The 45662-nt window shown below is 67.5% G+C and carries 45 protein-coding genes and 2 tRNA genes; 11 read left to right on the plus strand and 36 right to left on the minus strand.

Going from position 1 to position 45662, the window contains the following annotated elements:
• Positions 1 to 4: 4 nt before the first annotated feature.
• Positions 5 to 79, minus strand: a tRNA-Gly gene (locus LH128_RS13300).
• Positions 80 to 293: 214 nt separating this feature from the next.
• Here LH128_RS13300 and LH128_RS13305 point away from each other — a divergent pair.
• On the plus strand, positions 294 to 1196 hold the full coding sequence (locus tag LH128_RS13305) for a tetratricopeptide repeat protein (protein WP_008830162.1): 903 nt from the start codon (positions 294 to 296) through the stop codon (positions 1194 to 1196).
• Positions 1197 to 1201: 5 nt separating this feature from the next.
• Positions 1202 to 1810 (plus strand): LON peptidase substrate-binding domain-containing protein, encoded by a 609-nt coding sequence (locus tag LH128_RS13310; RefSeq protein ID WP_008830163.1) that lies wholly within the window; start codon positions 1202 to 1204, stop codon positions 1808 to 1810.
• 130 nt (positions 1811 to 1940) lie between these two features.
• Here LH128_RS13310 and LH128_RS13315 read toward each other — a convergent pair whose 3' ends face one another.
• On the minus strand, positions 1941 to 2615 hold the full coding sequence (locus tag LH128_RS13315; RefSeq protein ID WP_008830164.1) for a response regulator transcription factor: 675 nt from the start codon (positions 2613 to 2615) through the stop codon (positions 1941 to 1943).
• A 275-nt stretch (positions 2616 to 2890) separates the two neighbouring features.
• Here LH128_RS13315 and LH128_RS13320 point away from each other — a divergent pair, with 275 nt between their 5' ends.
• On the plus strand, positions 2891 to 3796 hold the full coding sequence (locus LH128_RS13320; RefSeq protein WP_008830165.1) for a UDP-2,3-diacylglucosamine diphosphatase: 906 nt from the start codon (positions 2891 to 2893) through the stop codon (positions 3794 to 3796).
• Positions 3793 to 4875 carry a glycosyltransferase family 4 protein gene (locus tag LH128_RS13325; protein ID WP_008830166.1) on the plus strand — a complete coding sequence of 361 codons (1083 nt, stop codon included), beginning with the start codon at positions 3793 to 3795 and terminating at the stop codon, positions 4873 to 4875. Before LH128_RS13320 ends, LH128_RS13325 begins: the two co-directional genes overlap by 4 nt.
• Before the next feature lie 139 nt (positions 4876 to 5014).
• Here the strand turns inward: LH128_RS13325 and LH128_RS13330 are convergent, their stop codons facing one another.
• Together LH128_RS13330 and LH128_RS13335 are read right to left on the minus strand one after the other, a co-directional pair.
• The gene (locus LH128_RS13330) at positions 5015 to 5362 is read right to left on the minus strand and encodes a PilZ domain-containing protein (protein WP_008830167.1); all 348 of its coding nucleotides are present in this window, start codon (positions 5360 to 5362) and stop codon (positions 5015 to 5017) included.
• Positions 5363 to 5455: 93 nt separating this feature from the next.
• Complete coding sequence (locus LH128_RS13335; RefSeq protein ID WP_008830168.1) at positions 5456 to 7138, minus strand: CHASE domain-containing protein; 1683 nt, start codon at positions 7136 to 7138, stop codon at positions 5456 to 5458.
• 272 nt (positions 7139 to 7410) lie between these two features.
• Here LH128_RS13335 and LH128_RS33415 point away from each other — a divergent pair, with 272 nt between their 5' ends.
• Entirely contained in the window at positions 7411 to 7596 is a 186-nt protein-coding gene (locus LH128_RS33415) for a NepR family anti-sigma factor (protein WP_155986315.1), read from the plus strand.
• Positions 7589 to 8137: a sigma-70 family RNA polymerase sigma factor gene (locus LH128_RS13340; RefSeq protein WP_008830169.1), complete on the plus strand. Its 549-nt coding sequence runs from the start codon at positions 7589 to 7591 to the stop codon at positions 8135 to 8137. Before LH128_RS33415 ends, LH128_RS13340 begins: the two co-directional genes overlap by 8 nt.
• On the opposite strand, the gene LH128_RS13345 is transcribed toward LH128_RS13340, so the two are convergent.
• The 4 genes from LH128_RS13345 to LH128_RS13360 form a co-directional block, all read right to left on the minus strand.
• The gene (locus LH128_RS13345) at positions 8115 to 9293 is read right to left on the minus strand and encodes an MFS transporter (RefSeq protein WP_008830170.1); all 1179 of its coding nucleotides are present in this window, start codon (positions 9291 to 9293) and stop codon (positions 8115 to 8117) included. The genes LH128_RS13340 and LH128_RS13345 overlap by 23 nt on opposite strands.
• Before the next feature lie 268 nt (positions 9294 to 9561).
• Entirely contained in the window at positions 9562 to 10164 is a 603-nt protein-coding gene (locus LH128_RS13350; protein WP_008830171.1) for a superoxide dismutase, read from the minus strand.
• A gap of 256 nt (positions 10165 to 10420) precedes the next feature.
• A complete protein-coding gene (locus LH128_RS13355; RefSeq protein WP_008830172.1) occupies positions 10421 to 10696 on the minus strand; it encodes a hypothetical protein in 276 nt (91 codons plus the stop codon).
• Between the two features lie 129 nt (positions 10697 to 10825).
• Positions 10826 to 11095, minus strand: a complete 270-nt coding sequence (locus LH128_RS13360; RefSeq protein ID WP_008830173.1) for a GlsB/YeaQ/YmgE family stress response membrane protein — start codon at positions 11093 to 11095, stop codon at positions 10826 to 10828.
• Positions 11096 to 11245: 150 nt separating this feature from the next.
• On the opposite strand from LH128_RS13360, the gene LH128_RS13365 reads away from it, so the two are divergent.
• The 4 genes from LH128_RS13365 (at position 11246) to LH128_RS13380 (ending at position 13920) form a co-directional block, all read left to right on the plus strand.
• Positions 11246 to 11995, plus strand: a complete 750-nt coding sequence (locus tag LH128_RS13365) for an energy transducer TonB (RefSeq protein WP_008830174.1) — start codon at positions 11246 to 11248, stop codon at positions 11993 to 11995.
• A gap of 250 nt (positions 11996 to 12245) precedes the next feature.
• Positions 12246 to 12698, plus strand: coding sequence for an RrF2 family transcriptional regulator (locus tag LH128_RS13370; protein WP_008830175.1), 453 nt, complete (start codon positions 12246 to 12248; stop codon positions 12696 to 12698).
• A 102-nt stretch (positions 12699 to 12800) separates the two neighbouring features.
• The gene (locus LH128_RS13375) at positions 12801 to 12977 is read left to right on the plus strand and encodes a YezD family protein (protein WP_008830176.1); all 177 of its coding nucleotides are present in this window, start codon (positions 12801 to 12803) and stop codon (positions 12975 to 12977) included.
• 169 nt (positions 12978 to 13146) lie between these two features.
• The gene (locus LH128_RS13380) at positions 13147 to 13920 is read left to right on the plus strand and encodes a sulfite exporter TauE/SafE family protein (protein WP_008830177.1); all 774 of its coding nucleotides are present in this window, start codon (positions 13147 to 13149) and stop codon (positions 13918 to 13920) included.
• A 131-nt stretch (positions 13921 to 14051) separates the two neighbouring features.
• Here the strand turns inward: LH128_RS13380 and LH128_RS13385 are convergent, their stop codons facing one another.
• The 4 genes from LH128_RS13385 to LH128_RS13400 are packed head-to-tail and all read right to left on the minus strand — an operon-like array spanning position 14052 to position 18113.
• A complete protein-coding gene (locus LH128_RS13385; protein WP_008830178.1) occupies positions 14052 to 14546 on the minus strand; it encodes a Csu type fimbrial protein in 495 nt (164 codons plus the stop codon).
• A gap of 2 nt (positions 14547 to 14548) precedes the next feature.
• Positions 14549 to 16870 (minus strand): fimbria/pilus outer membrane usher protein, encoded by a 2322-nt coding sequence (locus LH128_RS13390; RefSeq protein ID WP_008830179.1) that lies wholly within the window; start codon positions 16868 to 16870, stop codon positions 14549 to 14551.
• Between the two features lie 17 nt (positions 16871 to 16887).
• Complete coding sequence (locus tag LH128_RS13395; RefSeq protein ID WP_008830180.1) at positions 16888 to 17586, minus strand: fimbrial biogenesis chaperone; 699 nt, start codon at positions 17584 to 17586, stop codon at positions 16888 to 16890.
• Positions 17586 to 18113: a Csu type fimbrial protein gene (locus LH128_RS13400; RefSeq protein WP_008830181.1), complete on the minus strand. Its 528-nt coding sequence runs from the start codon at positions 18111 to 18113 to the stop codon at positions 17586 to 17588. Before LH128_RS13400 ends, LH128_RS13395 begins: the two co-directional genes overlap by 1 nt.
• A gap of 205 nt (positions 18114 to 18318) precedes the next feature.
• Between LH128_RS13400 and LH128_RS13405 the strand changes: the two genes are divergently transcribed.
• Positions 18319 to 19545 (plus strand): MFS transporter, encoded by a 1227-nt coding sequence (locus LH128_RS13405; RefSeq protein WP_008830182.1) that lies wholly within the window; start codon positions 18319 to 18321, stop codon positions 19543 to 19545.
• A gap of 117 nt (positions 19546 to 19662) precedes the next feature.
• On the opposite strand, the gene LH128_RS13410 is transcribed toward LH128_RS13405, so the two are convergent.
• The 24 genes from LH128_RS13410 to mraY all read right to left on the minus strand — a co-directional run.
• Entirely contained in the window at positions 19663 to 20679 is a 1017-nt protein-coding gene (locus LH128_RS13410) for an alcohol dehydrogenase catalytic domain-containing protein (protein WP_008830183.1), read from the minus strand.
• Positions 20676 to 21866: a sulfotransferase family protein gene (locus LH128_RS13415; RefSeq protein WP_008830184.1), complete on the minus strand. Its 1191-nt coding sequence runs from the start codon at positions 21864 to 21866 to the stop codon at positions 20676 to 20678. The genes LH128_RS13410 and LH128_RS13415 overlap by 4 nt, the downstream gene beginning before the upstream one ends.
• 11 nt (positions 21867 to 21877) lie before the next feature.
• Entirely contained in the window at positions 21878 to 23050 is a 1173-nt protein-coding gene (locus LH128_RS13420; protein ID WP_008830185.1) for a hypothetical protein, read from the minus strand.
• 165 nt (positions 23051 to 23215) lie between these two features.
• Positions 23216 to 24202: a bile acid:sodium symporter family protein gene (locus tag LH128_RS13425; RefSeq protein WP_008830186.1), complete on the minus strand. Its 987-nt coding sequence runs from the start codon at positions 24200 to 24202 to the stop codon at positions 23216 to 23218.
• Positions 24203 to 24218: 16 nt separating this feature from the next.
• Positions 24219 to 25157 (minus strand): NAD-dependent epimerase/dehydratase family protein, encoded by a 939-nt coding sequence (locus LH128_RS13430; protein WP_008830187.1) that lies wholly within the window; start codon positions 25155 to 25157, stop codon positions 24219 to 24221.
• Complete coding sequence (gene proB, locus LH128_RS13435; protein ID WP_008830188.1) at positions 25154 to 26296, minus strand: glutamate 5-kinase; 1143 nt, start codon at positions 26294 to 26296, stop codon at positions 25154 to 25156. The genes LH128_RS13430 and proB overlap by 4 nt, the downstream gene beginning before the upstream one ends.
• A gap of 188 nt (positions 26297 to 26484) precedes the next feature.
• On the minus strand, positions 26485 to 27543 hold the full coding sequence (obgE, locus tag LH128_RS13440) for a GTPase ObgE (protein ID WP_008830189.1): 1059 nt from the start codon (positions 27541 to 27543) through the stop codon (positions 26485 to 26487).
• A 168-nt stretch (positions 27544 to 27711) separates the two neighbouring features.
• Positions 27712 to 27787, minus strand: a tRNA-Ala gene (locus LH128_RS13445).
• A 119-nt stretch (positions 27788 to 27906) separates the two neighbouring features.
• Positions 27907 to 28677: a hypothetical protein gene (locus tag LH128_RS13450; protein WP_156799823.1), complete on the minus strand. Its 771-nt coding sequence runs from the start codon at positions 28675 to 28677 to the stop codon at positions 27907 to 27909.
• A gap of 163 nt (positions 28678 to 28840) precedes the next feature.
• Positions 28841 to 29587 carry a Bax inhibitor-1/YccA family protein gene (locus LH128_RS13455; protein ID WP_008830191.1) on the minus strand — a complete coding sequence of 249 codons (747 nt, stop codon included), beginning with the start codon at positions 29585 to 29587 and terminating at the stop codon, positions 28841 to 28843.
• Positions 29588 to 29748: 161 nt separating this feature from the next.
• Positions 29749 to 30558, minus strand: a complete 810-nt coding sequence (gene proC, locus LH128_RS13460) for a pyrroline-5-carboxylate reductase (RefSeq protein ID WP_008830192.1) — start codon at positions 30556 to 30558, stop codon at positions 29749 to 29751.
• Between the two features lie 137 nt (positions 30559 to 30695).
• Positions 30696 to 31214: a YbjN domain-containing protein gene (locus LH128_RS13465; protein WP_008830193.1), complete on the minus strand. Its 519-nt coding sequence runs from the start codon at positions 31212 to 31214 to the stop codon at positions 30696 to 30698.
• 166 nt (positions 31215 to 31380) lie between these two features.
• The gene (locus LH128_RS13470) at positions 31381 to 33381 is read right to left on the minus strand and encodes an SPOR domain-containing protein (protein WP_231957940.1); all 2001 of its coding nucleotides are present in this window, start codon (positions 33379 to 33381) and stop codon (positions 31381 to 31383) included.
• 254 nt (positions 33382 to 33635) lie between these two features.
• Positions 33636 to 35171 carry a cell division protein FtsZ gene (gene ftsZ, locus LH128_RS13475; RefSeq protein ID WP_008830195.1) on the minus strand — a complete coding sequence of 512 codons (1536 nt, stop codon included), beginning with the start codon at positions 35169 to 35171 and terminating at the stop codon, positions 33636 to 33638.
• A 179-nt stretch (positions 35172 to 35350) separates the two neighbouring features.
• Positions 35351 to 36631, minus strand: coding sequence for a cell division protein FtsA (gene ftsA / locus LH128_RS13480; RefSeq protein WP_008830196.1), 1281 nt, complete (start codon positions 36629 to 36631; stop codon positions 35351 to 35353).
• A complete protein-coding gene (locus LH128_RS13485) occupies positions 36631 to 37584 on the minus strand; it encodes a cell division protein FtsQ/DivIB (protein ID WP_008830197.1) in 954 nt (317 codons plus the stop codon). The genes ftsA and LH128_RS13485 overlap by 1 nt, the downstream gene beginning before the upstream one ends.
• Positions 37581 to 38525 carry a D-alanine--D-alanine ligase gene (locus LH128_RS13490; RefSeq protein ID WP_008830198.1) on the minus strand — a complete coding sequence of 315 codons (945 nt, stop codon included), beginning with the start codon at positions 38523 to 38525 and terminating at the stop codon, positions 37581 to 37583. The genes LH128_RS13485 and LH128_RS13490 overlap by 4 nt, the downstream gene beginning before the upstream one ends.
• Positions 38522 to 39037: a DUF4262 domain-containing protein gene (locus tag LH128_RS13495; protein ID WP_008830199.1), complete on the minus strand. Its 516-nt coding sequence runs from the start codon at positions 39035 to 39037 to the stop codon at positions 38522 to 38524. Before LH128_RS13495 ends, LH128_RS13490 begins: the two co-directional genes overlap by 4 nt.
• Complete coding sequence (gene murB / locus LH128_RS13500; protein ID WP_008830200.1) at positions 39034 to 39933, minus strand: UDP-N-acetylmuramate dehydrogenase; 900 nt, start codon at positions 39931 to 39933, stop codon at positions 39034 to 39036. The genes LH128_RS13495 and murB overlap by 4 nt, the downstream gene beginning before the upstream one ends.
• The gene (gene murC / locus LH128_RS13505) at positions 39930 to 41351 is read right to left on the minus strand and encodes a UDP-N-acetylmuramate--L-alanine ligase (protein ID WP_008830201.1); all 1422 of its coding nucleotides are present in this window, start codon (positions 41349 to 41351) and stop codon (positions 39930 to 39932) included. Before murC ends, murB begins: the two co-directional genes overlap by 4 nt.
• On the minus strand, positions 41348 to 42607 hold the full coding sequence (gene murG / locus LH128_RS13510) for an undecaprenyldiphospho-muramoylpentapeptide beta-N-acetylglucosaminyltransferase (RefSeq protein ID WP_008830202.1): 1260 nt from the start codon (positions 42605 to 42607) through the stop codon (positions 41348 to 41350). Before murG ends, murC begins: the two co-directional genes overlap by 4 nt.
• Complete coding sequence (locus LH128_RS13515) at positions 42604 to 43794, minus strand: FtsW/RodA/SpoVE family cell cycle protein (RefSeq protein WP_008830203.1); 1191 nt, start codon at positions 43792 to 43794, stop codon at positions 42604 to 42606. Before LH128_RS13515 ends, murG begins: the two co-directional genes overlap by 4 nt.
• On the minus strand, positions 43794 to 45146 hold the full coding sequence (gene murD, locus LH128_RS13520) for a UDP-N-acetylmuramoyl-L-alanine--D-glutamate ligase (RefSeq protein WP_008830204.1): 1353 nt from the start codon (positions 45144 to 45146) through the stop codon (positions 43794 to 43796). Before murD ends, LH128_RS13515 begins: the two co-directional genes overlap by 1 nt.
• A 13-nt stretch (positions 45147 to 45159) precedes the next feature.
• On the minus strand, positions 45160 to 45662 hold a 503-nt coding region (gene mraY / locus LH128_RS13525; RefSeq protein ID WP_008830205.1), incomplete at its 5' end, for a phospho-N-acetylmuramoyl-pentapeptide-transferase.

The raw sequence follows: 45662 nt of genomic DNA on the forward strand, positions 1-45662 counted from the left end.
AAACTGGAGCGGGCGAAGGGATTCGAACCCTCGACCCCAACCTTGGCAAGGTTGTGCTCTACCACTGAGCTACGCCCGCTCTGGCGTTTCGAAAAGGCCTGCTGGAAAGCGGCCCGTCCGGTGTGGAGGCGGCCCACTAGCAGCGGTTCGAAAGGTCGGCAAGCATAAAAGACAAAGTTTTTGCGACAGCCTCGGAAACGGGCCGAATTGGCGCATTCTCCCTTCACAAACGCGCGCGAAAGGCCAATCTAGGGAATTGATTTTTCGTAATTGGAGCACGAATCTTGGCCAGCATGGGTCTCAACCTCGACGAGCAGAAGGCCGTGGACCGGTTCCGCAAGGCGGTCGCCGAACCTTCGATGACCCAGCTCGTGATCCTGGACTTCTGGGCCGAGTGGTGCGGCCCCTGCAAGGCGCTGACCCCGGTGCTGGAAAAGGTCGCCGCCGAATACGCCGACAAGGGCGTTCTGCTCGCCAAGGTCAACGTCGATGAGGAGCAGTTCATCGCGGCGCAGTTCCGCGTGCAGTCGATTCCGACCGTCTACGCGATCTTCCAGGGCCAGCCGGTGGCGGACCTCACCAGCGCCCGCACCGAATCGCAGCTCAAGGGCATGCTCGACCAGTTGCTCGCCAAGCTGCCGGTGCAGCCGGGCGGCGTCGAGCCCGCGCCCGACCTTACCCCGCTGATCGCCATGGGCGAGGAAGCGCTGGCCGAGGGTGACGGCGAACGCGCCGCCAGCATCTTCATGCAGATCCTCGAGATGGCGCCCGACAACGGCGAAGTGCTCGGCGGTCTGGTCCGCGCTTTCGTCGCCGCCGGGCGGATCGAGGAAGGCGAGCAGGTTCTCGATTCGCTGGGCGAGCCGCTCTCCACCGACCCGCATGTGGCGCGCGCGCGCGGTGTGCTGGCACTCGCCAAGGACAAGCCCGAGGACAGCGAACTGGCCGCTCTGCGCGCCGCCGCAGCCGAGCACCCCGCCGACATGGAAGCGCAGTTCGCCTTCGCCGGTGCCGCCTTCGCCGCCGGTGAGCGCGACGGCGCCGCCGAAACGCTGCTGCGCATGATCACGGCCGACCGCGAATGGAACGAGGGCGCGGCCAAGGCCAAGCTGCTGCAGATCTTCGAAGCGATCGGCCTCGAAGACCCGTGGGTTTCGGCCACGCGCCGCAAGCTCTCGACCGTCCTGTTCGGCTGACGCGGTTGGCGCGGATCACCATCTTCCCGCTGACCGGCGCGGTGCTCTACCCGGGGCTGCAACTGCCGCTCCACATCTTCGAGCCGCGCTACCGCGCGATGGTGAGCGACGCCCTCGCACGCGACCGGCTGATCGGCATGATCCAGCCGCAGAAGGGCTTCGAGGGCGCCCCGCTCTTCGCGGTGGGGTGCCTGGGCCGCATCGGCGATGTCGAGGCGCTGGAAGACGGCCGCTTCAACATCATTCTCGACGGCGAGAAACGCTTCCGCGTGCTGCGCGAACTCGACGTGACGACGCCGTTCCGTCAGGTCGAGGCGGAGCTGCTGGAAGAGCCCGAGGAAGTGCTCGCCCCGATCGAGCGCGCCAGCTTCGAGCGCGAGGCGAAGCGGTTCGCGCAGGCGCAGGGCTATGTGGTCGACTGGGAGCAGGTCGGGCGGCTCGACGACATGTCGCTGATCAACGGCGTCTCGCAGATCGCGCCGTTCGATCCGGCCGCCAAGCAGGCGCTGCTGGAAGCCTCGGGGCTCTCGGCGCGGTGCGAGTTGCTGGTGCAGCTGATGCAGTTCTTCGGCCGCGCGGGCGATGGTGACGAGGATGGGGCGACGTTACAGTAGGGCGGCGAGGCCCACCCCGTCCGGCTAGTTCGCTACGCTCTCAAGCCTCCCGGCCCTCCCGCTTGCGGGAGGGCGTAACCTTCCTACTCCCCTCCCGCTTGCGGGAGGGGTTGGGGGTGGGCTCTTCCCCTCAAACCGTATCGAACACATACCCCAGCGAACGCACCGTACGCAGCGGGTTGCCCGCACCCACGCCCTTGAGCGCCCGGCGCAGGCGGCCGATCCACACGTCCACCGTGCGTTCGTCCACCGGCGGCTCCTGCTTGCCGAGCGCCGAGATCAGCTGCGTGCGGCTGAATACCCGGCCGGGGTGCTCGATGAAGTAGCGCAGCAGGCGCAGTTCGTTGGGCATGAGCGAGATCGGCTTGCCCTGGAAACGCGCCTGGAACGCGGCGACGTCCACCATCAGCTCGCCCTGCGTGACGACGCGGATGCCCGCGCTGTCCTGCTCGCCGAGGTTGGCGCCGAGCACCCGGTCCAGCAGTGCATTGCGCGTCAGCGGGCCGACCATGTAGTCGTCCGCGCCCATGCGCAGCGCACGCTTGCGGTCCTCCTGGTTGTCCTCCTCCAGCACCATGGTCACATGGGCATGGGCGGTCAGGCTGTCCGCGCGCAGGCGGCGGCACAGTTCGAGGCCGGACATCTCGGGCAGCACCCAGTCGATGAAGACCCACAAGGCCCCCTCGATCAGCGGCAGCTCGGCAAAGTCGGTCCAGCGATGCAGCATGACGTCGAACTGGTCATGCCGAAACGGCGCGAGCCCACCCGAAAGTTCGCTCGCCAGCAATATGTCGATCCGCCGCATCGCCCCGTTGTCCGCCTTTTCGAGATAGTCTGCCCCCAGGGTCAGGACCCTTTGTACGCGCGGCTTTTGCCTCCCGAGTATGACGACCCGGTGACATATCGGTGACACGGTCATGAATTCGCAAAACCGGCCCCGACGCCGGAAACAATCGGGAAATATCGCTTATCAACAAGCCGCTTGGCACTTGTCATCGAATTGACCCGCAACCGTCACGCCGCCGCAACCGCCTGCTGTCATAGGCCCCGAAATCGCAGGGAATTTGGGGACGAACGACCATGCGCGAGCAGATCGAAGACTTCATCGGACGTGGCAACAACAGCGGGATTCCCGCTTGGCTCGACCTTCCCGATCCCAAGGGCTTCCGGCCCAAGCGCAAGTACCGCACGATCTGGATCTCGGACATCCACCTCGGCACGCGCGGCTGCAACGCGAACATGCTGGTCGACTTCCTGCGGGCGCACGAGTGCGAGACGCTCTACCTCGTCGGCGACATTGTCGACGGCTGGCGGCTGCGCAAGGGCTGGTACTGGCCGGACGCCCACAACGAAGTCGTGCGCCGCATCCTCAAGATGGCGCACCGCGGCACCCGCGTGATCTTCATCGCCGGCAACCACGACGAGATGCTGCGCGACTATGCGGGCCTCAGCTTCGGCGGGGTCGAACTGGCGCTGGAATACGTCCACACCACCGTCGACGGCCGCCGCCTGCTGGTGACGCACGGCGATGCCTTCGACGGCGTCGTGCTCTACCACAAGTGGCTCGCGTTCCTGGGCGACCAGGCCTACTCGATGCTGCTGCGCGCCAACATCGTGTTCAACGCCGTGCGCCGCCGCTTTCACATGCCGTACTGGTCCCTCTCGGCCTACATGAAGAAGAAGGTCAAGAACGCCGTCCAGTTCATCGGCAGCTACGAGGAAGCCGTCGCCAACGAGGCCACCTCGCGCGGGTTCGACGGCGTCGTCTGCGGCCACATCCACTGCGCCGAGATCCGCGAATTCGGCGGCATCACGTATTACAACGACGGCGATTGGGTCGAAAGCTGCACCGCACTGGCGGAAGACTTCACCGGCCACATGTCGCTGATCGACTGGGTCAAGGAAACCGGCGGCCACACGATCGCCGAAACGGCCGCCGAGGAGCACGCCGCAGACAAGGAAGCCACCCCGGAGGCCGTATCGTGAAGCTGGCCCTGGCAACCGACGCCTGGTTGCCGCAGGTCAACGGCGTCGTCCGCTCGCTCACCTCGACCGTCGAACACCTCACTGCCCGCGGGCACGAGGTCGAGACGATCACGCCCGACCGCTTCCTGACGATGCCGATGCCGGGCTATGCCTCGATCCGGCTGGCGATGGCGCCGCGCTTCGGCGTACGCCGGATGCTCGACAAGGCGGCGCCGGACATCGTCCATATCGCCACCGAAGGCCCGATCGGCTGGGCCGCGCGCGGCTGGTGCCTGGCGCGCGGGGTGCCCTTCACTTCCGCCTTCCACACGCGTTTTCCTGAATACTGCGCGGTGCGCACCGGGCTCTCCGCCGAGTACTTCTGGCCGATCCTGCAGCGTTTCCATGCGCAGAGCCAGGCGGTCATGGTCTCCACCCGCAGCCTCGCCGCCGAACTGGAAGAACGCGGCATCGGCCCGACCCGCGCGTGGAGCCGGGGCATCGACCACGCCCTGTTCCGCCCCGACGGCCCGCGCCTTGCGGAGATGACCGCGCTGAAGACGAAGCGGCCGGGCCCTGTCCTCCTCAACGTCGGCCGCGTCGCGCCGGAGAAGAACCTCGAGGCCTTCCTCGACCTCGACGTGCCCGGCAGCAAAGTGGTGGTCGGAGACGGCCCTGCACTCGACAACCTGCGCCGCCGCTATCCGCACGTCCTGTTCCTCGGCGCACTGTCGGGCGAGGCGCTGGCCTCTGCCTATCGCAGCGCCGACTGCTTCGTGTTTCCCAGCCTGACCGACACCTTCGGCCTCGTCGTCATCGAGGCGCTGGCTTGCGGCACTCCGGTGGCAGCGTACCCGGTGACCGGGCCGATCGACATCCTCGGTCCTGACGGACGGGGCGTGGACCACCGTGTCGGCTGGGCGGCGGGCGCGGTCGATACCTCGCTCGCCCGCGCGGTCGAGGGCGCACTGACGGTGGAGCGGACCGACGCCGCCGCGCTGGGCTCGCTCTATTCGTGGGAACGCGCCACCGACCAGTTCCTCGCCGCGATCGAGGGCGCGCTGGACAGCGCCGAACGCGGCCTTCGGTCAGCGGCCTAGCGTCAACCCTCCCCGTGCCGTGTCATCTCCAAAGGCGGGAGGCCAGGGTCAGGTTTGAGATGCGCCGCCTGTCAGGTGCCTACGCGATGGGACCAAGGTACAGGCAGTCCAAGCCGGATCGCGCCCGGCCAAACCCCGATCACAGCGGCGGTTGGGGAGCGTGTCCGCTGGGTTCACGTACCGGGCGGCCGAGGAAATCCTCGACCGGCGGCGTGAAGCCCAGACGCCGGACGACGGCTTGCGGGATCAATGCCTCGAAGCGCATGCCGATGCAGCGACCGACCTGCCATACCACCTGTCCCTGGACGATGCCCTGCCCCTGCAGATCGAGCGTCGCCGACCGTTCGCGCATGTCGCGGTCGCAGGCCATCTCGAACATACAGCCGCCCATGGAAAGGTCGTAGAGGAACACCTGTTCCCTCGCCCCTTCGACGAGACAGGCGACGTCCTTCTCGACGATATGACGGCTCCAGTTACGCGCTTCCATCGCAATTGCCCCCGATGATCTGGCGAGGGCATTACTGCGTCACGGCTTAAGCAATCGATAATGGCCCCGCTTGGTGCGGCCCGGAGAACGACGCTAGCGCCGCTCGTTCCTAAGCACGAATTCGCGCGAGGCGCGGACCGGGACCTTGAGCCGGCATTCCACGCCGCCCGGCTCGAACCTGAGATCCACTTCCGACTTCAGTTCGTGCGCCACGATCTTCTCGATAAGATCGCGCCCGAAACCGCGCTTGGTCGGCTCGGCCACCGGGGGGCCGCCTTCCTCGCGCCAGTGAATTTCCGCGAGGTCGGGCGAGGCCATCGTCCATTGCACGTGAATGCGCCCCTCGATCGTGCTGAGGGCACCGTATTTGGCGGCATTGGTCGCCAGTTCGTGGATGGCCAGACCCAGCGACATGGCATCGTTGGGCGCCAGCTTGATCCCCGGCCCGGCCATGACGACGTGGCTCTCGTTACCTTCCATGTAGGGCGCCAGTTCCGAGCGCACGATGTCGCCCAGCGCCGCGTGGCCCCAGTCGGACTGCGAGAGCAGGTCGTGGGTGGCCGACAGGGCCCGGATGCGCGCGGTCAGGCTTTCGGTGAAATCGTCGATGCCTTTCGAGCGCCGCCGCGTCAGTGCTGCGATCGACAGCACGTTCGCCAGCGTGTTCTTGACGCGGTGGTTCAACTCACGCGTCAGCGAATTACGGATCGAGGCCTGGCTGGTCAGCCACTCCAGAACGACGCGGTCTTCTGCGGCGCGCTTGGTGATCAGCCGCCCGATCGCCATCACCATCAGCGAGGCGAGCGCTCCGAAGAACAGCGTCAGGCGCGAGAGCGGCGAGAGCGCATTGGCCTGACGGTCGCCGACCTCGACGATCCAGGCCTGCCCCGCCACGTCGATGCGTCGCTCTATGGTGGGGCCGGTCAGCCCGTCGGCGCCGCGCTGTTCCGCCAGCAATGTCTCCGGCGCGACGTGGTCGTCGTAGATGGCGATGTCGATGCTGTCGTTGCGGTAGAGTTCACTGGCCGAGCCGAGGAAAGTCTGCGCGCGAAACGGGCTATATACGAAGCCCTTGACCCACCGCCGCCCGCCTCTCTCCAGCGTCACCGGCATATAGATGAGGAACGCCGCGTCGGTCTGCTGATCTCGCGCCGGGTAGCGGAAGCCGTCCTGCGCGAGGTGGACCACACCCGTCGCCGCCGGGCCACGCCGGGCCATGGCCCGCTCCATCGCCTGTCGGCGCACGGGCTCGGAGTACATGTCGAAGGCCAGCGCGCGCTTGTTCCCCGACGATTGCGGCTCCAGGTAATAGACCGGAACGGCATACTTCTGGCCGGGCTCGGGGCGCGGATCGACGCTGAAGTCCAGCCGTCCGCCGCCCTGCACCGCAAACTCGAAAGCGGCCAGCTTGTCCACCGGGATCAGCGGCGCCCAGCCCATGCCGAGCGAGCCGTAGAGCGTACCGTCGCCTTGCAGGTCGCGCGCGAATTCGGCGAACTGTTCGGGCGAAACGACGTCCTGGGTCGCGAACAGCGCGCTGCCTGCGCGCAGCAGCGCTATGTTCTCGGTGACGCGGCGCTGGAGGGCGGAGGAAATCTCGGTGAGCTGACGGTCGAGTTCGATCGCGCGCGTCTGCTTGTCCGCGCGCTCGATCGCCATGACGGAGACCGCCGTGGTCATGCTCGCGATGAGGAACAGCAGGAACGGCCAGCCGCGCGGATACCTGTGGAACCACGCCTGCTTCTGAACCCTGTCGAGCAGAGCCTGGTCAATCACCCGGCAACGTCCTGCACCATAAACTCCGTCGCGTTGCGATCACTTATGAACGCAAGCATCATGCTATGCCAACACTTTACGCTGAGGGGAACCATGCTCGGCATCGATTGTTCCATCTGCAAACGACGTCCGCTCGGCTTGCAGACCGGACGATGCCCGAGACAGCGCCCCGCCTTCCGCCAGCCTTGCGCGCGAAGACATTGGGCCGCGCGCCGGGCTTGACCGCTCCCCGGTCTCGCCGCAAGTGTGCTTTCGGTGAAAGGGAGTTCGTGTTGAATCAGCCCAATGGACGTGGTGACTCCGGCCCTGTGCCCGGCTTGCCGCCCGAAGTCCGTCGAGACGGAGAACCCGGCTGGGCCGGGGGGTTGAGGAAGCTCTACAACTCCGTGGTGGAAGAGCCGCTGCCGGACAGCTTCAAGGATCTCCTTAAGAAGCTGGACGACGACGGCGATGCCTGACCGGATAGCGCCCAGCGCCGCGGACGAAGGCTTCCGCAAGGAACTGCTCTCCGTCCTCCCTCATCTCCGCGCATTTGCCCGAGGCTTGTCGGGACGGCCGGACTTTGCCGACGATCTCGTGCAGGAAGCCGCGATCAAGGCGTGGACCGCGCGCGAACGCTACCAGGCGGGCACCAACATGCGCGCCTGGACTTTCGCGATCCTGCGCAACCACTATCTGTCCGAGCTGCGCCGCTCCCGCCGCCAGACCGACCTCGACGAAGGCGTGGTCGAGAAGATGCTGGTGATGGAAGCGGATCAGGAAGGCCCGCTTCACCTCGACGACATGGAGGCCGCGCTGCAGAAGCTGGCCCCCGAAAGGCGCGAGGCGGTGCTGCTCGTCGGTGCCTCGGGCTTCAGCTACGAGGAAGCGGCCGAGATCGCCGGTTGCCCGATCGGCACGATGAAGAGCCGTGTCGCCCGTGCCCGCGCCGATCTTGCCCGGATGCTCGACGGCGATCAGCCGCAGCAGGTCGAGGTCAAGGCGCGCAAGACGGGCTGACCGGCTGCCGCAACGGCGGCAGTACGACCAAGCATGCCAAAGCCGCCAGATGAAACGCGAGCGCCGCTGCCGTCAGCGGCACGGTGCCGCGCTCGATCCATGGCGAGACTATGCTCGTTCCCAGCGCTGCGGCGGTCAGGATGCAGAGGATCACCAGAGCACTGGCGCGGGCATCGTCGCCGCGGCTCGCCAGGATCGCGCGGAAGAACCCCGCCGGACCGCGCAGGCCAAGGCCGGTGTTGACGGGGATGAACAGCGCCGTGATCACCAGCGCCGAAGTCCCGCCCGAGAGCGCATAGGCGAACTGCCCTGCCGCTCCGAGTGCGGAGAGACCGGTGCCGAAGGCGATGACGCGCTCGGCGCCCAGCCTGTCGCCCCAGTGCGCGGCGGTGTTGGCGGCGATGATGAAGGTGACGACGCCGCTCATCTGCATCGTGATGAAGTCCGCCAGGGTCCCGCCGTGCACGCGCACGAAGACGGTGGGCATCCCGAACACGAATACCAGCAATCCGCCCAGCACGCTCGCCTGGCTGAGCGCATAGCGCAGGAACGTCGGGTCGCGCAGCAACACCACGAAGCTGCCCTGCCCGCGCCGTCCCACTTGCGGCAAGCCGCCGGTGAGCATGACCAGCACCGCCGCCGTGAAGGCTCCGGCGGCCATGACTTCGAAATTCAGCGACCAGCCGCCGAGCGCCAGCAGCCCTGCGCCCGCCACGGGGGCAAGGGCCGGCCCCAGCGCCTCGATGCTGCCCAGCAGGCCGATCGCCCGGACCGCGCGGGTCTCGTCGAACATGGCCTTGACGATGCCGGGCGCGAAGACGGCGGGACCTGCCGCGACCATGCCCTGCAGCGCGCGCAGCCCGATGAGCGCCTCGATATTCGGGGCCATCGCACAGGCCAGAGAGACGGCGGCGGTCGCCAGCAGCGAGCCCACGATCAGCCGTGACGTCGCCACCCGGTCTCCCAGCGCGCCGTAGCCGAGCAGGCCGATACAGGTGCCTCCGACGTAAGCTGCCAGCACCAGTTGTGCCTGCGAGGGATCGCCGCCCAGCGCCTCGGGCAGCAGCGGCACGGCGGGCAGGACGAGATCGACGCCCATCATGCCGATGATGGTGCCGCACAGGACCAGTGCCAGCGTCAACCACGCGCGATTCATCGAAGCCGTCCCCCTTTGTCGGAAGACGGGTTTGTTGCAGGTGCGGCGGACTAAGGAAAGGCCAACCCTCGCCCCTTCCCTCCTTCGGCAGGCTCAGGATGAGCGGGAGGGGAGAATAACGTCATGCCCTCCCGCTCGCGGGAGGGCCGGGAGGCTTGGCAGCTTGCTGCCTAGCCGGACGGGGTGGGCTAACCGCACCCCGAAAAAACAAAACCCCCGCATCCCTTGCCGGATGCGGGGGCCTTGAAAAGCCTGTCTGGCCTTCGGCTTACGCCGGGTAGGTCCAGGCGGTGCCGCGGTCGAAGTTGTCCGAGGCGAACTTCCAGTTGAGGATGTTCTCGAGGACCGCCTTCACGTAGGCCGGACGCTTGTTCATCTGGTCGATGTAGTAGGCGTGCTCCCAGACGTCGACGGTCAGGAGCGGCACGACGTCCTTGACGAGCGCGCTGTCGGCGTCGTGGGTCGAGATCACCTTGAGCTTGCCGCCTTCGACGACGAGCCAGGCCCAGCCGTTCGAGAAGTGGTTCACCGCCTCGTTCGAGAGCGCTTCGAGCAGCGCGTCGATCGAACCGAAGTCGGCGGTGATGGCAGCGGCCAGGCTCTCGCTCGGCGCGGTCTTCTCACCCGACAGCGAGTGCCAGTAGAAGCCGTGGTTCCAGGTCTGGGCCGAGTTGTTGAACAGCGGACCGGAAGCCGACTTGGCGATCTCTTCGACCGACTTGCCTTCGTTCTCGGTGCCGGCGATCGCGGCGTTCAGCTTGTCCACGTAAGTCTTGTGATGGGCGCCGTGGTGGATTTCCAGCGTCTTGCTCGAGATGTGCGGTTCGAGCGCGTCCTGCGCATAGGGCAGCGGCATGAGGGCGATGGTCATGGTCATGTCCTTTTTCAGGTTATTGAAGCTGGCCTGCACTTCGGCGGGAAACCGAAAAAGCGCAGAAAAGATCGCGGCCTATGTCTGACGTGCAGCGCAACAATTCAAGCGCGCAATCGCGGCATTTTGAATTTCTCATGCGAAAAAGGATGGCGGGGTTGCCGCCATCCTCTCCCGTGGTCGCCGTCGTCCTGCAAGGGGAGCAAACGCCGGCGAGCCAACCCATACCGGCCGTGTGATCCGGCCGTCAGGTTCGTCAGTTCTGCTTGTCGGCAGCGTCCTTCATCGCGTCGGACTTGGCGTCGCCTGCCTTCTTGACCGCGTCGGCCTTGTTTTCCAGCGCATCTTCGGCGGCTCCGGTGGTCGCATCGGCCTGCGCGTCGATCGCGTCGGCAGCGGCGTCGGACTGGGCCTCCACGGCGTCGGCCGCCTTCTCGGTCGCTTCCTGCTGCGGGCTGTTGCAGGCGGCAAGTCCCAGCGAAGCGGCAGCGACGGCAATCATGGCAAGACGCGAAGTGGCAGTGGCTTTCATGGCGAGGAATCCTTTTCCCTGTTTATGGTATCGGGCGCGTTGAAGATGCCGAGGGGAGGACGCGCCACCTCCCGCCGCAAGGCCCGCCGAAGCGGGCCTCACTTCGAGGTCGTCGGGACCGTGCGGTTCTTAGCGAACCGAGCCGCGACGGAAGAGGTTGACGATCGCCAGCAGGACGACCGCGCCCAGGAACGAGGCGAACAGCGACATGATGTCGAAGGCACCGCTGGTGATCGGCGCACCGCCGATGAGCGGGGTGATGATGAAGCCGGCGATCACCGCGCCGACGACGCCGACGACGATGTTCAGGAAAATGCCCTGCTGCGCATCGGTGCGCATCAGGATGGAAGCGAGCCAGCCGATGATGCCACCGACGAGGAGGATAAGAAGGAGGGTCATGGTTTCCGTCTCCGAATTGAGTGTGCTGACCCTAATAACGGGCAGTAGCGCGCAAGGTTCCGCAACAATACGAACGCCTCGTCGCAACGTGAACTTTGCCGCAACCAACCGCGCGCCCGCCGGGTTCTGGCCAGCAAGGAGGCGCGACACGTGTATACTTCGGCCCGGAACCGCGCGGCGTCCGCCCTCGCCTCGCTGCTGATCGTGGCGGGCGGGCTGGCGGCGATGATGGCGGGACTTGCTGCGCGCATGACACCGCAGGAACGCCGCGAGACGCTCGCCGCGATCATTCCCCTGCGCGAGGAGCCGGAGAAACCCCGGCCGAAGGAAATCCCGGCCAAGGCGGATTCCACCGCCGCGAAGGGCCGTCCCTCACCTCCCAACTTGCGCAACAAGGCGACGCAGGTGGTCGCCCCGCCGCCGAAGCTGCCCCCGCTGATCGTGCCGCCGCCGATCGTCACCGCGCCGAAGGCCGGCATTGGTTCGGCCGCGCAAAGCGGCGCCTCGGACCGCCTTGGCCCCGGACAGGGCGCGGGCGGGATCGGCGATGGTGACGGCGGCGGCGGCAACGGCGACGGCGCGGGCGAAGGCGATGACGATGCCCTCACCCGCCCACGCCAGATTCGCGGACGCCTGCATTTCTCCGACCTGCCGCCGGACCTGCGCGAAGCCAAAAGCGGCGGCGAACTCAAGCTGCAGTACCGCATCGGCGTGGACGGGCGGGTCAGCGACTGCCGCATCCTCACCTCAAGCGGTCGCCCCGACCTCGATGCGACGACCTGCCGGCTGATCACTGAACGGTTCCGTTTCAAGCCCTCGCGTAACCGTGCGGGAGAGCCCGTGGCTGCAATCATGGTCGAGACCCACGGGTGGTATTTTCCGCCGGAGGACACGCCTTGAAAGTGGTGGGGTGCCCACCCCGTCGGCTAGTTCGCTGCGCTCGCAAGCCTCCCGGCCCTCCCGCTTGCGGGAGGGCAAGGCGCAGGTCTCTCATTCCCCTCCCGCTCGCGGGAGGGGGCAGGGGTGGGCAAGACCGGGACACCAACCCCTCCCCCGCGCGTTACCCCCGTAATCCGACACGGCGCAGCTTGACGCACCCACGCCAATGGAGCCAAGACACCCCTTCGAAGTCCTCGCGAGAATTGCACCGATGCTTTCGCAAAAAACACGCTATGCGATCCGGGCCATGCAGCACCTCGCGGACAAGTACGGCCAGGGTCCGATCCCGCTGACCGACATCGCCGAGACCCAGAACATCCCGGCGAAGTTTCTCACCGTCATCCTGTCGGAACTGTCGCGCTACGGCATCGTCGCCTCACAGCGCGGCAAGGACGGCGGCTACTGGCTGGGCGTGCCGCCGATCGACATCACCTATGGCGACCTCATCCGCGTGATGCGCGGCTCGCTGGCTCTGGTGCCCTGCGCCAGCCGCTTCGCGCACGAGACCTGCAAGAACTGCGTCGAGGAAAAGGACTGCCGCACCCGCGCGCTGATGCTGCAGGTCCGCGACGCCACTGCGGGCCTCCTCGACGGGATGCGGCTGTCCGACAAGATCGACCCCGTGCCCGCCGCCGAAGGACTGGAAGCTGTCGAGGACGTCTGAGCTTTAGCGGCTGAAAGCAAACCTTCTTCCTCGACCCCATTGTCAACTTTTACGATAGAGAATACCAAGCCCGCATCCGCCCCGCTGCGAGAGGAGATGCGCATGCGAATTGCCAAGCCCGCCGATGCGACCGCAACCGAACACCCGCTGCTCAACGAAGGCGTCCAGCACGTTATCGAGGCGCTGCAGCGCCTGCGCTTCGGCGTGATCCAGCTGACCGTCCACGACGGCAAGCTGATGCAGGTCGACGTCACCGAGCGCCGCCGCTTCAACCACTGATCGACCCGACCTGGCGAAGCCGAGCACACCGGACGACCGGGCGGCTTCTGCCTGGAGATTGATCCGCGTGGTTCCCATCCGCGCGGCATTCGCCTAGCCAGTAGATGGGCCAGTAGATGGGGCCAACAGGCCGCGACCAGATCCAACCTGCACCCCAGGAGGAGTAAGAATGCTCGATTCGCTGCCGACACTGGCCGAAATCGCTCCCTTCATCGCCATCGGTTTCGCCGCGCAGATCGTCGATGGCGCGCTCGGCATGGCCTTCGGAGTGATCACCCAGACGCTGCTGGTCAGCGTGGTCGGTGTTCCTCCGGCAGCGGCCTCGGCCAGCGTCCACCTGGTCGAGCTGTTCACCACCGGCACCTCGGGCATCAGCCATATCCTGCACCGCAACGTGAACTGGGGCCTGTTCCTGCGGCTGGTGCCGACCGGCATCATCGGCGGCGTCGCCGGTGCCTACCTGCTGTCGAGCATCGACGCCTCGGTGGCCAAGCCCTACGTCATGATCTACCTCACCGGCATCGGCATCTACCTGATGTTCCGCGCCATCCGCATGCGCAAGCCGAGCTTCGCGGACCCCAAGTACACCGCCCCTCTGGCGCTGGCGGGCGGCTTCCTCGACGCGGCGGGCGGCGGCGGCTGGGGTCCGGTGGTCACCTCCAACCTCCTCGTGCAAGGCGGCGAACCGGCCAAGACCATCGGCACCGTCAACACCGCCGAGTTCCTGCTGACCACCTCGATCTCGATCGCGTTCATCTCCACCATCGGGCTTTCGGCCTTCACGGTGGCGACGGTCGGCCTGATCATCGGCGGCGTCGTAGCTGCGCCCTTCGGCGCCCTCTTCGCCAAGCGCATCAAGCCGCGCACGCTGCTCGCGGCCGTCTCGGTGGTGCTGATCGCCACCAGCGTGTTCAGCATCTGGAAGTCGTGGCCGATCTTCTGAGGACGCCTTGGCCACCCCGCTGCGACTAGGTCCTGCGGACCAAGTCTCGCTGCCCCTCCCGCAGGCGGGAGGAGAAAATCGCCGGGAGGCTTGGGAGCGAAGCGAACTAGCCGGACGGGGTGGGTCTCACGTCAAAACGTGAACGTCACCACGACCGGGTCCGAATAGCCCCCCGTCTTCGCGTACTGCCCCGCCGGAATCCGCCCATAGGCCGTCTTGGTCGCGTTGAAATTCAGCAGGTTGTTGATCAGCATCGACTGCGAGGAGCCGCCATTGCTGTTGTTCCCCCAGACCGTGGCATAGCCCGCATCCTGATAGATGTTGTAGTTCAGCCGCGCGGCCCCGTTCGCCATCTGCCGCGCCGCCGCGTTGCCCGACGTGCCCGCACTCAGCGCAAGATCGACCGTCGCGTTCATCGGCACGCTGACCGAGATGCAGTTGGCGGTGACCGTCGCCGTCGCCGTGGTCGGCGAGGTATTGGCCGGGTTGTACGTCCCGAAGCTGAGATTGGTGGTCGAGACCGAGCAGATGCACACGAGGCACCCCGCCGCGTCCGCCGCCGCAATGGGCATGAGCCCGCACGCCAGCCCCCCCAGCGCCGCGATGGACCGAGTGGCAAGCCGCATCGTCACGTCCTTTCGTTCCCGCGCACGCAAGTGACGGGCGTTGCCGCAAGCCGCGCGTCCTCGCCCAGCGCCGGGATCGGCGCCAGGCACGTCCCGCCCGCACCCGAGACGCTGAGCGTGCCCGCACCGCCGCGATAGCCTTCGAGCCAGACTTCGCCGTCGTAGCCTACGACGCCGACCCCGCCTGCCCAGGCGATGCTCGATCCGGTCTGGAGCGGAATTCCCTGCGTATCGAGCACCCGCAGCCGCACGCCCTGCCCGCCCACGGTGCCGAAGCGCACCCGCACCGCCTGCCGCCAGCCCGGCGCGACGACTTGCTGCGCGGTGTCGAGGTCCTCCGCGATCGGCACTTCGGCGGCGTCGATGCCGATGTGGTTCTCGGCATAAGGCTGGAGGCCGGTGACGATCACGCCGCGCCCGCGCCCGGCCTTGGTCGGACGGGGGCGGTTCTCGACGGTGACGGTGACCGGGGCGTCGCTGGCCACGTCGACCAGCGCGAAGCCGTCGTCGATGTGCTGGCTGGCGACGAGCGTTCCGTCCACCCTGAGCAGGCCGCCGCGCACGTTGAGCTGCACGCCCTGCTGCCCACGCCGCTGCGCTACGTCGAGGCGGATGTCGCCTGCGCCGCTGCGATAGCCGAGCCCGCCCTCCAGCCATGCCGCTCCACCATCGCGCCCGGCCAGCGCCCGCGCGCCGAAGCCGCTGCGGTCGGGCAGGTTCTGCGTGAAGGTCGCGGCCGCACGGCCCGGCTCGGCGATCACCGAAGCATTGCGGCGCGGTCCCAGCGGAATGGTCAGCGAGCCGAACAGCCCCGCGTCGCGCCGCCCCGCGCGATAGGCGGTGTACTGCACGCCCGCCGAGAGATAGCCGCCGCGCAGGTTCGCCGTGTAGTAGGCCGAGGCGAGATCGTAGCGGGTTTGTCCTTCCCCGCCGATACCCTGCGTCAGCCGCGCATAGCTGGCATTGAGGCTGCCGATCCGTCCGAGCGAAAGCCCTCCTGCGACCGCCAGTTCGCTGCGCCCGCCGCCGTTGAAGCGGCCCTCGCCCACCTGCCGGAACTGCGCGTCGGCGCGCTCGTAGCTGGTGGTGAAGGTATAGACCGGCGTGACGCGCTGCATTTGCGCGCGCATCAGCGTCCCGGTCCCCGCTGACCCTTGCGACACCGCGCCTGCCAGCGAAACCTCGCCGACCGCGCCCAGCACCATCGCCGCGCCAAGGCCCGCCATGCGCGTGCGACCACTGACCTCCACGCGCCCTTCGAGGGTCAGCGCATTGGTGATCCCGCGCCGCAGTCCGGCCGCCGCGAACAGAGGGGCATAAGCGAAGCTGTCGAAGCCGAAGCGCCTCCGCAGCGCCCCCGCCTCGATCGCGAATTCGGAGAGGCCGGGGCGCAGCAGGCTCGGGCTCGCGTAGAAGCTGCGCGTCACCTGCCGGGTATTGCCCGCAAGGTCACGCACGCTCATCGTCACTTGCCCGGCCCCGGTAAGGCGCGGCTGGAGGGTGAGGTCGAAGGCGCCCGGCCCGACGTCCATCGACTGGCGCGACGATTGCGCCATAAGTTCAACGGTCGAAGCCGTCAGCGCGCTCCCGGAGATCACCGGCAGCGGGAAGTTGATGCTCTGCGGATCGAGCGAGAAATCGGTGCCGAGGAACACACCGCCATACCGCACCGGACGGCTCCACGGCGCGCCGGTGCCGACGGCGTCGCCCAGCACCAGCCGCATCCGCTGCTGAGGAAAGTCCCGGCGCAGCGCGGTATCCAGCCGCACGACGCCTCCCCGGTCGCTGTCGACGAGAAAGCTGGAGTCGGCGACGCCCCAAGGTCCGGAAACGCCCGCATCGACGAAACCGCCAAGCCGCGCGTGGCCGTTCCAGTCGGACAGCGTCAGGTCGTAATCGAGGAACTGCGCCGGGATCGTCTGCGCCAGCGGCACGACATGGCGGCCGGGATCGAACGTGTAGCGCGGAAACAGGCTGACGTCGGCATCGACCAGCAGCGTCGCCCCGTCCGCGTCGAGCCGCGCGACAAGACCCTTCACGCGGTCCAGCGCGACGTAGCTTTCGCCGCCCAGCGTCTCGGACGCGATCATGGAATGGGCGGCGAGGCCCCAGCTCTCGATGTCGCTGCGCCGCGCAAGGAGGTGGCCGTCATGCACGATGAGCAGGCCGGGCTCGGCGATCGCCTGCCCGTTGAGGACGACGCCGACCGGCATGGGCGCCGCCTCGGCCACCGACTGCGCGCAGGCAGTTCCGACGCCGATCGCAGGCGACAGGGCAAGCGCAGCCGAAAGGGCTGCCGCAAGGCGGCGGGAGGTGCGCTTCACCGGAGGCGACCATCAGCTCACGGCGCAGGGAGGGCGACGGTATACTCGCCCTCCTCGGCACGCACGTGGATGGAGAACAGACCGCGCGGCAGGCGCTCGGCCGGGATCAGCTGCGCACCTCCGGCAAGGAGATAGAACGGCTTGTCCAGCGTTACCGTCTCGCTCGCCCCTTGCAGAGTGAGCGCCACGATCCGGGCGTGGCCGCTGCCCGTATTGGCAAGGCGCAGCCCCAGCGGCGAGGTGGAGGCGGTGAACTGCGGTGCCACGCCCTCGGCGCCCCGGAACACCGGGACCGAGAGGCGCAGCAAGGTCTGCACCACGCCTGGCTGGGCCTGCGTGGGGTCGGGAAGTTCGTCGACGATCAGGCGCCACTGCCTTTCCGCCTGCGCCCCTGTATCGGCGGGCAGGCTGCAGCGCACCAGCCGCGTGCCGTGCGGCGCAATCGTCGCGATCGGCGGATTGACGACGAAGTCGGTATCGGGATCGAGAATGTCGGCACCGCCCTCGTCGCGGCTCCATGCGAAGCCGCGCACCTGCACGGTCACCGCGCGGTCGGAATCGTTGCCCAGCGTCAGCGAGCAGAAGCGGCGGCCCGAAGGTACATCGACGCGCACCGGCATCACGCTGAGCGAACCCGCCCGCGCCGGGGCGGCAAAGCCGCCCCACATGGCAACAAACAGGGCCGCCAGCAGTACCGGAGCGCGCCGAAAGGTCATCAGTAGGTCACCGTGACGGTCACCGAGTCGGTGTAGGCGCCCGCCGTGGTGTTCTGGCTGCCGGGGATGCGGCCGTAGACGGTGTAGGCGGTGGCGGAAGTCCCGGCGGTGCCCGCGACGGTGTCGGTATTGACGGTGTTGCCCCAGTTCGTGGTGCGGCCGGAATCGGAATAGAGCGCGTAGTTGAGGGTATGGCCGGAGGAATTGAGCTTGCGCACGGTGGTCGTGCCGCCGGTCGTCGTGCCCGCATTGAGGCCGACGTTGTAGGGGGTGCCCTGCGTGCAGGTGACGTTGACGGTGGTGGTCGCATCGACGTTCGAGGACGACGTCGGGTTGTAGTTGCCGAAAGCCAGCGGGCTGGCGGCGACGACGCAGGCCGACTGCACGTTGGCCGTCACCGTGATGGTGTCGGTCACCGTCGCGGCGGACGCGGCCTGGGGCGCGAGGACGATACCTGCGGCAAGGGCGAACCCTGCGGCAAGCGGGCGAAGGCGGCGAGCGCCGCGGGCATGGTGAACGTTGCTCATGGCAATCGTTTACCAAGACAGGGTTGCCCAGCCTTCCAACGCCCTCCCCGGTGGTTCACCTAGGAACGCGGCAACCAAACGCTCCGGCGATTTCCGATTGCCCCGGCGTGAAATAGCCCGTGCGGGGCGGTCCTGCGCTTTTGCCCCGGCCGGTCAGGTGGCAAGCTGGCGGGCATAACGAAAATCGCCCCGGAGAGACCTGACCTTGCGCTATCTATCGGAAATCGGTGCCGCGTGGCGCCCGCTGCTGGCGGCGACGCTGGGCATGGGTACGGGCATGTCGATCATCGGCACCGTCACCAGCGCGATCGCGCCCTCGCTCGTCGCCGATGCCGGGTGGTCCAAGGCGCAGTTCGCGATGACCGGCATGCTCGGCATGTTGACGGCGCTGTCGATGCCCTTCATCGGCCGCCTCGCCGACCTCTTCGGGGTCAAGCTGACCGCGCTGATCGGGATCGTCGCCATGCCGCTGACGATGCTGGGCTTCAGCCTCATCGGCGGCTCGTTCGAGGCCTATCTGGCGATCTTCATCTTCCAGAGCATCATTTGCGTGACGACGACCGCGACGGTCTACACCCGCCTCGTGGTGCAGCATATCGAGCACGCGCGCGGCCTCGGTCTTGCAATCGTCGCCTGCGGCCCGGCCCTGTTCGCCGCGATCGGCGGGCCGGTCATCAACGAGTTCGTCGAGGCGCACGGCTGGTCGGCGACGTACCGGATGCTGGCGCTGTTCACGGTGCTCACCGGCATCGTCGTGTTCCTGCTCATCCCCAGCGGGCGAGCGCATGCGGCCCTCGTCACCGCGCCCAAGCGCCGCGCGCGCGACGACTATCCCGAGATCTTCGGCGAGCGGGCGTTCTGGATCCTGTTCGGCGCGATGTACTTGTGCAACCTGCCACTGACGCTGATTCTCGTGCAGCTCAAGATGCTGGTGCTTGACCAGGGGATCAGCGGCGAAGGCGCCTCGATCATGTTCACCGCGCTGGCGGTGGGGATGCTGCTGGGCCGCTTCGTGACCGGCGTGGCGCTCGACCGCTTCGCGCCGCAAGTGGTGTCGTTCGTGATGCTGGCGCTGCCGGGGCTCGGGCTGTTCGTGCTGGCGAGCAACTGGGACGCGCCGGTAGTGGTGACCGCGGCGATCTTCAGCCTCGGCTTCGCGGTGGGGGCGGAAGGGGATATCCTCGCCTTCCTCGTCGCGCGGCACTTCCGGACGCGAATCTATTCCAGCGTGCTCGGGCTGCTGACGGGGGTGTGCTCGCTGGCGGCCGCTTCGGGAGCAGCGCTGCTGAGCTGGACGCTGGCGCGGACCGGCAGTTTCGACACGTTCCTGGTGACCGTGGGCACGTCGGTATTCGCAGGCGCCCTGCTGCTGCTCATGCTGCGCAAGGGGCCGCAGGTGGAGGAAGCGTTGGGGGAACCGGTGCCGGCCTGACGTCGTCCCGGACTTGATCCGGGACCGCTGACCATGAACAGCCCACCTCGCGGGCGCGCGCAGCTAGCTCTTACCTAAAGACAGCCAGCGGTCCCGGATCAAGTCCGGGACGACGACCTAATCGCAGCGCACGTGGACCTTGGTTTCCGCATTCGGGCCGCGCAGGGTCTCGAACATCGCAGGCAACTGCTCCAAGGCGATGGTGTCGGTGACGATCGCCTTGGGATCGGCATGGACATGGCCGCGTCCCAGAAGGTCGGCGATGAAAAGAAACTCCCGCATGGAATAGCCGACCGCGAAGTGCATCGACACGCACTTGTAGCTCGCGATCGCCGGGATCACCGGGTCGGGCGCGGTGCAGAACCCCAGGCTGACGATCCGCCCGAACGGCGCAGCGTGCTGGACCGCGCGGCCAAGCATCCCCGGCGCGCCCACGCCTTCCAGCACCACCTGCGGTGCACCGCCCAGCGCCTCGACGACTTCGCCCGCCTCGTTGTCCCCGAAGGCCACGAAGGCGTCCGCCCCCATCTGCAGGCACAAGTCCCGCCGCCGCGACGAGCGCGACATCGCGGTCACCCGCCCCGCTCCCAGCCGCCGCGCCCACCAGATCGCATAGAGCGCCACCGTCCCGCCGCCGAGCACCAGCACCCGCTCGCCCGGCCGGATTCGCGCCATCTGCGTGCCGTAAAGGCTGATCGCCAAGGGTTCGATCAGCGCCCCGTCAGCCATGGAAAGCGTCTTCGGCAGCGGAGTGGCGACGCTAGCCGATATCCGGGCGTATTGCGCGAAGCCGACCGAGGCCCGCGCGGGGCTCTCGCGGCACAGCACATTGTTGCCATGGGCACGGCAGGTCTCGCACTCCCCGCAGGCGACCGAGGGCAGCACCGCCAGCGGATCGCCGACCTTCCAGCCCTCGACCCCGCGGCCGACCTCGACCACGGTTCCGGCGAACTCGTGCCCGAACTGGACACCGGCGCCGAAGTCCCACGCGCCACCCCTGGTCATGGCAAGGTCGGTGCCGCAGATGCCGCAGCGGTCCACGCGGATCAGCAGGTCGCCGGGGCCGGGCTTTGGGTCGGCGATCGTCTCGATCACGATCGGCGCACCGCCCCCGGGATAGATCGCCGCCTTCATGCCCGCGTCTCCAGCAGGTCGTAGCGCTCTATGTAAGCGCGAAACGGCTCGCGCGCCTCGTCAGCGGTCATGCCGTAGTCGGTGATGGAGTAGCGGTGGACGCCGTGGCTGAGTTCGGGCTTCTCATCGATCCGGCGCTGCAAGGCGGCTCGGGTTTCCTCGGGAATGTCCATGCCGATGAAGCGATAGATCACCTCCACCGTCTCCATCGGGCGGGCGTGGAAATCGGCGTGGACCACATCGAGCACCTGCCCCGGATGCCGCACGCGCACCGCCTCGCACTTCTCCACCGCATTGGCCCACTTGGCGACTTCGCGGCGCAGCAGGTTTTCCGCGCGCTGCTGCTTGCGGTCGGGCTCCATCAGCCCGTTCATGTTCATCAGCAGCGAGACGAGGCTCGGCACCGCCTTGCCCGGATCGCGGTGAGTCTGGATCACGCGGGCGTCGGGGAACACCGCCAGCAGCAAATCGAGATGCGCGATATGGCCGGGGTTCTTGAGCAGCCAGCGCTTGCCCGCATCATTCATGCCGATCAGCCGGACGCACCGCGCGAAGTGGGAATAGGCCGCCGCCTCGCTCTGGCACTGCCACCACGCATCGTAAGTCGCGGCCGACCAGCCGCACGACCACAAGTTCGAGACGAACGACTGCCGCAGCAGCATGCAGCATTCGTGGACTTCCTCGGCAGCGCGGAAATGCGCGGCCCTGGCATCGGGGAGCGCGGTATACTGCGCATCCAGCCCCGCGAGGGTCTTGCGATACTGCGGATACTCCGCCCAGCGCGCCATCGGCGGACGCGGCATCGGGCTGTCGAGCAGCCACGTCTGCAGCCCCTGAAAGCGCGGATCGACCGCGAGCAGCCGGTGCAGCGCCGTCGTCCCTGTGCGCGGCACCCCGGTGATGACCACCGGCGACAGCACCGGGGCCGCATCGAAGCCGGGGTTCGCCTTCATCGCCACCACGGCCTGCGCCCGCCCGCGCAGCACGCCGACGACCATGCCCCATGCAGCGCGCCTGCCCTGTTCGGAAAAGCGCGGGTCGTAGTCCATCGACTGCAACAGCACGGTGAGGCCCGGCAGGTAGTCGGCCGGACCGAAATCGTCACTAACGGTCTCGGCGATGACGGTATCGTGCAACTGGCCGAGCGCATGGCGGAAGGTTTCGGGCGGATCGTAGCCGAGGTCCATCGCTCAGCCTCTCACCAGCGCCGCCGCCGCTGGCACGCGGCGACGCGGCGGCGGATCTCCTCGGAGCGCTCGGCCGGCGTGACCACGGGCGTGTCCTCGGGCAGATGGGAGCGCAGATCGGCCAGTTTGACGCGGGTGATCGTGGGCACCGGCTCGCTGTCGCAATCGTACCAGCGACCGTAGATGCCGCCTTCGTTGTAGCCTGCGGGGTCGAGCCAGTTGGGCACCCCCGGATCGGTCAGCGCGATGACGGCGCGGAACTTCCCGTCGCTCGACAGCCGCGCCATCGCGCCGTTGGTGCTGCTGAGGCGGTAAACATATTCCAGCGCGTTGAAGTACGGGTCGTTGAGCTGCACGTTCCAGTAGGGCGCGCGGGCGGGAATCTCGGTCTCGATGATCAGCGCCTCGTCGTCTTCCAGCTGGAAGCAGGCGGGCCAGTAGGTCTGCTTCACCAGCGCGCCGGGATAGCGCACCGGCTCGAACACGTTGAAGCCGACACGCTCCTTCACCCCGTTCTGCATGGGGTAGTAGAGGTCGGTCTTGCGGCGCGGCAGCTTCGCCATCTCGCCGATGCGGCGCAGGATTTCCTCGGGCGCGAGGCGCGGCTTGGGCGGCACCGGGTCGAGGCATTCGATCGACAGCACCGGGTCCACCTCACGCTCCCAGTCGTACATGCGAAAGCGGGTGAACATGCCGCGCGCGGAGCGGTCGATCGGCGCCCAGTGGCCCGCGTATCCGGCGGGCCGCTCGGCACTGAACACGATGGAGAAGTCCTCGCCCGGAGCGATTCCGAGGTCGTTGGTGTCGCACTCGTTGTGGCCATTGGGGCGCGGCATGGCGTCCACCGTGCCCGACAGCGCGGCCTGCGTGGTGAACGAGAGGATGCGGCATGTCCCCCGGTTGCCGGAAACGCGGTAGGTCAGGTCGCCCCGGATCGGCGACTGCGTGTAGATGTCGTCCGGGTTGGGCTGGAGCGTGTAGACCGGGTTCCACAGCGGCGCCCAGTCCGGATGTTCGGCATCGGCGTGGAAGTACATGAAGTAGGAATAGGACAGGCTCGCCACGGTCTGGCGGTAGACGTCGGCACGGTAGGCCGGATCGTCAGGCCGCCAGGTATCCGCAAGGTTCGCGACCGCACCTTCGAGGTCGGCGAGATAGGGCAGGATGGCAGGTTCGATGTGCATGGCAGGCTCTCCCTGCCGATTTGATAGTATGCACTATCTAGATTGACGAGATGCGGCCCATCGCCCGGGCGAATTCCTGCGTCGTCCCGGACTTGATCCGGGACCGGTGGCTGTCTTCAGGTGCGCGCCCAGCGACGTGGGCCGGTCACGCGCAGCGGTCCCGGATCAAGTCCGGGACGACGACGCAGCCTTTTCCTCCGCCGCCGCGAAGCGGCGGGCCAGCACGGCGCAAACCATCAGCTGGATCTGGTGGAAGAACATCAGCGGCAGGATGATCGCACCCACCTGCGCCGCCGGGAACAGCACGCCCGCCAGCGGCACGCCGGTCGCGAGGCTCTTCTTCGAGCCGCAGAACAGCAGCACGATCCTGTCCTCGCGCGAGAAGCCCATGGCCTTCCCAACGAAGCTCGACACCACCATCACCACCGCCAGCACGCCCAGCGAAATCGCCGCGATCAGCGCCAGTTCGCCCACCGTCACCTTGTGCCACAGCCCTTCGAGCACCGCCGCGCCGAACGCGGTGTAGACCACCAGCAGGATCGAGCTGCGGTCGACGTAGCCCAGCACCTTCTTGTTGCGGGTGACGAAGCCGCCGATCCACGGGCGCAGGAAATGCCCCGCCAGGAACGGCAGCAGCAACTGCACCGAGATGTCGATGATCGGGTCCGTCGAGAATCCCTGGCTCCGGCCGGTAATGAACAGCGCCGTCAGCAGCGGCGTGATGAATATCCCCGCGAGGTTGGAGAACGAGGCGCTCACCACTGCCGCCGCGACATTGCCTCCGGCGATCGCAGTGAAGGCGATCGAGGACTGCACGGTGGACGGCAACAGTGTCAGAAACAGCACGCCCGTCGCCAGCGAGGGCTCGATACCGGGGATCGCCCGCACGCCAAGGCCGATGATCGGGAACAGCAAGAAAGTCGTCGCACCGACGGTCAGGTGCAGCTTCCACGCCTTGGCGCCGTCGAGGATCGCCTCGCGCGAGAGCTTGGCGCCGTGCAGGAAGAACAGCAGCGCGATAGCCGCATCCGCCACGCCGCCCGCGACGCGTGCCCACACGCCCTGCGCGGGCAGCACCGTCGCCAGCGCCACCGTGCCAAGCAGCATCAGCAGGAACGGATCGATGTTCAGGCGGGCGAGCAGGCGGTTCATGCGGGGCGTTACCTCTTCAGAGCCACTTGTGCTCACGATACCATTGCGCCGTGGCCTTCAGCCCTTCGCGCGTCTCGATGCGGGGACGCCAGAGCTTGCCCGGCGGCGCGGCCTCAGGCGAGACCACCCAGTCCGGATGGCTGATGTAGGCGGCGCGGTCGAGCGTCATTTTTGCACGGGGGCCGCGCAAAAAATTGTCGATGCGCGCAGCCCGGTGGAGCATCGCCGGAGACAGCCCGATCACGCGCGGCCGCTTGCCCAGCGCCCAGCCGATCGCGAGGCCGAGTTCGAAATGCTCCCACCCCTGCGGCTTGCCGTCGTCCGGCTCGAAGACCTTGCCGGTCACCGACAGCCCGCCCGGCTCCAGCGCGACGAGCAGCCGCGCCAGATCGTCGACATGGATCATCGAGGCACGGCCCTGCTTCGGCATCGGGATGAAGCCCCAGCGCGCCACGCGGAACAGCTCGAACATCTCCTTGTCCCGCGGGCCGTAGATCGCGGGCGGGCGCACGATGGTCCAGTCGAGCGGGCTGGCCATAACGATCTTTTCGGCCCGCGCCTTGGAGGCGCCGTAGGCCGACAAATCCGGCTCGCGCGCGGAGAGCGAGGAGACATGGACGAAGCGCCGCACGCCCTCGCCCACGGTCGCTTCGATGAGGTTGAGGGTGCCGGTGACGTTGCCCGCCTCGAACCCGGCCGCATCGGGCGCGTTGACGACGCCCGCGACGTGGATCACCGCCTCGGCCCCGCGCACCAGTTCGACCAGCGAGGCAGGATTGCCCAGCTCGCCGCCGATCCAGTCGACATGCTCGCGCTCGGGCTGGCCGCGGCGGGTGAGTGCGCGCACGGCGAAGCCAGCCTCGATGGCCGCTTCCAGAACGGCCTGTCCGACGAAGCCGGTGGCGCCGGTGAGCGCGATGACCGGGCGGTCGATGAGATTGCGGCGGCGGTTCATTTCAACACCATCTGGTCGCGGTGGACCACAGCGGAGCGCGGCGAATAGCCGAGCACCTGTTCCTGCTCGCTCGAATGCAGGCCGACGATGGCGGCGCATTCGGCGGCGTCGTATTCGGAAAGGCCATGGGCGAGCACTTTGCCCGCGCCGTCGACGATGGCGACGGGATCGCCGCGCGAGAACACGCCTTCGACCGCCGTGATGCCCTTGGCGAGCAGGCTGGACCCGCGCCCGAGTGCCGCTGCGGCACCGTCGTCCACCACGATCTCACCCTTGAGACGCAGGCGGCCGCCCAGCCACGCCTTGCGCGCGGCGGCCTTGCGTCTGGGCACGAACAGGGTGCCGATGCCCTCGCGATCCTTGGCGCCCACGATGCGCGCCATCGGGCGTTCGTGCTGGCCGTTGCCGATGACAAGGCAGATGCCCGCCAGCTCCGCGATCTCGGCCGCCTGCAGCTTGGAGACCATGCCGCCCGAGCCCATGCCGGAATTCGATTCGGTGCTGGCCATCGCCCGCACCTCGGCGGTGACACCCGCGACCACCGGGATCATCTTCGCACCGGGCAGCTTGGGGTGGCGATCGTAGAGGCCGTCGATGTCGGAAAGCAGCACCACCGCACTCGCCTGCGCGGCCTGCGCCACGCGCGCGGCGAGGCGGTCGTTGTCGCCGAAGCGGATTTCCTGGGTCGCCACCGAATCGTTCTCGTTGATGACCGGCACCGCGCCCGCATCGAGCAGGCGGGTCAGCGTGGCCGTGACGTTGAGGTAACGGCGGCGGTCCTCAAGATCCTCCAGCGTCAGCAGCATCTGCGCGGCGGTGATGCCGTGCGCGCCCAGAAGCTCGGCCCAGAGGCCCGAAAGCGCGATCTGGCCGACGGCGGCGCTGGCCTGCGCATCGGCGAGGCTGCCGCGCCCCCCCTTTTCCAGCCCCAGCGTCGCCGCGCCCAGCGCGATCGCGCCCGAGGAGACGACGATCACGTCCTGCCCCCGCCCGCGCGCCTCGGCGATCTCGGCCACCAGCTGCGTGATCCATGCGCGTCGGACGCCCTCCGGCCCGACGAGCAGCGCCGAACCCACCTTGATGACAAGGCGCGGCGCAAGGGAGGAATCGGCGAGGTCTGAGAGTCGGGCAATAGGCATGGGCGTGCCAGCCTCTAGGGGAAAGGTGCAGTTGAGGAAAGCGCAAGGTTGGGCGGCGATGCCCACCCCGCTGCGACTAACCTCGCCTGAGGCTCGGCAAGTCTCGCGGCCCTCCCGCAAGCGGGAGGGCGAAACCCCTCTTCTCCCCTCCCGCTTGCGGGAGGGGCCGGGGGTGGGCCTTCAGCCCGTCAGATCGGCGACCAGGGCGTGTCGTCGGCCTCTTCGCGCTCGCCGGTGGGACGTTCGGTCACGGTGGCGGCCGGGAGATAGTCGATCACCGCATCAAGCAGGCGCGGCATGCCCTTGCCGGTCGCGCCGGAAATCGGGAACACTTCGTCCGCGCCGGCCTTGAGCAGCTCCTTGGCGTATTCTTCCGCCAGTGCGTCATCGACCAGATCGACCTTGTTCAGCGCCACCAGGCGCGGCTTGTCGGCCAGCAGTTCGCTGTAGGCTTCCAGTTCCTCCTCGACGACCTGCATCGCCTCCACCGGATCGGTGTTGGAGATGTCGATGAGGTGGACCAGCACGCGGCAGCGTTCGATGTGGCCGAGGAAGCGATCGCCGATCCCCGCGCCGTCCGCCGCGCCTGCGATCAGGCCGGGAATGTCCGCCAGCACGAACTCGCGGTGCTTGTGCATGACGACGCCGAGCTGCGGACGCAGGGTGGTGAAGGCGTAGTCGCCGACCTTCGCCTTGGCGTTCGACAGCGCGTTGATGAAGGTGGACTTGCCCGCGTTGGGCATGCCGACGAGGCCGACGTCCGCCAGCAGCTTGAGGCGCAGCCACACCCACTGCTCGATCGGCGGCATGCCGGGCTGGTGCTGGCGCGGGGCACGGTTGGTGCTGGTCTTGTAGCTGGCGTTGCCGCGCCCGCCCATGCCGCCTTCGATGAAGGTGACGCGCTGGCCCGGCTCGGTGAGGTCGAGCAGCACGGTGTCGCGCCCTTCGTCGTCGGCGATGACCTGGGTGCCGATCGGCACCTTGATGACCAGGTCCTTGCCCGCCGCGCCGTTGCGGTTCTGGCCCATGCCGTGGCCGCCGCGCGGGGCCTTGAAGTGCTGGGTATAGCGGAAGTCGATCAGCGTGTTGAGGCCGGGCACGGCTTCGAAGATGATGTCGCCGCCCTTGCCGCCGTTGCCGCCGTTGGGGCCGCCGTATTCGACGTACTTCTCACGCCGGAAGCTGACCGCACCGGGGCCACCGCCGCCTGCACGCACGTAAATCTTGGCCTGGTCGAGAAAATGCATCGGTCCTATCGCTTCCAGCGCTGATGAAGCGTCCCTTCGCGACCGGTCCCGGTCGCCGGAGGTTTTCCCTCCGCTGAACGCCGCTGGCCGCAGATAAACAAAAAACCCGGCCGTGTCTCGGGCCGGGTGATGCCCGGTTCGTCCGGACACGCCTGAATTGTGCGATACTGGTGGAGCCGAGGGGGATCGAACCCCTGACCTCGTCATTGCGAACGACGCGCTCTCCCAGCTGAGCTACGGCCCCGTTCCAGTATCAAGTCCGATTGCGTGACCGCGCTCGGGAGCGTCCCCTTAGCGAAGACGCCTCCCGCGCGGAAGAGAAAAAATGGGCGGGCGCGAAGATTCTCGCACCCACTGCCGACGTCACTGCGCCTGCGGCACGCTCGCCTGAGGCTGGACGACAGGCTGGGCCATGACCTGCTCCGCATTCGGACGCACGGTAATGAGGCCGTTCGATCCGTAGCGCGATTGCCATGCGGCCAGATCGGCGCGGTACTGGTCATAAGCATCGAAGAACGCCTTGAACGGCGCCTCGAGCTTGGCGAGGCCGGTGTACGACCAGTTGTCGAACTGGCTCGGCTCCACCGTGTTCAATTCGGCGCTCACTTCCATCGCTGCCTGGCAGAAGCTGGAGTCCACCGGCGGCAGCGAGAAGAAGTTGTAGACCTGCGTCTGGTAGGTCTCGCGCGCGACGATCGCGGCGCGGCCGGAATGCTGCGTACGGAAGCTCGCGTCGATTTCCTTGCTCGCACGGTCGAGCGACTTGTCGTAGACCTTCAGGAAACGCTTGTAGCCCTCAAGGATCGGGGTGAACTGAACCTCGACGCAGTTGAGCGCAGCCACGTTATAGGCCGAGCGGAAGTTCCAGATCGTCTGCGACGTGGAAATCCCGTAATTCACGGTCTGACGCGTGCCATCCTCTGCCTTGGCCGGAACCCGCATTTCGAGCGGCGCGCCCATCGGCGGCGTCGGCATCGGCGGGATCACCACGACCGGCGGCGGGGGTGGCGGGGGCGGAGGCGGCTTCGCACAGCCTGCCAGCGCGGCAAGCGTGACGGCCACCGCCGAGCCCGCCAGCAAGGAAAGGCGACGACGCCCCTGCCCGTTGTCGATCATCTCAAGCCCTCGGTACACGCATCGTTCTCCATCGCGGCAAACGGTCTAACCCCGCTGAGTCATAAAGCAAATGCCCGGTGCGATAAAACGCACCGGGCATCATGCTTAGGTGAAACTGCACTGTGGATTAATCGCTTCGGAGGAAAATTATCTCCATTCCGGTTGCGATTAACCGCCGCCCTTAGTCCCGCTGGCCGAGGAAGCTCAGCAGGAACTGGAACATGTTGATGAAGTCCAGGTACAGGCTCAGCGCGCCGAGGATCACGGCCTTGCCGACGAAATCTGTGCCGCGCAGGTGATAGTACTGGTTCTTGAGCATCTGCGTATCATAGGCGGTCAACCCTGCGAAGATCAGCACGCCGAGGATCGAAATCGCCAGCTGCAGCACGCTCGAACCCACGAAGATGTTCACCAGCGAGGCGATCAAAATACCGACCACGCCCATGATCAGGAAGGTGCCGAAGCCCGACAGGTCCTTCTTCGTGGTGTAACCATAGAGGCTGAGGCCCGCGAAAGCCGCCGCCGTCGCGAAGAACGTGGTCGCGATCGAGGTCGCCGTGTAGATCACGAAGATCGTCGAGAGCGATACGCCCATCACGGCCGCGAACGCCCAGTAGAGCACCTTCAGCGTGCCTTCGCTGAACCGCTGCGCGCCGCCGCTGATCGCGAAGACGAAGCCCAGCGGGGCCAGCATGACCAGCCACTTGATCGGCGACTGCATCATAGCGATCGCGTAAGGCGCGAAGAGCATCGCGACGATGCCCGAAAGCAGCACGCCCGAGGCCATGTAGTTGTAGATCGACAGCATGTGCCGACGCAGACCCGCATCGTAAGCGGTCCGGCCGGCGGTGCGACCGAGATCGCTGCCGTCACGGCTCGGAGACGCACCGAAGCCCTGACGGGGCTGGGGGTCGTTCCAATTCGCCATTTCAAACTCCCTTTAGCGGAGAAGCCAGCCAAATGCGGTCCCGCTCAGGAGGGAATATCGCGCTCGAACGCGAAAGTTTCAAGAAGAACCGGCCCGCGCCATTTGTGACAAAGTGTAAAACGGACCTATTTCTTCTTGGCTCCGGCTTCAAACCACGACGATCAGCCGCGCCGGGCCTCGGCTGCCATCTCGGCATTGCGATCGCGCGAGGCGGTCATCGCTTCGAGCACAACGCCGGCCAGCGCGCCGCCCTCGTCCAGCACGTTCATACCCGCGCGGGTCGAACCGCCCGGGCTGGCGACCTTGTCCGCCAGTTCGCCCGGCGAGAACTCGGAAGCGCCGGCGAGCTGCGCCGCCCCTTCGACCATCGCGAGCGCCAGCCGCTGCGACTGGCCCGCATCCAGGCCGAGCGCCACCGCGCCCGCGGCGAGGGAATCGATGAAGCGATAGACGAACGCCGGGCCGCAACCGGCCAGCGCGGTGACCGCGTCGAACAGATGCTCGCCCGCCAGCCACTCAGGCGTGCCGAGCGGCTCCATCAGCGCAGTCACGGCCGCGCGGCCGGTCTCGTCGAGGCCGCGCGCGTCGAGTGCGATCGGCGACTTGCCGATGGCGGCCGCCAGGTTCGGCATGATCCGCACCAGCGCGCCGGCCTGCGGGAAGCGCGCCGCAAGGCTGTCGAATTCGACGCCCGCGAGGATCGAGAACAGCACGGTCTCACGTCCGACGAGCGCGCCCACTGCCGGTGCGACAGCGTCGAGGCCCTGCGGCTTGACCCCCAGCATCACCGCATCGAAGCGGCCTTCCGCAGGCAGTTCGGACAGCAGCGCGACACCTTCAGGCACGCTATCGCGGTGCGGATCGACGACGGTGAAGCGCGAGGCCGGAATGCCGCCCGCCAGCCAGCCCGTCAGCATGGCCCCTGCCATGTTGCCGCAGCCCACGAGCAGGATGTTCTGAAACCGGTCCATGCGCATATTCCCTTGAAACTGGATCGGCCCGCGACTTAGGCGAGCCGATCACAGGCCACAAGGGCCATGCGTGCCATGCGCAGCGGGACCAGCGGGCTGGCATAGCCAACCACGCTGCGAACCGCAGTGACGAGCGGTCAGGCTTCCCCGGCCGCGTCCACCAGGGCCGCCGCGAGCGCTTCGGACGGCGTCTTGTCGCCCCACAGGATGAACTGGAACACCGGGTAGAAGCGGTCGCACTCCTCGATCGCGGCCTCCACCACCATCTGCGCCTGCCCCGGTCCGAGCAGCCCGTCCGGCCCGAGCATCAGCCCATGGCGATAGAGCACGACGCCGCCGTTCGACCACATGTCGAAGTGTCCGAGCCAGACCTGCTCGTTGATGAGCGCCAGCGCCTCGAACACGGCGGAACGCTTGGCCTCGGCCACGCGGATGTCGGGGAGGCACAGGAGTTGCAGCACCCGGTCTTCCGGACGCCAGATCGCCTGCAACTGGTACGTCGCCCAGGCGCCCTTGATCTCGGCCGAGATTTCGTCCTCACCGGCATATTCGAAGGGCCAGTCGCGCGCCTCGAAAAGCGAGGCGAGCATTTCCACGGGGGCAGCCTCTTCGTCCCGGTCGATATCGTCCTGAACGGTCCTCATAATCTGCGACATCAGCCCTCCGAGAATACGGGTGCATGGATGCTGCCTGTGGGTGGGGGAGCACAATCCACCCGCCCGACATCGCCTGCGCATAACTGCACAAGCCTGTTCACAGCGTGTGGATAAATGTGAATACGCGTTAACACAAGGCCGTCGCCAACCCCACAAACCCGCAGATTTACTTGGAGGAGAGCGGATCCACGACCTGACCCGCCGGGCTGGTCCAGGGCAGCGCGTCGGCGAAGCCCTGCTTCCTGGCATCCGCAAGGAAAGCACTGGCCGCCTTCTGCGTAGCGAAAGGACCGATCAGCACGCGGTTGGTCCGCCCCATCTCGCTGACGTAGGGGCTGCGGCCCTTGAGCAGCGCGGCGCTGTCACGCGTGTAGCGCCGCCAGTCGAAGGCGATGGCGCTCTTGTCCCGTCCGACCCCGATCTGGACCCAGATCCGGCTGGGATGCGTGGGCTTCTTCGCCTTCTCCGCGGCTTCGGCCTTGGCCTTGGCTTCTGCGTCCGCCTTGGCCTTCGCCTTAGTCTCGGCAGCCTTGGCCGCGGCGGTCTTGGCCTTGGTCGCCCTGGCTTCCTTGACTTCGGCGACCGGGGCTTCGGCAGCCTTGGCTTCAACCGGCTTTGTCTCGGCCAGCTTTATCTCGGCCGGTTTTGCCTCTTCGACCTTCGGCAGCTGGACACGCGGGGGTGGCGGCGCCGCAGGGGTGATCAGCCGGATGTCGACGGCGCCCGAGGTCGGCATCACGTCCACGGTCGGCTTGCCGATGTCCGCGAATATCTCGGAAAGCGAAAGCTGGTTCGGTCCCGGAACCGGCGGCGGGCTTGCCGGGGCGGATACCGGCGGCGTCTTCGCTGCCAGCGCGCTGGCAGGCGCGACCCCCATAGCGGGCGCCTGCGAGGCGGGAAGACGACCGAGATCGAAGCCCGGAGCAGTTGACCGCGCCGGCGGCGTGGAGGGCCCCGTCGCCTGCGCAACCTGGGTGGGCGCGGGGGCAGCGGTGCGCACAGGCGCCGCGGAAGGCGTGACCGCCGGAGTGGAAACGGATGCCGATCCGGGAACGGGCGCCGGCGTCGCTGCCGCAACCCTGGCAGGCTCGGCACTGCGCCCGACCGGGGGCAGTTCGCCGGTGTCGCGTTCGATCGCGGGTTTCGGCTCGGGCGGCGCGACCCGGTCCGGATCGACCGACGCAAGACTCGTGGGACGGGTGGACTGGCCCTGCTGCCGCGCCGCCTGCGCCGTGTCCGTACGCGCGCTGCGGGTTCGCGAGGTCTTTGTCGCCTTGGCCAGCTTCGTGCCGCCAAGCGGCTCGCCCTTGGGGATCAGTCCTCCACCGGCAGCCGAACTGCGCGGCGGTGCGTAAGCCGCGATGCGGGCGTCATCCCGTCCGATCTCCGAGGCGCGCGGAAACCGGCCGAGGTCCGCTGCGGCCGCCTGCTGCGCCCTGGTCAGGCGCGGCATGTAACGCAAGTACGGCGCAATGCTCTGCGCCAGCTTTCCGGGCAAGATCGTGTTGGTGATCTCGACCGCCTTGTCTGCGTCGCCTGCGATCGCAAGCGTGAACGCGCGCGTCCGCCAGCCCGGCTTGTCCTGCCTGTTCAGCAGCGGCAGCAGCGTCGTATAGGCCGCATCGACGTCCCCGCCGATCGCCTGGCTGATTGCCAGACGATGCCGCAGTTCGTCGGCCTTGTCGCCCGAAGCGCTCGTCATCGCCGCCGCGTAGTAACGCTGCGCCAAGGCATTGTCGCCAACGAGGTCGTAGGCGAGACCGCGATCCGCCGCGATCAGCGCAGCACCGGCGCCCGCCTTCTCGGCCGCATCGAAATAGGGAATCGCGCTTACCGGGTCGCCGTTATGGACGAAGGCGCTGCCCAGCCCGGCCTGCACCCGAGGGTTGCCGGGGCTGACTTCGTCGGCGCGGCGGTAGAAGCCGATGGCGGCCGCACTGTCCTGCAGCGCGCGGGCGGCATCGCCGGCGTCGATCAGCGCGGCGACGTCGCGGGAATCGCGACCGAGGCGGGCTAGTGCGGCACTGAGCTTCTTGTTGTCCTCGCCGGGCACGGCCTGGACCACCGGCCGCGAAACGCTGGGCGCGCCTTGCGCGAATGCCGGAGCACCCGAGAGCGCGCCGACCAGCGCTGCGCCGCCGAGCAAACGCGAAACCAAGTGATTCACCCGCACGTCCTCTGTCATTCCCGACCCTGCAGGCAGCCCTCCCCACGACGGCTGCCGACACTTCATGAACCGGACGGCCGCACGACAGGCCGGAATGTCGCACGACTCCATACGCACCGATTGCGCGCGCCTGCGCCCATGGACCGGCGCAGATGAACTTCAAGCGAACGCGCCCGCGCTGGACGAGCTTCCTTCGACAGGTTGCGACCCGAAGGAGAAAAAGGCGGGAGCACTGCTGCCCCGCCTTTCACCACTTACTGGTTGTTCTGACGACCGAGGAAGCGCGGGATGCTGATCGATCCGGCGTCACCGTCATCCTCGCCGGAAGCCGCTTCGGCGCCCGGGCGCGGACGCGACAGGCTGGTCATGCGCTCGAACAGGGTGCTGCCGCCGCCAGCCGGTTTGGCGCGGGGCGCGGCGGGCGCCTGAGCCGGAGACTGAGCCGCCTGGCCGCCGTCGAGCAGCAGTTCGTCCTGCGCGCGCCGCGGGGCCGGTGCCGGCTCGGCCGGAGCCTCGAAGCTGAGGTCCAGCGGCTCTTTCTGGATGCCGCGAAGGCCCGCGAAGCCGGGAGTGGACGCAGGCGCTGACTGAGCCTCGTCCTCGGCGCCGAGTTCCAGCTCCGCCGACGGTTCGAACGCCTGTGAAGGCGAAACGAACGGCGCGGGCGCCGGGGCAGGAGCCGGCTGCTGCGCGACCGGAGCGGGTGCCGGAGCAGCAGGCGCCTGATAGGTCGGCGCCGGCGGCGGCGAGTGCAGCGCCGGACGCGCGATCCCGCGCGAAGCGCCGAGATTCAGCGGACGCGAGGCGATTTCGGCCATTTCCGTGGTCTGCTCGATGCCGGTGGCGACGACCGAGACGCGGATCTTGCCCTGCAGGTCCGGGTTGAACGCCGAACCCCAGATGATGTTCGCATCGGGATCGACCAGTTCGCGGATGTGGTTCGCGGCCTCGTCGACTTCGAGCAGCTTCATGTCGTCGCCGCCGATGATCGAGATGATGACGCCCTTCGCGCCCTGCATCGACACGCCGTCGAGCAGCGGGTTGGCGATGGCACGTTCGGCAGCTTCGAGCGCGCGGTTGGGGCCTTCGCCCTCGCCGGTGCCCATCATCGCCTTGCCCATCTCGCCCATCACGGAACGCACGTCCGCGAAGTCGAGGTTGATGAGGCCCGGCATGATCATCAGGTCGGTGATCGAGCGCACGCCCTGCTGGAGCACTTCGTCGGCGAGCGTGAAGGCTTCCTTGAAGGTCGTTTCCGCCTTCGCAACCAGGAACAGGTTCTGGTTGGGGATGACGATCAGCGTATCGACGTGCTTCTGCAGCTCTTCGATGCCCGAGTCCGCAGCGCGCATGCGGCGCGTGCCTTCGAACATGAACGGCTTGGAGACGACGCCCACGGTCAGGACGCCCTTCTCGCGCGCGGCCTGCGCGATGATCGGGGCCGCACCCGTGCCGGTGCCGCCGCCCATGCCGGCCGCGATGAAGACCATGTGGACGCCGTCGAGCAGGCGCTCCAGCTCCTCACGGGTTTCCTCTGCCGCCGCACGGCCCACTTCGGGGCGCGCACCGGCGCCGAGGCCCTGGGTGATCTCGGGGCCGAGCTGGATGCGCGTTTCCGCGATCGAGTTGTTCAGCGCTTGTGCGTCGGTGTTGGCCACCACGAAGTCCACGCCCTCGATCTGGGCGCCGATCATGTTGGCGATCGCGTTTCCGCCCGCACCGCCGACGCCGATGACGAGAATGCGAGGACGAAGCTCCTCGATAGCCGGCGGTCCGATGTTAATGCTCATTTCGCTCTCCTGCAGGCACGTCGCGCGAAGAAAATTCCTTGACCACTCTGATTGCACGCTTCGATTCGTCTAGGCAAAGGACCATAAACCTTTGTCCACAGCCAAAGCCGCCAATTCCGCCATTTCCACCGCGTTTGTCGTCCGGTTTGCACGGCTGGTCTTCAAGGCCTTTGAAACGGTCAAAAGTATTCGCGCAAAGCCTGATAGACCCGCCCGACCATGCCCAGCTTGCCGAGCCGCACCGTGCTCTGGTGGCTGCGCCCCAGCGAGCGGATGTCTTGCGGGTCCGCCGCCGCGTAAAGCACCAGTCCCGCCAGCGTCGAGAAGCCCGGCTTCACATGCGCTTCCGCCAGCCCCGAGAGGTGCGCCACGCGGCCGATGCGCACGGGCTTGCCGATCGCGGCCTGCGCATAGTCGGCCAGCCCCACCAGCTCCGCGCCGCCACCGGTGAAGACCACCTGCTTGCCGCGCTGCCCGGTGAAGCGCATCGTCTTGAGCGCCTTGTTCACCTCTTCCATCAGCATGCCGAGCTGGCCGGTGATGACGCCGATCAATTCGGCGCGCGGGATGCGGTTCTTGTCGTCGGCATGGCGGGCGATCGGGCCGGTGCCCTCCTCGCCCGGCGCGTTGACCGGGATCATCTCGCGGTGATCGTGCGGGCTGGCGATGGCCGAGCCGTTCACGCATTTCAGCCGCTCCGCCTGGAACCGGCGGATGCCGAAGGCCGAGGCGATGGCGTCGGTGATATCGGCCGAGCCCATCGGGATCGACATCATGTCCTTGAGCATGCCCTGCTCGTAGATCGCGACGTTCGTCACCTCGCCGCCGAACTCGACGAGGGCGACGCCAAGATCGCGCTCCTCGGGCGAAAGACAAGCCTGCCCCGCCGCGATGGGCGAGCCGACGACGGCCTCCACTTCTAAGTGCGCGGACTGCACCGCTTCGGTCAGGTTGCGGATCGGGGCGCCGTCCGCCAGCATGATGTGAATGTCGACGCCAAGGCGCTCGGCATGGAGGCCCTTGGGGTCGATCACCCCGTGCGCGCCGTCGAGGCGGTACTGCGCGGGCTGCGCGTGCAGCACCATGCGGCCATCCGGCTGGATCACGTCCTTGGCGGAGATGAGCAGCTGGTCGATATCCTCCTGCTCGATGCGGCGGCCGCCGATTTCGGCGTCGAACTGGTCGATACGGCTGGCGAGCCCTGCCCCCGAGCAGCCGATCCAGACTTTCTGGACGGCGGTGTCGGCCATCTTCTCGGCCCGGTCGATGGCGTCGCGCACGGCGTAGGTCGCCGCGGCCATGTCGGTGACGAAGCCGCGCTTGATGCCCTGGCTGGCGCGGTGGCCCGAGCCGAGCACGACCATGTCGCCGACCTCGTTGATCCCCGCCACGATCGCGGAAATCCGGAAGGAGCCGATGTTGACCGCGCCGAACACGCGGGTGATGCGCTGGTTGGCCATTACTGTTCTTCCCCCGCCGTCGTTTCGGTGGCGCCGGTATGCGGAACCGAGCCCGCCTTCAAGGCCAGTTCCTGCCCGTCCTGCTCCGGCACGCGCATGTAGATTCGGTCCTTCGCGCGCATGTCGAAGGCCGTCACCTTGCCGCCGAGCAGGCGGTTGGTCCCGTCGAGCCGCGCGAACGTGACCAGCGCGCCGGCGGACTCGCGATCGCCCTCGGGCAGCGCAAGCACTTGCCCCGACTGGAAGGTCAGGTTCCAGCGGCGATTGCCGATCCATTCCGCCTCGGCCACGCGTGGCTTCATCGCAGGCGCGGCTTCCAGCAAGTGCCCAAGCGCGATCACCTGCTGGCCCGCGCCGGGACCGGAGACGATCAGCTTGCCGCCTGCATCCTTGCGGCTGATGGCTTCGAGTTCATGGCCCGTCTCGTCGATCAGCACGAAACGGTCGGCCTTGCGCAGCACCGCATGCGGCTCGCGCTCGACGATATCGATCACGAGCGTATCGGGCAGCTGGCGCGAGACGCGCGCATCTTTGACCCACGACAGCGTCAGCAGATCCTGCCGCAGCGCCTCGATATCGACCAGCGGCATTGCGCGATCACGCTCGGCCAGCGCCTTCTCGTAGACCTTGAGTTCATTGATGTTCTTGACGCCGCGCACTTCGACGCGCTTCACCTCGAAGCCGGTCTGGCCCGCGACCAGCGCCATCTGGTGTCCGGCCAGCCCCGGCAGTCCGGCAAAGCTGGCGACCACGCAGACGAGCGCCGCCGCGCCGCCGAGGATGGCGACGAGGAAGATCTTGTGCAGTTGCCCTTCGGAGAACGGCAGCCAGGCCATGACGGAATCGAGCGCCGATCCGGTCCGCGCCTTGGCGACGCGCACCTTGCGCTGCGCGCCTGCCTGCGCGGCGGCCTTGCGGGCGGTGGTGCCCTTGCGCCGGATGGTCTGGCTCATTTGGCCTTTGCTTTGTCGCTTAGCGCCTCGGCGATGATCGCCTCGACGAGTTCGGGATAGTCCATGCCGCAGGCGCGCGCCTGCTCGGGCACAAGGCTCAAGGGAGTCATGCCCGGCTGGGTATTCACTTCGAGAAGGAACAGCCCCTCGATCCCCTGCGTATCATCCCAACGGAAGTCGGAACGGCTGGTGCCCTTGCACCCCAGCAGCTGGTGCGAGCGCAAGGCGATGTCCTTGCAGGCCTGCGTGATCTCGTCGGGGATGTCGGCCGGGCAGACATGCTCGGTCATGCCGTCGGTGTACTTGGAATCGAAGTCGTAGAAGCCCGACTTGGGCTTGAGTTCGGTAACCAGCAGCGCACGGTCGCCGATCACGGCAGTCGTCAGTTCGCGGCCACGGATGTAAGGCTCGGCCAGCAGTTCGGCGAATTCCTGCCACGGCCCCGTGACGTCCTTCGCGATGGGATTGCCGTAATTGCCGTCAGCCGTGACGATGGCGACGCCGACCGACGAGCCTTCGTTCACGGGCTTGAGCACATAAGGACGCGGCAGCGGATCGGCGACGTGGATGTCGGCGGACTTGACCACGCGGCCACCCGGCATCGGCACGCCATGCGGGACCAACGCCTGCTTGGTCAATTCCTTGTCGATCGCGATCACCGAAGTCGCGAGGCCCGAATGCGTATAGGTCAGGCCCATCAGGTCCATCATGCCCTGCACTGTGCCGTCCTCGCCCGGCGCGCCGTGGAGGGCGTTGAACACGACGTCGGGCTTCGCCTCGGCCAGACGCAGCGCGACGTCGCGGTCCATGTCGATGCGCGTGACGGTGTGGCCCTTCGATTCCAGAGCCTTGGCCACGCCCTCGCCGCTCATCAGCGAGACCGGGCGTTCGCTCGACCAACCGCCCATCAGGACTGCGACATGCAAGGGATTCAGGCTCATGAATTCAGACTCGTTCGGTAAAGCGGGGTTTGCAGGTCGCGGACGGCTTCGGAGCAGCCCTTGTCCCAGGGGAAGAGGCCGTCGTCGACGCCCGGCCAGACGATCTGCATCGCGCGGGACATTTCCTCGCCCTCATGCTCGGCGTACCACATCGCCGAGTTGAAGTAGTGCGGGATCAGGCATTCCGGCTCGACTTCGCGCAGCACGCAGCGGTGGCCCTTGAGGAGACCATCGACGACCTTCCAGTCCTCCATCTCGAAGCCCTCGCGGCACATGTCGAGCAAGCCGTTGATGACGGCGGCGGAGAGTTCGGTCGAGAAACCGAAGACGATCACCTCGGGCTGGCTGACACTGGTGCGAAAGCCGACCGAATAGGCGAAGCGTTCCTCGCCCTCATCCTCGTCGTCCTCATCCGGTTCATCGGGCGGGGTGACGACGGTGATGTGGCAGCCGAATTCCTCGATATTGTCGAGGATCTGCTGTTCGTGGCGGCTGAGGCGGTCGTCTCTCACGGCCGCTTCCCCACGCGCTGGATTTCCCATTCGAGATCGACGCCGGAGGTGTCCTTCACCCGGCGGCGCACTTCGTCACCGAGGTTCTCGATGTCCTCGCTGGTGGCCTCGCCGGTGTTGAGGAGGAAGTTGGTGTGCTTCTCGCTCACTTGCGCGCCGCCCAGCGTGAGACCGCGGCAGCCAGCCTCGTCCACCAGCTTCCACGCGGCGTGGCCCTCGGGGTTCTTGAAGGTGGAGCCGCCGGTCTTGGAACGCAGCGGCTGCGACGCCTCGCGCGCGGCGGAGATGCGGTCCATCTCGGCCTGGATCGCGGCAGGCTCGCCGGTACGGCCCTTGAAGCGCGCGGAGACGACCACCGCGCCCTCGGGCAGCTGGGAATGGCGGTAGGTATAGCCGAGATCGGCATTGCCCAGCGTCACCAGCTCGCCCGAGCGCAGCACCACGTCGCAGTCGATCAGGATGTCCTTGACCTCGCCGCCATAGGCGCCGCCGTTCATCCGCACGAAACCGCCCACGGTGCCGGGGATCGAGCGCAGGAATTCCACGCCCGCGATCCCTGCATCGCGCGCGGTCGAGGACACGAGGATGCCCGAGGCACCGCCGCCGCAGTCGAGCGTGACGTCATCCACCTTGGTGACCTTGGCGAAGGCCTTGCCCAGCCGGATCACCACGCCCGGAACGCCGCCGTCGCGCACGATCATGTTGGAACCGAGGCCCAGCGCCATCAGCGGCACCGCCGGGTCCAGAGCGCGCAGGAAATCCTGCAGGTCGGCCAGATCCTTTGGCTCGAACAGCCACTGCGCATGGCCGCCCGCCTTGAACCAGACGAGCGGGGCCAGCGGCGCATTGGCCGTCAGCTTGCCCCGAACCGCCGTCTGATCGAACGTGAGTGTCACCCCGCCCTCCGCACGCGAATGCTGTCGGCAAGGCCGGCTGCCCACTTGGTGATATCGCCCGCGCCGAGGCACACGATCATGTCGCCCGGCTGGATCGAGCCCGCCAGCACCTCCGCCAGCGCGTCCGCGCCCGCGATGACCTGCGCCGAACGATGCCCGCGCGCCTTCATGCCCGAGACCATCTCCGCGCTGTCCACGCCCTCGATCGGCTGCTCGCCCGCCGCGTAGACCGGCGCGGCATAGACCACGTCGGCGTCATTGAAGGCGCCCTGGAAATCTTCCATGTGGTCGCGCAGGCGGGTGAAGCGGTGCGGCTGCACCACTGCGATGACGCGGTTTTGGACGCCCTCGCGCGCGGCGGCGAGCACGGCGCGGATTTCTACCGGGTGGTGGCCGTAGTCGTCGATCACGGTGACGCTGCCGCCATCCAGTTCCACTTCACCGACCTTGGTGAAACGCCGTTTCACGCCGCCGAACTTGGAGAAGCCGGTCTGGATGCAGGCGTCCGAGCAGCCCATCTCCACCGCCACGCCCACGGCGGCGAGCGCGTTCTGGACGTTGTGGCGGCCCGGCATCGGCAGTTCGATGCCCTCGATCCGGCGGAAGCTGCCGTCACGCTGGCGCAGCGCCACGTCGAAGCGGTTGCCTCCGGGGATCGGCGTCACGTTCTCGCCGCGAATGTCGGCCTGGGCGGAGAAGCCGTACGTCACCACGCGGCGGTCGCGCACCTTGGGGATGATCGCCTGCACTTCGGGGTGATCGATGCACAGCATCGCCGCGCCGTAGAACGGCACGTTCTCGATGAATTCGACGAAGGATTCCTTGATCCGGTCGAACGAGCCGTAATGATCGAGGTGTTCGGGATCGATGTTGGTGACGATCGCGATCGTGCCGTCGAGACGCAGGAAAGACCCGTCGCTCTCGTCGGCCTCGACCACCATCCAGTCCGACGCGCCGAGGCGCGCGTTCGATCCGTAGGAATTGATGATGCCGCCGTTGATGACCGTCGGGTCCACGCCGCCCGCATCGAGCAGCGCCGCGACCATCGAGGTCGTGGTGGTCTTGCCATGCGTACCCGCCACCGCGACGGTGTTCTTGAGCCGCATCAGTTCGGCCAGCATTTCCGCGCGGCGCACCACCGGGATGCGGTGTTCAAGGGCGTAGACGACCTCGGGATTCTCGCGTTTCACCGCCGTCGAAGTGACGACCACCGCCGCGCCCTCGACGTTCTCAGCGGCGTGGCCGATCATCACCTTGATCCCGCGCGCGCGCAGGCCCTCGACGACATAGCCCTCGGCGATATCGCTGCCCTGCACTGAGTAGCCGAGGTTGTGCATGACCTCGGCGATGCCCGACATGCCGATGCCGCCGATCCCGACGAAATGGATGGTCCCGATTTCGGTGCCGACGCCCTTCACTTCATATTCTCCATTGCCAGTGCCTCACCGCCTTGCGGGGCGCTGGCCTTTTCCATGCGAATGACGTCCATGATCGGCGCCGCGCCGAAGCTCTCGACGAGGTCGGCCAGATCACGCGCGGCGTTCGGATAGCCGCAGTTCCACGAGGCATGCGCGGCATTGGCCAGCGTCTCGGGATGCTGCGCGATCGCCTGAATCTGCAGGCACAAGTCCTTGGCCATCTTCTGATGGACCTCGGCCTGTTCGCTGAGCAGCGCGTTGCGCTTGTCGCCCTTGTAGGCGTCGGGATTCTCGGTGGTGACGGCGGGCTGACGGATCACCCGCGCGCCGCCGCCCGCGACCATCTCGCGCGCGTTGACGCTCTGGTGGTCGTCCATCGCATAGGGCAGCGGGATCAGGATCGCCGGACGGCCTACGGCGGTCAGTTCCGCAATCGTCGAGGCGCCCGAGCGGCCGATGAACAGGTGCGCCCCTGCAAGGCGCTCGGCCATGTTCTCGAAATAGGTCGCCAGTTCCGCCGGAATGCCGTGCGCGGCGTAGCGTTCGCGCACGCGCTCGATGTCTTCGGCGCGGGCCTGCTGGATCACCTGCAGGCGCGAACGCAGCGCCGGGGGCAGCATCGCCAGTCCCTCGGGCACGACATCCGACAGCACCCGCGCCCCCTGGCTGCCGCCGGTGACGAGGATGCGAAACAGGCTGTCCTCGGTGAATTCGGGGTACGGCTGCTCGCGCAGGCGCAGCACATCCTCGCGCACCGGGTTGCCAACAACGGTGACCTTGCCAGCCAGCGCCGGGTCCAGCTTCTCGGTCTTCTCGGCCGAGGTGGCGATGGCGTCCACCTTTTTGGCAAACCAGCGGTTTACGCGGCCGAGCACCGAGTTCTGCTCATGCAGCACGATCGGCAGCTTCGCGGCGCGCGCGGCCAGCATCGTCGGCATCGCCGGATAACCGCCGAAGCCGACCACGGCGGTCGGCTCGAAGCTCTCGAACAGGCGCAGCGCCATGCGGCGACCGGCCAGCACGCCCTTCGCGCCCTTGAGCCAGCCGAGCGGGTTCCTGCCCGCGATGCGGCCCTGCGGCAGGACGTGGGTGGTCAGGTACGCAGGCTTGCCGGGGATCGCGGCACCGCGCTCGTCGGTCACCAGCGCCACGTGGTGGCCGCGTGCGTGCAGTTCGGCGGCGAGCGCGAAGGCGGGAATCAGGTGTCCGCCAGTGCCGCCGGCCGCAAGCACGTAGTGGCGCGAAACCGAACTCATGACATATCTCCGATGGCGCGCAGGCTGAACTTCTCGCGCTGGATGAACGGGTTTCGCCGCGTCACCGCCAGCAGCAGGCCCATGGAGAGGCACATCGCCACGGTGGAGGAACCACCATAGCTGATAAGCGGCAGGGTCATGCCCTTGGACGGGAATAGCTGCAGGTTGACGAGGATGTTGATGAAGGCCTGCCCGCCGAACTGCGCGGCGAAGCCCGATGCGGCGAGCACCGTGAACAGATCCTCCTCGTCCACCAATCGCAGGATCACCCGCGTCAGGATCGCCAGGTAGAGGATCACGATGACCATGCAGGCGAGCAGGCCGAACTCCTCGCCGATGACGGAGAAGATGTAGTCGGTATGCGCCTCGGGCAGCGCCATCTTGCGCGTGCCCATCCAGAAGCCGAGCCCGGTCCACCCGCCGTTGAGCAGCGTGCGCTGGGCGAGGTCCACCTGATCGAAGGCCGAGCCGCCGAACAGGAAGTTGTCGATGCGGTTGCGGCCGTTGTCATAAGTGAAATACATCAGGACAAGACCCGCGATGCCTGCGCCCGCGAACATCCCGATGCGCTTCACGTCGATGCCCGACAGCAGGATCATCACCAGAAACGCGCCGGAAAACAGCATCGTCGAGCCGAAGTCCGGCTGGAGCATCAGCAGCGCGCCGAGCAGGCCCATCACCGCGAAGCAGATGCCGACGACCGGAATCTGCGGATCACGCGCGCGCCACGAGACGATCCATGCCAGCAGGATCGGCCAGCCGCACTTGAGGAACTCCGACGGCTGGAGCGAGATGCCGAAGCGCAGCCAGCGCTTGGCACCGTTCACCTCGGACCCGACGATCGGCACCAGCACCAGCGCGAACAGCATCGCCGCGCCGAGCAGGATGCCGAAGCGCCGGGCGCTCTCCTTGGTCAGGCTGGAGGCCCAGAACATCGCCGCAAGGCCCAGCAACTGCCAGCGCATGTGCAGGTAGAAGAAGTGCAGCGAACGCAGCTTCTCCACCGAAGTCGAGAGACGCTTGGCGCTCGCGGGCGAACCCGCCGCCACGGCGACCGCGCCGATCGCCATCAGGATCAGCACGAGGACCAGCGTAGGCCGGTCGATCTCCTGCCACCAGATCGCGATCTGGCTGCGACGGTTGCGGTTGTAGCGCTGCGCGTTCGGGCCTTGCGCAAGGGTGGCCATCAGTCCTGCTCCCCTTTGGCGTTTTCGGCCAAAAGCGCCTCGACGATCTGGCGAAACACGTCACCCCGCGCCTCATAGTCGCGGAACTGGTCGAAGCTGGCGCAGGCCGGTGACAGCATGACGACGTCGCCGGGCTTGGCCGCGGCCATCGCCTGACGGATCGCCTCGGCCATCATCTCGCTGCGATGGACCTGCGTGTAGGGCGAGAGGATTTCCGCGAAGAGCGGTCCCGCGTCACCGATGGTATAGGCGGCGGCGATGTTGCCGAAGAACGGCTTGCACTCGTCGAGGTTGTCGCCCTTGGGCAGACCGCCGAGAATCCAGTGGATGCGCGGCTCCGGATCCGGCGGGAATGCCGCGATCGCGGGCGCGGTGGAGGCCGGGTTGGTCGCCTTGGAATCGTTGATGTAGGTGACGCCGTTCGCCACCGCGACGCGCTCCATGCGGTGCGGGAGGCCGCTGAAGGTGCGCAGGCCCTTGCGCCACTGCGCCTTCTTCACCCCCAGCGCCTCGACGATGGCGACGGCCACGGCGGCGTTCTGGAGGTTGTGCGGCCCCTGCAGCGAGGGCCATTCCTTCTGGATCTCGACGAGGTCGGCCCCGTCCGCAAAGCGCACCAGACCGGGCGCGCGGCGCGCGGCCTCGATATGGGCGATCGACCGCGTCTCCTTGTCGCCGACACCGAACACGGCCTGCCGCTCGCGCCCCTGCATGGAGAAGAGGCGCCCCTTGGAGGCGGCGTAAGCCTCGAACCCGTCGTAGCGGTCGAGGTGGTCGGGGGTGATGTTGAGCAGCGCCGCCACGTCGCAGTCGAGGCTGCGGGTGATGTCGATCTGGTAGCTCGACAGTTCGAGCACGTAGACGCCGCCCTCGGGCAAAGGCTCAGGGCCGAGCACCGGCACGCCGATGTTGCCGCCCGCGCGCGCCGGAACGCCCGCGACTTCGAGCAGGTGGCAGACCAGCGAAGTGGTGGTGGACTTGCCGTTGGTGCCGGTGATGCCGACCACGCGGTGCGCGGGCAGGCTGGCGCGGGCCAGCGCGAAAAGTTCGATATCGCCGATCACCGGCACGCCTGCACGCTCGGCCGCTTCGGCGATGGGGTGGCGGTTCAGCGGAATGCCGGGCGAGACGACGACGCCGTCATAGCCGGTAATGTCGGCGCTGACCGGGTCGGCCAGTTCCACCTTGCCGCAGTCGGTCCACTCGCACAGCTGCTGGCGCGCCTCGTCGCGGCTGTCCCAGGCCATGACGTGCGCCCCGCTCTCCACCAGCGTTGCGACGGCGGTAAGGCCCGAACGCGCAAGGCCGAGGACCGCGTAGCGCTTGCCGGCGAAGATGGGGGAGACGATCACGCGCCTGCCCTCCTCAACGCAGTTTCAGAGTGGCGAGGCCCAGCACCGCAAGGACGATCGAGATGATCCAGAAGCGGATCACGACGGTCGATTCCTTCCAGCCTTTCTGCTCGAAGTGGTGGTGGATCGGCGCCATGCGGAACACGCGGCGGCCGGTGCGCTTGAACCAGAAGACCTGGATGATGACCGAGGCCGCCTCCAGCACGAACAGCCCGCCGACCACCGCCAGCACGATCTCGTGATGCGCGGCGACCGCGATGCACCCCAAAGCGCCGCCGAGGGCGAGGCTGCCGGTGTCGCCCATGAACACGGCGGCAGGCGGCGCGTTGAACCACAGGAAGGCGAGGCCCGCCCCCATGATCCCGGCGCAGAAGATCGCCAGTTCGCCCGCGCGCGGAACATGCGGGATGCCGAGGTACGTGGCGTAGTCGACGCGGCCCGCGAGGTAGCAGATGATCGCAAACGTGCCCGCCGCGATGATGACTGGCATCGTCGCGAGGCCGTCGAGGCCGTCGG

The sequence above is a fragment of the Sphingomonas sp. LH128 genome (genome assembly GCF_000293195.2).
In the GTDB taxonomy this organism is placed as follows: domain Bacteria; phylum Pseudomonadota; class Alphaproteobacteria; order Sphingomonadales; family Sphingomonadaceae; genus Novosphingobium; species Novosphingobium resinovorum_A.

Excerpts from the sequence above, each read along its gene's own strand:
- LH128_RS13305 (WP_008830162.1), top strand. The coding sequence starts at position 294 with ATGGGTCTCAACCTCGACGAGCAGAAGGCCGTGGACCGGTTCCGCAAG.
- LH128_RS13315 (WP_008830164.1), bottom strand. The coding sequence starts at position 2,615 with ATGCGGCGGATCGACATATTGCTGGCGAGCGAACTTTCGGGTGGGCTC.
- LH128_RS13320 (WP_008830165.1), top strand. The coding sequence starts at position 2,891 with ATGCGCGAGCAGATCGAAGACTTCATCGGACGTGGCAACAACAGCGGG.
- LH128_RS13330 (WP_008830167.1), bottom strand. The coding sequence starts at position 5,362 with ATGGAAGCGCGTAACTGGAGCCGTCATATCGTCGAGAAGGACGTCGCC.
- LH128_RS13340 (WP_008830169.1), top strand. The coding sequence starts at position 7,589 with ATGCCTGACCGGATAGCGCCCAGCGCCGCGGACGAAGGCTTCCGCAAG.
- LH128_RS13345 (WP_008830170.1), bottom strand. The coding sequence starts at position 9,293 with ATGAATCGCGCGTGGTTGACGCTGGCACTGGTCCTGTGCGGCACCATC.
- LH128_RS13350 (WP_008830171.1), bottom strand. The coding sequence starts at position 10,164 with ATGACCATCGCCCTCATGCCGCTGCCCTATGCGCAGGACGCGCTCGAA.
- LH128_RS13355 (WP_008830172.1), bottom strand. The coding sequence starts at position 10,696 with ATGAAAGCCACTGCCACTTCGCGTCTTGCCATGATTGCCGTCGCTGCC.
- LH128_RS13360 (WP_008830173.1), bottom strand. The coding sequence starts at position 11,095 with ATGACCCTCCTTCTTATCCTCCTCGTCGGTGGCATCATCGGCTGGCTC.
- LH128_RS13370 (WP_008830175.1), top strand. The coding sequence starts at position 12,246 with ATGCTTTCGCAAAAAACACGCTATGCGATCCGGGCCATGCAGCACCTC.
- LH128_RS13375 (WP_008830176.1), top strand. The coding sequence starts at position 12,801 with ATGCGAATTGCCAAGCCCGCCGATGCGACCGCAACCGAACACCCGCTG.
- LH128_RS13380 (WP_008830177.1), top strand. The coding sequence starts at position 13,147 with ATGCTCGATTCGCTGCCGACACTGGCCGAAATCGCTCCCTTCATCGCC.
- LH128_RS13385 (WP_008830178.1), bottom strand. The coding sequence starts at position 14,546 with ATGCGGCTTGCCACTCGGTCCATCGCGGCGCTGGGGGGGCTGGCGTGC.
- LH128_RS13395 (WP_008830180.1), bottom strand. The coding sequence starts at position 17,586 with ATGACCTTTCGGCGCGCTCCGGTACTGCTGGCGGCCCTGTTTGTTGCC.
- LH128_RS13400 (WP_008830181.1), bottom strand. The coding sequence starts at position 18,113 with ATGAGCAACGTTCACCATGCCCGCGGCGCTCGCCGCCTTCGCCCGCTT.
- LH128_RS13410 (WP_008830183.1), bottom strand. The coding sequence starts at position 20,679 with ATGAAGGCGGCGATCTATCCCGGGGGCGGTGCGCCGATCGTGATCGAG.
- LH128_RS13415 (WP_008830184.1), bottom strand. The coding sequence starts at position 21,866 with ATGGACCTCGGCTACGATCCGCCCGAAACCTTCCGCCATGCGCTCGGC.
- LH128_RS13420 (WP_008830185.1), bottom strand. The coding sequence starts at position 23,050 with ATGCACATCGAACCTGCCATCCTGCCCTATCTCGCCGACCTCGAAGGT.
- LH128_RS13425 (WP_008830186.1), bottom strand. The coding sequence starts at position 24,202 with ATGAACCGCCTGCTCGCCCGCCTGAACATCGATCCGTTCCTGCTGATG.
- LH128_RS13430 (WP_008830187.1), bottom strand. The coding sequence starts at position 25,157 with ATGAACCGCCGCCGCAATCTCATCGACCGCCCGGTCATCGCGCTCACC.
- proB (WP_008830188.1), bottom strand. The coding sequence starts at position 26,296 with ATGCCTATTGCCCGACTCTCAGACCTCGCCGATTCCTCCCTTGCGCCG.
- obgE (WP_008830189.1), bottom strand. The coding sequence starts at position 27,543 with ATGCATTTTCTCGACCAGGCCAAGATTTACGTGCGTGCAGGCGGCGGT.
- LH128_RS13455 (WP_008830191.1), bottom strand. The coding sequence starts at position 29,587 with ATGGCGAATTGGAACGACCCCCAGCCCCGTCAGGGCTTCGGTGCGTCT.
- proC (WP_008830192.1), bottom strand. The coding sequence starts at position 30,558 with ATGGACCGGTTTCAGAACATCCTGCTCGTGGGCTGCGGCAACATGGCA.
- LH128_RS13465 (WP_008830193.1), bottom strand. The coding sequence starts at position 31,214 with ATGTCGCAGATTATGAGGACCGTTCAGGACGATATCGACCGGGACGAA.
- ftsZ (WP_008830195.1), bottom strand. The coding sequence starts at position 35,171 with ATGAGCATTAACATCGGACCGCCGGCTATCGAGGAGCTTCGTCCTCGC.
- ftsA (WP_008830196.1), bottom strand. The coding sequence starts at position 36,631 with ATGGCCAACCAGCGCATCACCCGCGTGTTCGGCGCGGTCAACATCGGC.
- LH128_RS13485 (WP_008830197.1), bottom strand. The coding sequence starts at position 37,584 with ATGAGCCAGACCATCCGGCGCAAGGGCACCACCGCCCGCAAGGCCGCC.
- LH128_RS13490 (WP_008830198.1), bottom strand. The coding sequence starts at position 38,525 with ATGAGCCTGAATCCCTTGCATGTCGCAGTCCTGATGGGCGGTTGGTCG.
- murG (WP_008830202.1), bottom strand. The coding sequence starts at position 42,607 with ATGAGTTCGGTTTCGCGCCACTACGTGCTTGCGGCCGGCGGCACTGGC.
- LH128_RS13515 (WP_008830203.1), bottom strand. The coding sequence starts at position 43,794 with ATGGCCACCCTTGCGCAAGGCCCGAACGCGCAGCGCTACAACCGCAAC.